This is a genomic window from Ensifer sp. SSB1 (assembly GCF_016652895.1).
Classification (GTDB): domain Bacteria; phylum Pseudomonadota; class Alphaproteobacteria; order Rhizobiales; family Rhizobiaceae; genus Ensifer.
In genome coordinates, this window is record NZ_JAEPRP010000009.1 from 18,152 (window position 1) to 73,338 (window position 55,187).

General features: G+C 63.1%; 54 protein-coding genes and 1 pseudogene (1 of these 55 cut by a window edge). 31 read left to right on the forward strand and 24 right to left on the reverse strand.

Going from position 1 to position 55,187, the window contains the following annotated elements:
- From I8N66_RS03750 to I8N66_RS03805, 12 genes and pseudogenes are all read left to right on the forward strand, one after another.
- A pseudogene (locus tag I8N66_RS03750) lies at positions 1-126 on the forward strand (carbohydrate ABC transporter substrate-binding protein); the annotation flags it as partial.
- Positions 127-318: 192 nt separating this feature from the next.
- The gene (locus I8N66_RS03755) at positions 319-1,227 is read left to right on the forward strand and encodes a sugar ABC transporter permease (protein ID WP_291149851.1); all 909 of its coding nucleotides are present in this window, start codon (positions 319-321) and stop codon (positions 1,225-1,227) included.
- A 115-nt stretch (positions 1,228-1,342) separates the two neighbouring features.
- Entirely contained in the window at positions 1,343-2,170 is an 828-nt protein-coding gene (locus tag I8N66_RS03760) for a carbohydrate ABC transporter permease (RefSeq protein ID WP_365886783.1), read from the forward strand.
- Between the two features lie 4 nt (positions 2,171-2,174).
- A complete protein-coding gene (locus tag I8N66_RS03765; RefSeq protein WP_291149853.1) occupies positions 2,175-3,269 on the forward strand; it encodes an ABC transporter ATP-binding protein in 1,095 nt (364 codons plus the stop codon).
- Between the two features lie 82 nt (positions 3,270-3,351).
- The gene (locus I8N66_RS03770) at positions 3,352-5,832 is read left to right on the forward strand and encodes a glycoside hydrolase family 2 protein (protein WP_291149855.1); all 2,481 of its coding nucleotides are present in this window, start codon (positions 3,352-3,354) and stop codon (positions 5,830-5,832) included.
- Positions 5,833-5,837: 5 nt separating this feature from the next.
- The gene (locus tag I8N66_RS03775) at positions 5,838-6,527 is read left to right on the forward strand and encodes a D-lyxose/D-mannose family sugar isomerase (RefSeq protein ID WP_291149857.1); all 690 of its coding nucleotides are present in this window, start codon (positions 5,838-5,840) and stop codon (positions 6,525-6,527) included.
- A 68-nt stretch (positions 6,528-6,595) separates the two neighbouring features.
- Entirely contained in the window at positions 6,596-7,357 is a 762-nt protein-coding gene (locus I8N66_RS03780; protein ID WP_291149860.1) for a sugar phosphate isomerase/epimerase, read from the forward strand.
- A 14-nt stretch (positions 7,358-7,371) separates the two neighbouring features.
- Positions 7,372-8,550, forward strand: a complete 1,179-nt coding sequence (locus tag I8N66_RS03785; RefSeq protein ID WP_291149862.1) for a Gfo/Idh/MocA family oxidoreductase — start codon at positions 7,372-7,374, stop codon at positions 8,548-8,550.
- Between the two features lie 140 nt (positions 8,551-8,690).
- Positions 8,691-9,770 carry a DUF4274 domain-containing protein gene (locus I8N66_RS03790; protein WP_291149864.1) on the forward strand — a complete coding sequence of 360 codons (1,080 nt, stop codon included), beginning with the start codon at positions 8,691-8,693 and terminating at the stop codon, positions 9,768-9,770.
- Positions 9,771-9,942: 172 nt separating this feature from the next.
- Positions 9,943-10,971: an L-glyceraldehyde 3-phosphate reductase gene (mgrA, locus tag I8N66_RS03795; protein WP_291149867.1), complete on the forward strand. Its 1,029-nt coding sequence runs from the start codon at positions 9,943-9,945 to the stop codon at positions 10,969-10,971.
- 273 nt (positions 10,972-11,244) lie between these two features.
- Positions 11,245-12,351: a TRAP transporter substrate-binding protein gene (locus tag I8N66_RS03800; RefSeq protein ID WP_113539369.1), complete on the forward strand. Its 1,107-nt coding sequence runs from the start codon at positions 11,245-11,247 to the stop codon at positions 12,349-12,351.
- A 137-nt stretch (positions 12,352-12,488) separates the two neighbouring features.
- On the forward strand, positions 12,489-12,902 hold the full coding sequence (locus I8N66_RS03805; RefSeq protein ID WP_291149871.1) for a cupin domain-containing protein: 414 nt from the start codon (positions 12,489-12,491) through the stop codon (positions 12,900-12,902).
- A gap of 305 nt (positions 12,903-13,207) precedes the next feature.
- Here I8N66_RS03805 and I8N66_RS03810 read toward each other — a convergent pair whose 3' ends face one another.
- Positions 13,208-15,052 carry a TRAP transporter large permease subunit gene (locus tag I8N66_RS03810; protein WP_291149873.1) on the reverse strand — a complete coding sequence of 615 codons (1,845 nt, stop codon included), beginning with the start codon at positions 15,050-15,052 and terminating at the stop codon, positions 13,208-13,210.
- A complete protein-coding gene (locus I8N66_RS03815; RefSeq protein WP_113539372.1) occupies positions 15,049-15,624 on the reverse strand; it encodes a TRAP transporter small permease subunit in 576 nt (191 codons plus the stop codon). Before I8N66_RS03815 ends, I8N66_RS03810 begins: the two co-directional genes overlap by 4 nt.
- Before the next feature lie 345 nt (positions 15,625-15,969).
- Here I8N66_RS03815 and I8N66_RS03820 point away from each other — a divergent pair, with 345 nt between their 5' ends.
- Together I8N66_RS03820 and I8N66_RS03825 are read left to right on the forward strand one after the other, a co-directional pair.
- The gene (locus I8N66_RS03820; RefSeq protein ID WP_291149877.1) at positions 15,970-17,598 is read left to right on the forward strand and encodes a glycoside hydrolase family 43 protein; all 1,629 of its coding nucleotides are present in this window, start codon (positions 15,970-15,972) and stop codon (positions 17,596-17,598) included.
- Between the two features lie 124 nt (positions 17,599-17,722).
- Complete coding sequence (locus tag I8N66_RS03825) at positions 17,723-18,112, forward strand: RcnB family protein (RefSeq protein WP_291149879.1); 390 nt, start codon at positions 17,723-17,725, stop codon at positions 18,110-18,112.
- A gap of 39 nt (positions 18,113-18,151) precedes the next feature.
- Here I8N66_RS03825 and I8N66_RS03830 read toward each other — a convergent pair whose 3' ends face one another.
- The 3 genes from I8N66_RS03830 to znuA all read right to left on the reverse strand — a co-directional run bounded on the left by I8N66_RS03830 (position 18,152) and on the right by znuA (position 20,904).
- Entirely contained in the window at positions 18,152-18,367 is a 216-nt protein-coding gene (locus tag I8N66_RS03830) for a hypothetical protein (RefSeq protein WP_291149882.1), read from the reverse strand.
- Entirely contained in the window at positions 18,367-19,572 is a 1,206-nt protein-coding gene (locus tag I8N66_RS03835) for a GTP-binding protein (RefSeq protein ID WP_291149885.1), read from the reverse strand. Before I8N66_RS03835 ends, I8N66_RS03830 begins: the two co-directional genes overlap by 1 nt.
- A 318-nt stretch (positions 19,573-19,890) precedes the next feature.
- Positions 19,891-20,904, reverse strand: a complete 1,014-nt coding sequence (znuA, locus tag I8N66_RS03840; protein WP_291149887.1) for a zinc ABC transporter substrate-binding protein ZnuA — start codon at positions 20,902-20,904, stop codon at positions 19,891-19,893.
- 184 nt (positions 20,905-21,088) lie between these two features.
- Between znuA and I8N66_RS03845 the strand changes: the two genes are divergently transcribed.
- The 3 genes from I8N66_RS03845 to I8N66_RS03855 are packed head-to-tail and all read left to right on the forward strand — an operon-like array spanning position 21,089 to position 23,212.
- The gene (locus I8N66_RS03845) at positions 21,089-21,994 is read left to right on the forward strand and encodes an ATP-binding cassette domain-containing protein (RefSeq protein WP_291149891.1); all 906 of its coding nucleotides are present in this window, start codon (positions 21,089-21,091) and stop codon (positions 21,992-21,994) included.
- A complete protein-coding gene (znuB, locus tag I8N66_RS03850; protein WP_113539379.1) occupies positions 21,987-22,817 on the forward strand; it encodes a zinc ABC transporter permease subunit ZnuB in 831 nt (276 codons plus the stop codon). Before I8N66_RS03845 ends, znuB begins: the two co-directional genes overlap by 8 nt.
- Positions 22,817-23,212, forward strand: a complete 396-nt coding sequence (locus I8N66_RS03855; RefSeq protein ID WP_223727585.1) for a Fur family transcriptional regulator — start codon at positions 22,817-22,819, stop codon at positions 23,210-23,212. Before znuB ends, I8N66_RS03855 begins: the two co-directional genes overlap by 1 nt.
- 45 nt (positions 23,213-23,257) lie before the next feature.
- Here the strand turns inward: I8N66_RS03855 and I8N66_RS03860 are convergent, their stop codons facing one another.
- The 9 genes from I8N66_RS03860 to I8N66_RS03900 all read right to left on the reverse strand — a co-directional run bounded on the left by I8N66_RS03860 (position 23,258) and on the right by I8N66_RS03900 (position 27,872).
- Positions 23,258-23,788, reverse strand: a complete 531-nt coding sequence (locus I8N66_RS03860; protein WP_291149897.1) for a gamma carbonic anhydrase family protein — start codon at positions 23,786-23,788, stop codon at positions 23,258-23,260.
- A gap of 118 nt (positions 23,789-23,906) precedes the next feature.
- Entirely contained in the window at positions 23,907-24,593 is a 687-nt protein-coding gene (locus tag I8N66_RS03865) for a fumarylacetoacetate hydrolase family protein (RefSeq protein ID WP_291149900.1), read from the reverse strand.
- A 253-nt stretch (positions 24,594-24,846) separates the two neighbouring features.
- A complete protein-coding gene (locus I8N66_RS03870) occupies positions 24,847-25,053 on the reverse strand; it encodes a hypothetical protein (RefSeq protein WP_291149902.1) in 207 nt (68 codons plus the stop codon).
- Positions 25,054-25,377: 324 nt separating this feature from the next.
- Positions 25,378-25,614, reverse strand: coding sequence for a DUF982 domain-containing protein (locus I8N66_RS03875; protein WP_113539383.1), 237 nt, complete (start codon positions 25,612-25,614; stop codon positions 25,378-25,380).
- A 196-nt stretch (positions 25,615-25,810) separates the two neighbouring features.
- A complete protein-coding gene (locus tag I8N66_RS03880) occupies positions 25,811-26,047 on the reverse strand; it encodes a hypothetical protein (protein ID WP_113539384.1) in 237 nt (78 codons plus the stop codon).
- A 140-nt stretch (positions 26,048-26,187) separates the two neighbouring features.
- A complete protein-coding gene (locus I8N66_RS03885; protein ID WP_113539385.1) occupies positions 26,188-26,580 on the reverse strand; it encodes a hypothetical protein in 393 nt (130 codons plus the stop codon).
- Positions 26,581-26,782: 202 nt separating this feature from the next.
- Positions 26,783-27,073: a hypothetical protein gene (locus tag I8N66_RS03890; RefSeq protein ID WP_113539386.1), complete on the reverse strand. Its 291-nt coding sequence runs from the start codon at positions 27,071-27,073 to the stop codon at positions 26,783-26,785.
- A 148-nt stretch (positions 27,074-27,221) separates the two neighbouring features.
- The gene (locus tag I8N66_RS03895) at positions 27,222-27,344 is read right to left on the reverse strand and encodes a hypothetical protein (RefSeq protein ID WP_268906811.1); all 123 of its coding nucleotides are present in this window, start codon (positions 27,342-27,344) and stop codon (positions 27,222-27,224) included.
- Positions 27,345-27,488: 144 nt separating this feature from the next.
- Positions 27,489-27,872, reverse strand: a complete 384-nt coding sequence (locus I8N66_RS03900; protein WP_365886769.1) for a hypothetical protein — start codon at positions 27,870-27,872, stop codon at positions 27,489-27,491.
- A gap of 292 nt (positions 27,873-28,164) precedes the next feature.
- On the opposite strand from I8N66_RS03900, the gene dusA reads away from it, so the two are divergent.
- Both dusA and I8N66_RS03910 read left to right on the forward strand, forming a co-directional pair.
- Complete coding sequence (dusA, locus tag I8N66_RS03905) at positions 28,165-29,256, forward strand: tRNA dihydrouridine(20/20a) synthase DusA (protein ID WP_291149909.1); 1,092 nt, start codon at positions 28,165-28,167, stop codon at positions 29,254-29,256.
- Between the two features lie 28 nt (positions 29,257-29,284).
- The gene (locus tag I8N66_RS03910; RefSeq protein ID WP_291149912.1) at positions 29,285-29,602 is read left to right on the forward strand and encodes a hypothetical protein; all 318 of its coding nucleotides are present in this window, start codon (positions 29,285-29,287) and stop codon (positions 29,600-29,602) included.
- 123 nt (positions 29,603-29,725) lie between these two features.
- On the opposite strand, the gene I8N66_RS03915 is transcribed toward I8N66_RS03910, so the two are convergent.
- Entirely contained in the window at positions 29,726-29,938 is a 213-nt protein-coding gene (locus tag I8N66_RS03915) for a cold-shock protein (RefSeq protein ID WP_034788487.1), read from the reverse strand.
- Positions 29,939-30,710: 772 nt separating this feature from the next.
- Between I8N66_RS03915 and I8N66_RS03920 the strand changes: the two genes are divergently transcribed.
- Positions 30,711-31,298, forward strand: a complete 588-nt coding sequence (locus I8N66_RS03920) for a J domain-containing protein (RefSeq protein WP_113539389.1) — start codon at positions 30,711-30,713, stop codon at positions 31,296-31,298.
- A 193-nt stretch (positions 31,299-31,491) separates the two neighbouring features.
- Positions 31,492-32,226 carry an LssY C-terminal domain-containing protein gene (locus tag I8N66_RS03925; protein WP_291149927.1) on the forward strand — a complete coding sequence of 245 codons (735 nt, stop codon included), beginning with the start codon at positions 31,492-31,494 and terminating at the stop codon, positions 32,224-32,226.
- An 82-nt stretch (positions 32,227-32,308) separates the two neighbouring features.
- Here the strand turns inward: I8N66_RS03925 and I8N66_RS03930 are convergent, their stop codons facing one another.
- Positions 32,309-33,193: an NAD(P)-binding domain-containing protein gene (locus tag I8N66_RS03930; RefSeq protein WP_291149930.1), complete on the reverse strand. Its 885-nt coding sequence runs from the start codon at positions 33,191-33,193 to the stop codon at positions 32,309-32,311.
- A 166-nt stretch (positions 33,194-33,359) separates the two neighbouring features.
- Between I8N66_RS03930 and I8N66_RS03935 the strand changes: the two genes are divergently transcribed.
- Positions 33,360-33,710 (forward strand): helix-turn-helix domain-containing protein, encoded by a 351-nt coding sequence (locus tag I8N66_RS03935; RefSeq protein WP_291149933.1) that lies wholly within the window; start codon positions 33,360-33,362, stop codon positions 33,708-33,710.
- Between the two features lie 620 nt (positions 33,711-34,330).
- Here the strand turns inward: I8N66_RS03935 and tyrS are convergent.
- Positions 34,331-35,593, reverse strand: coding sequence for a tyrosine--tRNA ligase (tyrS, locus tag I8N66_RS03940; protein ID WP_291149936.1), 1,263 nt, complete (start codon positions 35,591-35,593; stop codon positions 34,331-34,333).
- Between the two features lie 375 nt (positions 35,594-35,968).
- Complete coding sequence (gene uvrB, locus I8N66_RS03945; RefSeq protein WP_291149939.1) at positions 35,969-38,935, reverse strand: excinuclease ABC subunit UvrB; 2,967 nt, start codon at positions 38,933-38,935, stop codon at positions 35,969-35,971.
- 130 nt (positions 38,936-39,065) lie between these two features.
- On the opposite strand from uvrB, the gene I8N66_RS03950 reads away from it, so the two are divergent.
- A complete protein-coding gene (locus tag I8N66_RS03950) occupies positions 39,066-39,404 on the forward strand; it encodes a hypothetical protein (protein ID WP_291149942.1) in 339 nt (112 codons plus the stop codon).
- A 363-nt stretch (positions 39,405-39,767) separates the two neighbouring features.
- Positions 39,768-40,802: a FecR domain-containing protein gene (locus tag I8N66_RS03955; RefSeq protein ID WP_291149945.1), complete on the forward strand. Its 1,035-nt coding sequence runs from the start codon at positions 39,768-39,770 to the stop codon at positions 40,800-40,802.
- A gap of 200 nt (positions 40,803-41,002) precedes the next feature.
- Here the strand turns inward: I8N66_RS03955 and I8N66_RS03960 are convergent, their stop codons facing one another.
- Both I8N66_RS03960 and I8N66_RS03965 read right to left on the reverse strand, forming a co-directional pair.
- Complete coding sequence (locus I8N66_RS03960; RefSeq protein WP_291149947.1) at positions 41,003-43,174, reverse strand: adenylate/guanylate cyclase domain-containing protein; 2,172 nt, start codon at positions 43,172-43,174, stop codon at positions 41,003-41,005.
- Between the two features lie 6 nt (positions 43,175-43,180).
- Positions 43,181-44,935 (reverse strand): adenylate/guanylate cyclase domain-containing protein, encoded by a 1,755-nt coding sequence (locus tag I8N66_RS03965; RefSeq protein ID WP_113539399.1) that lies wholly within the window; start codon positions 44,933-44,935, stop codon positions 43,181-43,183.
- Positions 44,936-45,177: 242 nt separating this feature from the next.
- Between I8N66_RS03965 and I8N66_RS03970 the strand changes: the two genes are divergently transcribed.
- Both I8N66_RS03970 and I8N66_RS03975 read left to right on the forward strand, forming a co-directional pair.
- Positions 45,178-45,822 carry an Asp/Glu racemase gene (locus I8N66_RS03970; RefSeq protein WP_291149951.1) on the forward strand — a complete coding sequence of 215 codons (645 nt, stop codon included), beginning with the start codon at positions 45,178-45,180 and terminating at the stop codon, positions 45,820-45,822.
- 95 nt (positions 45,823-45,917) lie between these two features.
- Positions 45,918-46,433, forward strand: coding sequence for a GNAT family N-acetyltransferase (locus tag I8N66_RS03975; RefSeq protein ID WP_113539401.1), 516 nt, complete (start codon positions 45,918-45,920; stop codon positions 46,431-46,433).
- A 129-nt stretch (positions 46,434-46,562) separates the two neighbouring features.
- Here I8N66_RS03975 and I8N66_RS03980 read toward each other — a convergent pair whose 3' ends face one another.
- Positions 46,563-47,006: a TIGR02594 family protein gene (locus tag I8N66_RS03980; protein WP_113539402.1), complete on the reverse strand. Its 444-nt coding sequence runs from the start codon at positions 47,004-47,006 to the stop codon at positions 46,563-46,565.
- 484 nt (positions 47,007-47,490) lie between these two features.
- On the opposite strand from I8N66_RS03980, the gene I8N66_RS03985 reads away from it, so the two are divergent.
- Positions 47,491-47,844, forward strand: a complete 354-nt coding sequence (locus I8N66_RS03985) for a DMT family protein (RefSeq protein ID WP_291149955.1) — start codon at positions 47,491-47,493, stop codon at positions 47,842-47,844.
- A 109-nt stretch (positions 47,845-47,953) separates the two neighbouring features.
- Here I8N66_RS03985 and I8N66_RS03990 read toward each other — a convergent pair whose 3' ends face one another.
- The 3 genes from I8N66_RS03990 to I8N66_RS04000 all read right to left on the reverse strand — a co-directional run bounded on the left by I8N66_RS03990 (position 47,954) and on the right by I8N66_RS04000 (position 49,706).
- Complete coding sequence (locus I8N66_RS03990) at positions 47,954-48,589, reverse strand: TerC family protein (RefSeq protein WP_223727565.1); 636 nt, start codon at positions 48,587-48,589, stop codon at positions 47,954-47,956.
- 123 nt (positions 48,590-48,712) lie between these two features.
- Positions 48,713-49,303 (reverse strand): hypothetical protein, encoded by a 591-nt coding sequence (locus I8N66_RS03995; protein WP_223727564.1) that lies wholly within the window; start codon positions 49,301-49,303, stop codon positions 48,713-48,715.
- A 13-nt stretch (positions 49,304-49,316) separates the two neighbouring features.
- A complete protein-coding gene (locus tag I8N66_RS04000; protein ID WP_113539406.1) occupies positions 49,317-49,706 on the reverse strand; it encodes an acyl-CoA thioesterase in 390 nt (129 codons plus the stop codon).
- 273 nt (positions 49,707-49,979) lie between these two features.
- Here I8N66_RS04000 and I8N66_RS04005 point away from each other — a divergent pair, with 273 nt between their 5' ends.
- The 4 genes from I8N66_RS04005 to I8N66_RS04020 all read left to right on the forward strand — a co-directional run.
- The gene (locus tag I8N66_RS04005) at positions 49,980-51,791 is read left to right on the forward strand and encodes a methyl-accepting chemotaxis protein (RefSeq protein WP_291149963.1); all 1,812 of its coding nucleotides are present in this window, start codon (positions 49,980-49,982) and stop codon (positions 51,789-51,791) included.
- A 334-nt stretch (positions 51,792-52,125) separates the two neighbouring features.
- Positions 52,126-52,677, forward strand: a complete 552-nt coding sequence (locus I8N66_RS04010) for a Kazal-type serine protease inhibitor domain-containing protein (protein WP_113539408.1) — start codon at positions 52,126-52,128, stop codon at positions 52,675-52,677.
- Positions 52,678-52,998: 321 nt separating this feature from the next.
- Positions 52,999-54,255: an extensin family protein gene (locus I8N66_RS04015; RefSeq protein ID WP_291149967.1), complete on the forward strand. Its 1,257-nt coding sequence runs from the start codon at positions 52,999-53,001 to the stop codon at positions 54,253-54,255.
- A 617-nt stretch (positions 54,256-54,872) separates the two neighbouring features.
- Positions 54,873-55,187: the 5' portion of a metalloregulator ArsR/SmtB family transcription factor gene (locus I8N66_RS04020; protein ID WP_223727561.1), read on the forward strand. The gene runs 18 nt beyond the window's last position; only the first 315 of its 333 coding nucleotides appear in the window; its start codon is at positions 54,873-54,875; its stop codon lies beyond the right edge, outside the window.

A 55,187-nucleotide genomic window follows, 5' to 3' on the forward strand; every position in this document is an offset into this window, starting at 1 on the left:
CAGCTGCTTTCGGCCGACAGCCAGAAGCAGAAGGAGGACCTGTTCTCCGAATTCTTCGCCAACCCGTCGATCACGCCGGAAGACGCGCAGAAGCGCTTCGCCGACATCATCGCCGCGGCGGAGTAACCGCAACTGCCTTGACCGGCCTCGCTTCAAGGGGCCGGTCAAAGCCTCCCATCCGGCACGGCATGACCCTGCCGGCAGTCCGCGCGTGATCGCGTTCGCGGACCCCTTGGGAGTGGTTGTCGCCCTGATGAGGCAAGGCGCAATTGGCGCTGCCCATCGTCCGAAACCCATTGCAGTTCCGGAGGAACAAAAATGGCAGGCTACACTGAGGGTTCGGGCCGACCGAACCAGTGGCTGCGGAACCTGAACGCGAAGATTGCCTCCGTCCCCATGATCCTGACGGCCGTGGTGATCTTCCTCGGCGGTACGATCTGGACGGTCGTCTATTCCTTCACCAATTCCAAGCTCTTGCCGCGGCTATCCTTCGTCGGTCTCGACCAGTATGAACGCCTGTGGGCAGCACCACGCTGGCTGGTCTCGGTGCAGAATCTGGCGATCTATGGTCTCTTCTCGCTGATTTTCAGCCTCGTCATCGGCTTCGTGCTGGCGGCGCTGATGGACCAGAAGATCCGCTTCGAGAACACCTTCCGCACCATCATGCTCTATCCCTTCGCTCTGTCTTTCATCGTGACGGGGCTGGTCTGGCAATGGCTGCTCAATCCGGAATTCGGCATCCAGTCGGTCGTGCGATCGCTCGGCTGGGAAAGCTTCACTTTCGACCCGCTCTATAATTCCGAGATCGTCATCTACGGCATCCTGATCGCTGCCCTATGGCAGGGCACCGGGCTTGTCATGTGCCTGATGCTGGCCGGCTTGCGCGGCATCGACGAGGATATCTGGAAGGCGGCGCGCGTCGATGGCATCCCGATGTGGAAGACCTACATCTTCGTCGTCATCCCGATGATGCGCGGCGTCTTCATCACCACGCTGGTCATCATCGCGAGCGGCATCGTCAAGGTCTACGATCTGGTGGTGGCGCAGACGAGCGGCGGCCCGGGCATCGCGTCGGAAGTGCCGGCAAAATACGTCTACGACTACATGTTCCAGGCGCAGAACCTCGGCCAGGGCTTCGCCGCCTCGACCATGATGCTCATCACCGTCGCCATCATCATCGTGCCTTGGGCCTATCTGGAATTCGGGGGAGGGCGCAAGCGTGTCTGATATCGTTGCTTTCAATTCAGTGACTGACGAGACGGCACTGCAGGCGCGGACAAACCGGGTCGTCGCCGGTCCCCGCGGTGCCAAGCCCCGCCGGGCGCTTTCGGGCCGCAACATCATGATCTACGGCACGCTTGTTGTCGTGGCGCTCTACTACCTGCTGCCGCTCTATGTGATGGTCATGACCTCGCTGAAGGGCATGCCGGAAATCCGGCTCGGCAACATTTTTGCGCCGCCGGTCGAAATCACCTTCGAGCCCTGGGTCAAGGCCTGGGCGAGCGCCTGCACGGGGCTCAACTGCGACGGGCTTTCGCGCGGCTTCTGGAACTCGGTGCGCATCACCGTGCCCTCGACGATCGTCTCGATCGCGATCGCCTCGGTCAACGGCTATGCACTTGCCAACTGGCGCTTCAAGGGTGCGGAACTGTTCTTCACGATCCTGATCGTCGGCGCCTTCATTCCCTATCAGGTGATGATCTATCCGATCGTCATTGTGCTCCGGGAACTGGGCATCTACGGAACGCTGACCGGTCTCATCATCGTGCACACCATCTTCGGCATGCCGATCCTGACGCTGCTCTTCCGCAACTATTTCGCCGGCCTTCCGGAGGAATTGTTCAAGGCGGCGCGCGTCGATGGCGCCGGTTTCTGGACGATCTACTTCAAGATCATGCTGCCGATGTCGCTGCCGATCTTCGTCGTGGCGATGATCCTGCAGGTCACCGGCATCTGGAACGACTTCCTGTTCGGCGTCGTGTTCACCCGGCCGGAATATTACCCGATGACGGTCCAGCTCAACAACATCGTCAATTCGGTCCAGGGCGTGAAGGAATACAACGTCAACATGGCGGCGACGATCCTGACCGGGGCGGTTCCGCTCTTCGTCTACTTCGTCTCCGGACGGCTTTTTGTCCGCGGTATCGCCGCCGGCGCAGTGAAAGGGTAACAACATGCAAAACGTCAGCGTATCGGTCAAAGACCTGTCGTTGAGCTTCGGTGCCGTCACTGTGCTCGACACGCTCAACCTCGACATCAAGGACGGCGAGTTCCTGGTGCTGCTCGGCTCGTCCGGCTGCGGCAAGTCGACCCTGCTCAACTGCATCGCCGGCCTGCTCGATGTCAGCGACGGCCAGATCTTCATCAAGAACAAGAATGTGACCTGGGAGGAACCCAAGGACCGCGGCATCGGCATGGTGTTCCAGTCCTACGCGCTCTATCCGCAGATGTCGGTGGAAAAGAACCTCTCCTTCGGCCTGCAGGTCGCGAAAGTGCCGAAGGAGGAGATCGACAAGCGCGTCAGCCGCGCCGCCGAGATTCTGCAGATCCAGCCGCTGCTGAAGCGCAAGCCCTCGGAACTCTCCGGCGGCCAGCGCCAGCGCGTGGCGATCGGCCGGGCGCTGGTGCGTGACGTCGATGTGTTCCTGTTCGACGAACCGCTCTCCAACCTCGACGCCAAGCTGCGTTCGGAGCTGCGCGTCGAGATCAAGCGGCTGCACCAGTCGCTGAAGAACACGATGATCTACGTCACCCACGACCAGATCGAGGCGCTAACGCTGGCTGACCGCATCGCGGTCATGAAGAGCGGCGTGATCCAGCAGCTTGCCGATCCGATGACGATCTACAACGCGCCGGAAAACCTGTTCGTCGCCGGCTTCATCGGCTCGCCGTCGATGAACTTCTTCCGCGGCGAGCTGCAGCTTCGCGATCAGCGCGCCTATGTGCACGCCAACGGCGTCGATTTCGACGTGTCGGCCTATCCGTCGCGCGCGCCCTTCGTGCATGGGCAGAAGGTCGTGCTCGGCCTCAGGCCCGAACATGTGCGCGTCGACGAGGCGGCGAGCGGTGCTGTGGCCTCGCACCGCGCGGTGGTCGATATCGAGGAGCCGATGGGTGCGGACAACCTTTTGTGGCTGAAGCTCGCCGGGCAATCGATGTCGGTGCGCATCGCCGGCCAGCGTCGCTACGCGCCGGGCACGGCCGTCACGCTTTCCTTCGACATGGGCGTTGCTTCGATCTTCGATGCGACGAGCGAGAATCGCCTTTAAACAATGAGATGGCGCCGGGCGGAACTGCCGCCCGGCCCATCCCGACAATGACTGTGCCGGCGCCGCCGGTCGACCGTGGAATATGACAATGCTCTCTGAGGACTATACCCGCACCGCCATCCGCCTCGACCTTTCGGGGGATTGGCAGCTCAGCTCCGTCGACAACAGCCATGCGCTGGCGATCGCGCTGCCTGGCGATGTGCACTCGGCATTGCAGAAGGCCGGCGAGATCGACGACCCCTATGTCGGCCGCAACGAGAACGACGTGCAGTGGGTAGCGCACAAGGATTGGGTGATCGAGCGCACGGTGTCGGTCGCAGCTGACGATCTTGCCGGGTACTGGTATCTCGACCTCGAATGCATCGACACGGTCGCGTCCGTCTTCGTCAACGACAAGCCGGTGCTCGAAGCTGAGAATTGCTTTCGCCGCTATCGGCCGAACGTCTCGCGCGCGCTCACCGCCGGTGAAAACCGCATCCGCATCGTGCTGCATTCCTCGATCGCGGAGGGTGTGCGCCGTCAGGCGGAGCAGCCTTTCTACGTTCCCTACCATCCCGGCAATTCGCCGATCGCCAACGGCAACATGCTGCGCAAGCCCCAGTGCCATTTCGGCTGGGACTGGAACCTCGCGATCGCGCCGCTCGGCGTCTACGGCGACATCGCCCTTTGCCGGCTTGAGATTGCCCGCATCGAGCATGTGACGACGAAGCAGGTCTGGCTGGAGGATGGCAGCGTCGATCTGGTGGTGACGCTGACGCTCTTTGCCGATGGGCCGGGCATCGTGCCGGTGCATTTCTCGCTCGATGAGGACCGCGAACGGCTCGATTGCGCCGTCGGCAAGGGCGAGACGCGCATCACCCATGTCTTTACCGTGACCGAGCCGAAGCGCTGGTGGCCGGCCGGCAGCGGCGAGCAGCATCTCTCAAAGCTGACCGTCGAGGTGCCGCACGAGCAGGTGACACGCCAGATCGGCTTGCGCACTATCGAGCTTCTGACCGACAAGGACGAGGCCGGCAGCCGCTTCGCCTTCCGCGTCAACGGGCGCGAGATCTTCTGCAAGGGCGCCAACTGGATCCCGGCCGATGCGCTGGCGTCGCGGGTAACGCGCGATGGCGTCGAGGATCTTCTGACCTCGGCTGTCGATGCCAACATGAACATGATCCGCGTCTGGGGCGGCGGCTTCTACGAGCCGGACTGGTTCTACGATCTGTGCGACCGGCTGGGCCTCATGGTCTGGCAGGACTTCATGTTCGCCTGCAACCTCTACCCGTCGACGCCGGACTTTCTCGAAAATGTCGCGGCCGAAGTGGACTATCAGGCCAAGCGCCTGTCGACCCATCCGTCGATCGCAATCTGGTGCGGCGACAACGAACTCGTCGGCGCGCTCACCTGGTTCGACGAACCGCGCAAGGATCGCGACCGTTATCTCGTCTCCTATGACCGGCTGAACCGCACCATCGAGGTGGCGCTGAAGGCGGCGCTGCCCGAAGCGATCTGGTGGCCGTCGAGCCCGGCGTCGGGATATCTCGACTTCGGCGACGCCTGGCATGCCGATGGTTCCGGCGACATGCACTATTGGTCGGTCTGGCACGAAAACAAGTCCTTCGACAATTACCGCACCGTGCGGCCGCGCTTCTGCTCGGAGTTCGGCTTCCAGTCCTATACGTCGATGCCGGTCATCCGGCAGTTTGCGGCCGAGAAGGACCTCAATATCGCGTCGCCCGTGATCGAGAGCCACCAGAAGAATGTCGGCGGCAACGAGCGCATCGCCGGCACGATGTTCCGCTACTTCCGCTTCCCCAAGGATTTCCCGAGTTTCGTCTATCTGAGCCAGGTGCAGCAGGGCCTGGCGATCCGTACGGCCGTCGACTATTGGCGCTCGCTGAAGCCCCATTGCATGGGCACGCTCTACTGGCAGCTCAACGACACCTGGCCGGTCGCCTCCTGGTCGAGCCTCGACTATGGCGGCAGCTGGAAGGCGATGCACTACATGGTGCGCCGCTTCTTCCAGCCGGTTTCGGTTGCAGCGATCCCGTCCACGGACGGCAAGGAGATTGCCTTCTCGATGGTCAACGATACGGCCGAGCCGGTGACGGTGGAGCTGCAGACGTTCCTCGTTTCGCTCGACGGCAGGCGCACGCCGCTGACGGCGGCCGCCGGCACCTGCAGCCCCGACCGGGCCGTCACGCTGGTGAGCATTGCCGCTTTTGACATCCCCGAAGGCAACCTGCTGTTCTGGACGTTCGAGGCATCGAGCGGCATGCGCGGCGAGGGGCATCACGTCAACGGCACCTACAAGGCGCTCGACCTCAAGCCATCCGGCCTGACGCTCGATGTCGCGCCCGCAGGCGCGGGCGTCTTCGACGTCACGGTCAAGGCGAGCGGCCTGGCGCTGCATGTGATGATCGAGGCGGATGTCGCCGGCCGCTATTCCGACAACGCCTTTGATCTCACCGCCGGTGAGGCCAAGGTCATCCGTTTCACCCCGAAGGTGCCGCTTGGCGCAGGTGCGCTGCCGCGCTTTGCCGCCTTCGATCTCGAATCCTGCCAGGGAAAGGGTTGACCGTCATGAAACGCAGCCACGTCAACGATATCATCGCCGAAAGCGATGCCTTCATGAAGAGCTTCGGCTTCACACTGCCGCCCTTTGCCTATTGGTCGCCGGAGCAGCTGAAGGTGCGTATCAGGTCCAACAGCCCGACGATCTTCGACGCCCGGCTCGGCTGGGACATCACCGACTATGGCAAGGGCCGCTTCGACAAGTTGGGGCTGGTGCTCTTCACGCTGCGCAACGGCAATGCCTCGAACCTTAAGACCGGGCAGGGCATGGTCTATGCCGAAAAGCTGATGATTACCGCCAAGGATCAGGTCAATCCGCTGCATCGCCACGCGATAAAGACCGAGGACATCATCAATCGCGGCGGCGGCGCGCTGGTGCTGCAGATGTACAATTCCAAGGCCGATGGCTCGGTCGACGAGGAGAGCGACGTCGTCGTCGCGACCGACGCGCGGCTGCGGACGCTCAAAGCCGGCGACCTGTTGAAGCTCAGGGCCGGTGAAAGCGTCACGCTGCTGCCCGGCAACTGGCATGCCTTCTGGGCGGAAGGCGCCGACGTGCTGATGGGCGAGGTCTCGACCGTCAACGACGATCTCACCGACAACTATTTCCGCGAGCCGGTCGGTCGCTTCTCGGCGATCGAGGAGGATGCGGCACCCACCCATCTGCTGGTGTCGGACTACGACAGCTGGCTCAGGTGATCCCACTCCCGACAATCCCAAGACCCCCAAAGCCCCCAAGGACCCAAGACGAAATCGAGGAGGATTTCATGAAGGACGTCAGTTTCCAGCTTTATAGCGCCCGCAATTTCCCGCCTTTCGCCAATGTGCTGAAGGCGCTCGGCGACGCCGGCTACAGCCAGGTCGAAGGCTATGGCGCGCTCTATGCGGCGCTCAGTGACGCCGAGATCGCGAGCTTCAAGGAAGGTCTCGACGAGAATGGCCTTGCCATGCCGACTGCCCACTTTGGTCTCGACATGCTCGAAAGCGATCCGGCGCGCGTGCTCGAAATCGCCAAGGCGCTCGGCATCAAGGCGATCTATTGCCCCTACCTGCTGCCCGACCAGCGCCCGACCGATGCCGCCGGCTGGCGTGCCTTCGGCGAGCGGCTGCAGAGGGCCGGCAAGCCCTATCGCGATGCCGGGCTGATCTTCGGCTGGCACAACCACGATTTCGAGTTCTTTGCCCTTCCGGACGGCAGCATCCCGCAGGACCTGATCTTTGAGGGCGGACCGGATCTCTCGTGGGAAGCCGATATCGCCTGGATCATCCGTGGCGGTGCCGATCCGATCGCCTGGATCAGGAAGTATGGCGACCGCATCACCGCCGTGCATGTGAAGGATATCGCGCCGACGGGCGAGAAGAAGGACGAGGATGGCTGGGCCGATGTCGGCGAGGGCACCGTCGACTGGAAGGGTCTGTTCCAGGCGCTCTCGGGAACCAAGGCGCGCTACTTCATCGCCGAACATGACAATCCGAGTGATTTCCAGCGCTTCGCCAAGCGCTCGCTCGCCTCCATCCAATCCTATTGAGAACAGGTTCATCCATGACCAAGGAACTTGGCGTCGGCATCATCGGATGCGGCAACATCTCCACCACCTACTTCAAGCTCGCCCCGCTCTTCAAGGGCATCAAGGTCGTCGCCTGCGCCGACATCAACCCGGCGGCGGCCGAGGCGCGGGCGGCTGAGTACGGCGTCGAAGCCCAGAGCATCGAGGCCCTTCTTGCCAATCCCGATGTCGATATCGTCGTCAACCTGACGATCCCGGACGCGCATTACCCGGTCTCCAAGGCGATCCTCGAAGCCGGGAAACACGTCTATTCGGAAAAGCCGCTGGTGCTTTCGCTCGAGCAGGGCGAAGAGCTCAGGGCAATCGCCAAGGCGAAGGGTCTTTCGGTCGGCTGCGCACCCGATACCTTCCTCGGCGGGGCGCATCAGCTTGCCCGCAGCGCCGTCGATGCCGGCAAGATTGGCCGGGTAACCTCCGGCACCTGCCATGTCATGAGCCCCGGCATGGAGATGTGGCACCCGAACCCGGACTTCTTCTTCCTGCCGGGCGGCGGCCCGATCCTCGATCTCGGCCCCTACTACATCGCCAACCTGATCAACCTGATCGGCCCGGTGAAGCGCGTGGCGGCTCTCGCCACCAAGGCCAACCCGACCCGCACGATCACCAGCGAGCCGCGCAAGGGCGAGGTCATCCCGGTCAAGACGCCGACCAACATTCACGCGCTGCTCGAGTTTGAGAATGGCGCGACGATCACGCTGTCAGCCAGCTGGGATGTCTGGTCACACCGCCATGCCAACATGGAGCTCTATGGCACCGAGGGCTCGCTCTACGTGCCGGACCCGAACTTCTTTGGCGGCACGGTGGAGATCAGCGGACAGGACAAGAACATCCAGCCGCTCGAACCCTGGGATCACCCCTTCGGCATCGCCAACCAGGAGCACCCGCAAGGACCGATGGCGAACTACCGCACCGCCGGTCTAGCCGACATGGCGCTGGCGATCCTTGAGGGCCGCGATGCCCGCTGCTCGCTCGACCGGGCGCTGCACGGCGTCGACGTCATGGTCTCGATCCTGAAATCCGGCGAGGAGGGACGGTTCATCGAGCTTTCCACCACCTGCACTCAGCCGGCAGCCCTCGGCATCGAGGAGGCGCGGGCGCTGTTGCGTGCGGTGGAAGAGGACGCATCGAGCGAAAGGCGTGCCGCAGCCTCGTAATTCTACGACCTTGCACCGGGGCGTTTCCAAGAGTGACGCGCCCCGGTGAGATGGACGGTGACGACACGTTTCCAACAGCGCTTAACACCTCGGCAATGCAGAGTGCGTATACACCCAAGGTACAATCTGGGGGTGTTGGAATGCGTGTCGAGACACTGTTTTGGATCGCCGTTGTCGTCCTGAGTTGCCTGTTTCTTCTCTACCAGCATTTGGACCGGCGAAGGCTGAACAGGACACTCGGCAAATTGCCGGAAATCTACGACGCGGCGCGTGCAGAGTTTCTATCCGGTTCGCGCGCATCGGCTCACTCCAAGCGGCCGCGGCCCGCCATGCTTGGCACGCTGGAAACGATCTCCGAGACCACCGGGGGCGGTGGTCCGCCGCCGGTATTTGCCGACCTTAGCAAACGCGAGGCGCGCTTTGTCGAATTGTTGCACGCGACAACGACGATGAACGATCGGGAATTCAAGAGCACGTTCCCCCGGCTCTCCGAGCAAGAGCAGAAGGCGTTTCAGCAATTGCGCGACATTTACGGCGGGCCGCCGCCACGCAGATCGTACGCCCGACAAATGATCGATCGCGTGGCCCGGTACAGGCGGGTGAGGCGCCAAGCCAAGCTCGACGCGGAGGCTAAACGGGCCTCGGATGCCCGTTGGGCGGCAGAATATTATTTCTGGGAGATTCCAGACATTTTGCAGTGGTTGAGGACTGAAGCGCCGCGAGATCCGGATCTGTGGCATCTGCTGCCTGGGCTCAATTGGGACTACGAAGAGCTCTACGACGTCCTGTTATGGGTTGTGACGCAGCCCGAATGCGATGCTGCAACGGCGATACTTATCCTTCATCTCATGGCGCCGGATGTCGCAATGGATATAGCTTCGGGCGGTACGCAATGGCGCGAGCCTGGTGACAAGCGAGCCGAAAGTACGGAGGTGAAGCTTCTCGCCATGATCGGCGTGCGATCGGAGGGTTCCAGTTTCGTACGTCACGAATTGGCGCCGGATTGGCTTTGTACCACCGAGAGCAATGCCGGCCTGCTTGACATGATGCTTTCAAAAAAAGAGCGCATCGAAGCGGCTGGTCGGAATGTGCCTTTCCCGTTGCCGGTGAAACTCCTGTCGACGCCAGTTCCTGTGACGGGGCGAATGCCAGCTACACCTTATGAAGTGCACGACGACCGCTTGCTCTTGGCGAAATCGGAAAATCTCCAGGCGGTTTAGGCAGCCTGGGCCGCAACGCGAAAGTGTGCAAATCACCTCGATATCGATTCCGGGTCTTCCGCATATGCGCTAGAGCTTTTCCTGTCGGGTATCCGCAAGCACTGCGGAGCCCCTTGAGTTCACTGGATGGCTGTTCCCACGCCATCCAGATACCGATCGCGGAGGATTTGCGATGACCTGGCTACCGGCGGAAAACCGCTACGACACCATGAAATATAACCGCGTCGGCCGTTCCGGCCTGAAGCTGCCGGCGATCTCGCTGGGGCTCTGGCACAATTTCGGCAACGACACGCCGCACGACCGCAAGGTCGACATGTGCCGCACCGCGTTCGATCTCGGCATCACCCATTTCGATCTCGCCAACAATTACGGTCCGCCTCCGGGCTCGGCTGAGACCGCCTTCGGTGAGATCATGCGCACCGATTTCGCGCACCTACGCGACGAGCTGATCATCTCGTCCAAGGCCGGATACGACATGTGGGCTGGTCCCTATGGCGAATGGGGCAGCCGCAAATACATGATCGCGTCCTGCGACCAGAGCCTGAAGCGCATGGGCCTCGACTATGTCGACATCTTCTATTCGCACCGCTTCGATCCGGACACGCCGCTCGAAGAGACCTGCGGCGCGCTCGACCATATCGTTCGTTCCGGCCGGGCGCTCTATGTCGGCATCTCTTCCTACAACTCGCAGCGCACCCGCGAAGCGGCGGCGATCCTGAAGGATCTGGGTACGCCCTGCCTCATCCACCAGCCGAGCTATTCCATGCTCAACCGCTGGATCGAAGATGATGGCCTGATCCACACGCTCGAGGATCTCGGCATCGGCTCGATCGTCTTCTCGCCGCTCGCTCAAGGCATGCTGACGACCAAGTATCTGCAGGGCATTCCGAGCGACAGCCGCGCGGCGCAGAACCACTTCCTGAAGAAGGACTTCATTCGTCCTGAGATCATCGACAACATCCGCAAGCTAAACGGCATTGCTGAAAAGCGCGGCCAGACGCTGGCGCAGATGGCGCTTGCCTGGGTGCTGCGCAACGGTCGCATCACCTCGGCGCTGATCGGCGCCAGCCGCTCCGAACAGATCGTCGATTGCGTCAAGGCGCTGGAGAACGACACGTTCACGGCGGAAGAACTGGCGGAGATCGATCTCTATGCGCGCGAAGCCGACATCAACCTCTGGGCCTCCTCGGCCGAACGCTGAGGTCTGCTGAAAACATTGATTTGCCTGCATTTTGGGCAGATCGGGCTATCTTCCGGCGCATTAGACAAAAGTCGAATACGCGCCGAAAGGCGCCTTCTGGACATGGTTTTGTGTTTCTGTAAGGTGCGACAATGCCCGGCGGTTGCGATGCGGATCCGTGTCGCTTTCGGCGGGTAACGAGGAGGAGCCACCGTCGTCCGGGAAGGGGCAGGGTGGATTAGTGGGAGGTGGCGCACCGCGCCCGCCCTTCAGGCGAGAACTAGGGGAGGAACCATGGATCGCCGTTCATTTATCAAAAACGCAAGCCTCGGCGGCCTGGCGGCCGCAGGTGCTGCCGCGCTTGCGACGCCGGCCATCGCGCAGGCAAACCCCAAGGTCAACTGGCGCCTGGCGTCATCGTTCCCGAAGTCTCTCGACACGATCTATGGCGGCGGCGAAGTGCTGGCCAAATACGTGTCCGAGGCGACCGACGGCGCGTTCCAGATCCAGGTCTTCGCAGCCGGCGAAATCGTTCCTGGCCTGCAGGCTGCTGACGCTGCTGCGGCCGGTACGGTCGAGGCCTGCCACACGGTCGCCTATTATTACTGGGGCAAGGACCCGACCTGGGCGCTTGGTGCGGCCGTTCCCTTCGCGCTCAACGCGCGTGGCATGAACGCCTGGCACTACCATGGCGGCGGCATCGACCTCTTCAACGAGTTCCTGGCGACCCAGGGTCTCATCGGCTTCCCCGGCGGCAACACCGGCGTGCAGATGGGTGGCTGGTTCCGCAAGGAGATCAAGACGGTCGCCGACATGCAGGGCCTGAAGATGCGCATCGGGGGCTTTGCCGGCAAGGTCGTCGAAAAGCTCGGGGTCGTGCCGCAGCAGATCGCCGGCGGCGACATCTATCCGGCACTGGAAAAAGGCACGATCGACGCGGCCGAGTGGGTCGGTCCCTATGACGACGAGAAGCTCGGCTTCTACAAGGTCGCGCCGTACTACTACTATCCCGGCTGGTGGGAAGGTGGCCCGACGGTTCACGCCATGTTCAACAAGGCGGCCTTCGAAGGCCTGCCGAAGAACTACCAGTCGCTGCTACGCACCGCCTGCCAGGCGACCGACGCGAACATGCTGCAGAAGTACGACTACCTGAACCCGGCGGCGATCAAGCGCCTCGTTGCATCAGGCGCGAAGCTCAGCCCGTTCAGCGCCGAAATCCTCTCGGCCTGCTTCGACAAGGCAAACGAAGTCTATGCCGAAATGGAAGACTCGAACCCGACCTTCAAGAAGATCTGGGACTCGATCAAGGCGTTCCGCGGCGAGTACTACCTCAACGCCCAGATCGCCGAATACAACTACGATACCTTCATGATGATCCAGCAGCGCGGCGGCAAGCTCTAAGCTTTTCGCCCATCGCCGACAGATCAGGAGCCGCTCGCAACATTCGTTGCGGGCGGTTTTTTCGTTTGGAGACATCGACCGGCGAACAAAGCGATTTCGTGGTAGGGTTGCGGCCTCAACGGAGCGGAGGAGCAGCCATGCAAAGCGAAGCTCAATCGGTCGTGCTCGGTCCCGATGGCGGTCGGCGGTACGACATGGGCGCGATACAGGCGGTCTTCAAAGCCGATGGTGCCGAGACGGCGGGCCGCTTTTCGATCTCGGAATGGTGGCTGGAGGCCCGACACGAGGGGCCGGGCGCCCACAAGCATGATGACAATGACGAGATCTTCTATGTGATCGATGGCACCGCCAGCGTGCTCGTCGGCGACACCTGGCACCAGATGCCGAAGGGTTCGCTGTGCGTCATCCCGCGCGGCACGATGCATGATTTTCGCAACGAGAGCGCCGAGCGCATGGGGCTGCTCAATGTCTTCGTCGGAGGTCCGTTCGAGGAGATGATGCCCATGATCGTCGACTGGTATCGCGACAATCCGGCCAAGCGGATCGAGTGAACAATGCGTTTGGTGTGGCTGCTCTGAGATTGCTGACGGACCATCACCGATGGCTTGTGGCGATATGCGTGCCCTGTTCTCCCTCATCCTCGCCCTTGTGGCGGGGATCCAGCGATCCGACGTCCGTCGGATCGAAAGGCTTTTTTCAGCCCAAGGACTAGGGCTGGCTGGATTCCTGTGACAGGCACAGGAATGAGGGAGAGTGTGGTTTCCGCTCGACCTCCTGCAGGTATCGTGCATCGTTGTTGGCAAACGAAAAGGGCGACCCTTACGGGGCCGCCCTTCTGTTTGGGGTGCCAGCCGTCTTACTTGAACGACGGCGGTTGGCTGAGGTCGTTTGAAGGCGCTGGCTGCGGCTGGGCACCCGTGCCAAACGACGGCGGCTGGCTGAGGTCGTTCGAAGGTGCCGGCTGCGGTTGAGAGCCGCCGCCCTGGTCGGCAGGCTTCTGGTCGAGCGGGCTATCACCCGGAAGCTGCAGGCCGCCCGGAAGGCCGAGACCGCCGCCATTGTCCGGCAATGACAAGCCGCCCCCTGGCGCGAAGCTGGGAACCTCGATCTTGATGGTGTTCGGGTCGACGACCGGTCCCGTTCCCTTGTAGTGCATGACCATCTGCGGGAACATGATCGTCAGTGCCACCATCAGGATTTGGATGCCGACGAAAGGCACCGCACCCCAGTAGATCTGCCCGGTCGTCACCGGTTGGATCGTCTTGCCGGTGAGCCTGTCGAGATAGGGCACCTTTGCCGCGACCGAGCGCAGATAGAAGAGCGCGAAGCCGAAGGGCGGGTGCATGAAGCTCGTCTGCATGTTGATGCCGAGCAGCACGCCGAACCAGATGAGGTCGATGCCGAGCTTGTCGGCAGCCGGCGCCAGGAGCGGCACGATGATGAAGGCGAGCTCGAAGAAATCCAGGAAGAAGGCCAGGAAGAAGACGAGCAGGTTGACGGCGATCAGGAAGCCGGTCTCGCCGCCCGGCATCGCCGTCAGCAGATGTTCGACCCAGAGGTGGCCATTGACCCCATAGAAGGTGAGCGAGAAGACGCGCGCACCGATGAGGATGAACAGCACGAAGGCCGAAAGCCGCGTCGTCGCCGTCAGCGCGCCACGCACGACGTCCATGTGGAGCCGGCCCTTGGCCGCCGCCATGATCAGCGCACCGACGGCCCCCATGGCGCCGCCTTCGGTCGGCGTCGCGATGCCGAGGAAGATGGTGCCGAGAACGAGGAAGATCAGCGCCAGCGGCGGGATCAGCACGATGATGACCTGCTGGGCGAGCCTGGACATCGCATTGATCTTCAGGCCGCGATCGAGCAGGGCGACGACGTAGATGAAGGCGACGCCCACGGTTGCGCCGAGGATATCGGCGTTCTCGCCATGAGTCGGATAGAGGTAGACATGCGCCGCATAGGCAAAGGCGCCGGCGACGATGAGCGCGATGATCAGCGAGGTGACGCCGGAGCCGAGCGTGCGGGCTTCCGGCGGCAGCGCCGGCATCGAGTCTCGCTTCAGGATCGTCATGATCAGAATGTAGACCATGTACAGACCGGTGAGCACGAGGCCCGGGATGAGGGCGCCGGCATACATGTCGCCGACCGAGCGGCCGAGCTGGTCGGCAAGAACGATCAGGACGAGCGACGGCGGGATGATCTGGGCAAGCGTGCCCGAGGCGGCGATGACGCCCGAGGCGACCTTCCGGTCATAGCCGTAGCGCAGCATGATCGGCAGCGAGATCAGGCCCATGGCGATGACCGAGGCGGCGACGACACCGGTGGTGGCTGCAAGCAGCGCGCCGACGAAGATGACCGCATAGGCAAGACCGCCGCGGATCGGTCCGAAGAGCTGGCCGATCGTGTCGAGCAGGTCTTCGGCCATGCCCGATTTCTCGAGGACGATCCCCATGAAGGTAAAGAAGGGGATGGCAAGCAATGTGTCGTTCGACATCACCCCCCAGAACCGGTCCGGCAGCGCATTGAGCAGCGGCCAGGAAAGATTGATCGAGTCCGACAGCGGTGCGAGTTCGACGCCGATGATGAAGAACAGGAGGCCGTTGGCGGCGAGGGAGAAGGCGACCGGGTATCCCAGCAACAGGAACACGATCAGCGACGCGAACATGATCGGCGCCAGGTTTTCAGCGATGAATTCGATCATGGACGGGTCTCCGGCGAAACGACATCGTCAAGCGGCGCATGGGTCGGCACGTAGGGTGTCGGGTCCTCCATGTTGCCGGTCATGATCGCGATCTTCTTGATGATCTCGGATACGCCCTGAAACGCGAGCAGCAGAAAGCCGAAGAGGAGGATGGCCTTGGCGGGCCAGATGATCAGGCCGCCGGCCGAGGAAGAGACCTCGCCCGATACGTAGGACATCTTCACGTAGGGGAAGAGGTAATAGAGCACCAGCAGCACGAAGGGCATCAGGAAGAAGAGATGCCCCAGCAGGTCGATCCAGTGCTGCACGCGGCGCGAGAACTGGCCGTACACCACGTCGATGCGGATATGTTCGTTCTGGCTGAGCGTGTAGGCGGCGGCGAACATGAAGGCGGCGCCGAACAGGTACCATTGCGCCTCGAGCCAGGCGTTCGACGACATGTTGAAGATCTTTCGGATGACGGCGTTTCCGGCGCTGACGAGCACGGCCGCCAGGATGAGCCATGAAACCGCCTTTCCGATAAACTCCGTGATCGTGTCTATAAGTCGGCTGAAGCCGAGCAAAGCTCTCATCGATTTCCTCCCCGCAGTGGCTCTTATCGTTATTGTGCCAAGCACAGCCAGAGTGCCGATTTCAAGCGCGCGTTCAAGTCCGCGATGCGATTTTCCCGGGTAGTTCGGCCGCCTCCGACTAAAGTAGAATAGGCTGTCACGGCGCTCTGCTCATTGTTTGTGCAAACCCGATTTGCAACGGCGGCCCGACGACGGGCGGACGGTTCCAGCCGACCCGCAAGCCGTGCGAATCGGTGTGGAAACGCGGCCACAGGGATCGGTGCGTGCGTCTTACTGCAACGTTGCAGTCTTGAAATCGTATGATTTTTAAGATCGGATGCGCGCACCAACGGAGGACGCCGAAACATGACCGCCATGATCCGCAACCCGATCCTTAGGGGCTTCAACCCGGACCCATCGATCTGCCGCGTCGGAGACGACTATTACATCGCGACCTCCACCTTCGAATGGTACCCGGGCGTGCAGATCCACCACTCGCGGGATCTGGTGAACTGGAAGGTCATTCGCCGGCCGCTGGAGCGCGCAAGCCAGCTCGACATGCGCGGCAACCCGGACAGCTGCGGCATCTGGGCGCCGTGTCTCTCTTACGATGACGGGCTGTTCTTTCTGGTCTACACCGACGTCAAGCGTTTCGACGGCAACTTCAAGGACGCGCACAATTTTATCGTCACGGCGGAGGCGATCGAGGCGACCTGGTCGGACCCGGTCTACGTCAATTCCTCAGGCTTCGACCCGTCGCTGTTTCATGACGACGACGGCCGCAAATGGTTCCTCAACATGCAGTGGAACCACCGGACTGAAAGCTTCGGCGGCTCGCCGAAACATCCGGCCTTCGACGGAATCCTGCTGCAGGAGTGGGACGAGCGCACCCGCAAGCTCGTCGGCCCGGTGAAGAACATCTTTGCCGGTTCGCCGCTCGGCCTCGTCGAGGGTCCGCATCTCTTCAAGAAGAACGGCTGGTATTACCTGACGACGGCAGAAGGCGGCACCGGCTACGACCACGCCGTCACCATGGCGCGCTCACGCTCCATCGACGGCCCCTATGAAATGCACCCGGATACCTATCTGATCACGTCAAAGGATCACCCGGATGCGCCGTTGCAGCGTGCCGGTCACGGGCAATATGTCGAAACGCCTGATGGCCAGGCCTATCACACGCACCTGACCGGCCGGCCGCTTACGCCTCTGCGCCGCTGCACGCTCGGCCGCGAGACGGCGCTGCAGAAATGCGTCTGGCGCGACGACGGCTGGCTCTATCTGGAGAATGGCGGCCCGGTGCCCGAGGTGCTCGTGCCCGCGCCGGGGCCGGTGGAAGATCTGCAGGCGCCTGATGTCGTGGAGACGGATTTCGACGACGACGCACTTCCTCTGGAGTTCCAGTGGCTGCGCACGCCGCGGCCGGAGCGGATCTTCTCGCCGGAGAGGAGAGCCGGTCATCTCCGGCTCTTCGGCCGCGAGAGCATCGGCAGCTGGTTCGAGCAGGCGCTGGTGGCGCGGCGGCAGGAGCATCATTCCTTCCGCGCCGAAACAGCCGTCGACTTCACGGCCGAAACCTACCAGCAGGTCGCGGGCCTGACGCATTACTACAACCGCCACAAGTTCCATGCACTCGGCGTCACCTGGCATGAAACGCTGGGGCGGGCGCTGACGATCCTGTCATGCCCGGGTGATTTCCCGCATGGCCGGCTGGAATTTCCACTTGGCAGCGGCGTCGCCATTCCGGATGGCCCGATCGAGCTTGCCATGGAGATCCGCGACAACGATCTGCAGTTCTTCTGGCGGGAGAGGCGGGCAGGCGATTGGCGCGCGGTCGGCCCGGTTCTCGATGCGGGCGTGGTCTCGGACGAGGGTGGCCGCGGCGAGCATGGATCCTTCACCGGCGCCTTCGCCGGCATGTTCGCCTTCGATACATCCGGTGCCGGCAAGCCCGCCGATTTCGATTGCTTCCGTTACGTCAGTCTTGGTGCGGGCTAATGCAAAAACATTAGAAAATACGAATAAACATCAGATATCATTACGTATTTGTAATGTAGAGTTTCATATTCGGTTCAGGAAGCGTGGCCTAATTTCCGGGTGCATACAACGAAAGGACACCCGAATGAAACGTCTCCTGATCGCGCTCGTCGCCAGCTCCGTTCTGATCACGCCGGTCGCGGCCCTTGCCCAGCCGGCAGGATCTTTCGAGGTGGCGCAGAATTATGATCGCTCCCGCCGCCCCGTCGATCGCCATATGGATCGTCACGTCGACCGCCATGTCGACAAGCACGTCACGATCGAGAAGCGCGTGATCGTCAAGAAGAAGGAGCGCTGGGCGCGCGGTCATCGCCTGTCGCCGGCCGAACGCCGCCACATGGCGCAGGTGCGCGACTACCGTTACTACAAGCTGCGCCCGCCGCCGCGCGGCCAGCAGTGGGTGCGGTCTGGCAACGACTTCCTGCTGATCAGCCTTGCAACCGGCGTCATCGTCGGCCTGACCACGGTTCGCTGATCCTCACGGATCGCCGATACAACAAGGGGGTGGCGTTCACTACGCTGCCCCTTTGCCGTTTCCAAGGGCGGTGATGGCGCCCGGTCGTTCTCCAAACAGCAGTCCTTCGATCTCGCCCGCGACATCCAGCATATCCACTTCGCTCCCGGGTGCATCCCCGAGAAAGGGATCGAACATCGGCACCGGACGCCCGGCGGCGTTGAGCGCCATGCAGATGAAGCGTGGTCGGCGCGGGGCGCGCGCAGTGTCTGCCATCAGGCGGCCCGTGGCGACCAGTTGGCGAAGGGATCGGCGAGATCGCGCCAGCGCTCCGGACGGAAGCTATCGTCGGCAATCAAGCAGGCGTCGAGTTCGGCGCGAAGATTTGCCTCGTCCATCGGGTCGGCGCCGATGAACACGATCTCCTGGCGGCGATCGCCCCAGACCGGATCCAGGTAGGGACCGACTGCCTTCAGGAAACCCGGATCACGCGGCCACTGCTCCTTCGGTACGGCCGACCACCAAAGGCCCATCTTTCCTGTACGGACCAGCGGCCCCGCCTGGCTGATCTCGCCGACATAATGGGGGCGGGTCGCGAGCCAGAAGAAGCCCTTGGCGCGGAGCACGCCCGGCCAGGAGCGGTTGAGGAATGCCTGGAAGCGCATGGGGTCGAGCGGACGGCGGGCACGATAGACGAAGGAGCGGATGCCATACTCCTCGGTCTCCGGGATATGGTCATTGAAACCATGCAGTTCCTTGTACCAGAGCGGATGCTCTTCCGCCTTGGCGAGATCGAAGCGGCCGGTTCCAAGCACCTCGCGCAGGTTGACCTTGCCGAAATCGGTCTCGATCAGCTGCGCATCGGGATTGAGCCCGACGATGATCTTGCGGGCGGCATCCACCTGCTCGGGCGTCGCCGTGCCGATCTTGTTGAGGACGACGACATCGGCAAATTCGATCTGCTCGACCAGGAGGTCGACCAGCGTGCGCGTATCGCCTTCGCCGGCGGTCTCACCGCGATCGGCGAGGAAATCGAGCGAGGAATAGTTAGCGATCAGGTTCACGGCGTCGACGACGGTCACCATCGTGTCGAGGCGCGCGACATCGGCAAGGCTCTCGCCGTCCTCGTCGCGAAAATCGAAGGTGGTGGCGACGGGCAGGGGCTCGGAAATGCCGCTCGATTCGATCAGCAGATAGTCGAAGCGGCTCTGTTCCGCGAGGTTGCGGACCTCCTTCAGGAGATCGTCGCGCAGCGTGCAACAGATGCAGCCATTGGTCATTTCTACCAGTTCCTCTTCCGTGCGCGACAGACCGGCGCCGCCGTCGCGCACCAGAGCTGCATCGATGTTGACCTCGCTCATGTCATTGACGATGACGGCGACGCGCAGGCCGTCGCGGTTGGAGAGCACGTGATTGAGCAGGGTGGTCTTGCCGGCGCCGAGAAAGCCGGAGAGCACGGTGACGGGAAGCTTTTCCATCAATTGTTTCCTGAATGTTATATCGTTACATACAATGCGAAGAGAAAAGGCGAGCGCGGACGCCCGCCGGATACGCGAGTTCGAAGTTTGGCGTTCGACCCTTCGGCAGGACCCGATTTGCCGCTCAGCCAGTCGTTCTCATAACCTCCTCCGTAACCGGTGGCTGACCTTCCGCTCGTCATCCTCGGCTTGACTGGAGGAACGGTTCTGCCTCCGTCCACGGTGATGCTTGGGTCAAGCCCGAGCATGACAGAAGAAGGGGACGCTGGAAGGAGGAGGAGGCGGGCGCGAACGCCCACCTCGCCGTCTTGGGAGGACGGGTCAGCTTGCCGAGGCGAGGCAGGTTTTCAGCGAAGTGCCGATCCCTTCCATCATCTGGAAGTAGAGATCCGGGCCAGCGTCGAGGGTGCCGGCTTCCGGGTCGAGGGTGCCGGATTTCGCCGGCGTTCCCTCGATCACCACATTGATCAGCTTAGGCTCGAACTGCGGTTCGGCAAAAACGCAGGTTGCGCCAAGTTCCTTGATCTTGGCGTGGATCTGCGACAGCCGCTCCGCACCCGGCAGCACCTCCGGGCTGACGGTGATCGAGCCGGCGACGCGGACCTTGTAGCGATGCTCGAAATACTGGTAGGCGTCGTGGAAGACAACGAAGGGCTTGTCCTTCACCGGCGCCACGGTCTCCGTCAGCTTGGCGTCGAGCCCATCCAGCCGCTTGTTCAGCGCTTCCAGATTGGCCTTGTAGGCGCCGGCATTGTCCGGATCGGCCGCGGCGAGCGTCTTTTCGATCTCGGCGGCCATCGCCTTGGCATTCATCGGGTCGAGCCACATGTGCATGTCGGTGTCGCCATGACCGTGGTCGTGATCGTGCCCCTCGTGCGCTTCGGCCGCTTCCGGCGCTGCGGCGTGATCGTGTTCCGCTTCGCCTTCCGCATGCTTGTGGCCTTCCTCGCCCTCTTCGCCGTGGTCATGGGCTTCGAAGGCACCGCCTTCGCGGAACTTCAGCTTCTCGATGCCCGGGGCCTCGCTGAGTTCCACCACCTTTGCGTCACCGGAAAGCGCATCGAGCGGCTTGTCGAGGAAGGCTTCGAGCCCGGGGCCGACCCAGAAGACCACGTTTGCCGCCTGCAGGGCCGACGCGTTGGAGGGCTTCATGTTGTAGGTGTGCGGGGATGCCGCACCCTCGACGATCAGCGATGGCTCGCCGACGCCCTGCATGATCGAGGCGACGAGGGAGTGGATAGGCTTGATCGAAACCACCACATTGGGGCCAGCAGCGAATGCCGGCGCGGTGAAGAACATGGTGGAGGCAAAGAGCAGGGCGGATGTCGATTTCATCGGGTTCTCCGGGCTTGAATGACGCACCTGGCCGCATCGACCGGGCGCGCTGTCGGGCATGCAATCTCTTGCTTCAGCAGGTCGTTGATGGCCTTGAAGTCGTCATGTAATGTTATTACATCAATTGCGTTATGCTATAACGTGTGCGATAGCCAGTGGCAACCATCCAATCCGGAATTTTTTCATGCTGAATTTCCGCTCCCCAGAAACGCTGCCGCTGGTCAATCTCAGCAATACGGGCGTGCGCCGCAACGGCCGCTGGCTGGTGCGTGGCGTCGAGTTCTCGATCAGCCCGGGCGAGATCGTCACGCTGATCGGGCCGAATGGCTCGGGCAAATCGACGACGGCGAAGACGGCGATCGGCGTGCTGAAGCCGGACGAAGGCTATGTCGAACGCAAGCGGGGCCTGAAGGTCGGCTACGTGCCGCAGAAGCTCAGCGTCGACTGGACGCTGCCTTTGACGGTCGAGCGGCTGATGACGCTGACCGGTCCGCTGAAGGGCCGGGAGATCGAGGAAGCGCTGTCGGCGACCGGCGTGCTGCATCTGGCGAAATCCGAGGTGCAGCATCTCTCCGGTGGCGAGTTCCAGCGCGCGCTGCTCGCCCGCGCCATTGCCCGCAAGCCGGACCTGCTGGTGCTCGACGAGCCGGTTCAGGGGGTCGACTTCAGCGGTGAGATCGCACTCTACGAACTGATCAAGCAGATCCGTAACCGCACCGGCTGCGGCATCCTGTTGATCTCGCACGACCTGCACATCGTCATGGCCGAGACCGATACGGTCGTTTGTCTCAACGGCCATGTCTGCTGCCGCGGCACGCCGCAGGTGGTCAGCCAGAGCCCCGAATATCAGAAGCTCTTCGGACGTCGGGCCGCCAATGCGCTTGCCGTTTACAGCCACCACCACGACCACACCCATCTGCCCGATGGCCGGGTGCTGCATGCGGACGGTTCGATTACCGAGCATTGCTATCCCGGCGACGGCCACCACCACGACCACGAGGAAAACGTGCACGATCACGGCGAGGATTGCGGTTGCGGCCATCATTCGCGGCTGCATGGCTATGACGCGAAGGAGAAGCGCGATGCTTGACGATTTCTTCGTGCGCGCGCTGATCGCCGGCATCGGCATCGCCGTGATGGCCGGGCCGCTCGGCTGCTTCGTCATCTGGCGCCGCATGGCCTATTTCGGTGACACCATGGCGCATTCGGCGCTGCTCGGTGTGGCGCTGTCACTGCTGCTCGAGCTCAATCTGATGCTCAGCGTCTTCATCGTCGCTTCCGTCGTCTCGGTGCTGCTTCTTTTCCTGCAGCGGCGCGGCGCGCTGTCGACGGATGCGTTGCTCGGCATCCTCTCCCATTCGGCGCTGTCCGTCGGCCTCGTCATCGTCGCCTTCATGACCTGGGTGCGCATCGATCTGGTCGGCTTCCTCTTCGGCGACATTCTCGCGGTCTCCGAATCCGATATCGACATCATCTGGGGTGGCGGCATCCTGGTGATCTTTGCGATCGTCTATCTCTGGCGGCCGCTCTTGGCTTCCACCGTCAACCCCGAACTGGCCGAAGCCGAGGGCCTGAAGCCCGAGCGCACAAGGCTCTTCTTCATGCTTTTGATGGCGCTTGTGATCGCGATCGCCATGAAGATCGTCGGCATTCTGCTTATCACCTCGCTCCTGATCATCCCGGCCGCAACCGCACGGCGATTCTCGACTTCGCCGGAGGTGATGGCGGTGCTTGCCTCGGTCATCGGCGCGCTCGCCGTCACCGGCGGACTTTTCGGCTCGCTGCACTGGGATACGCCGTCGGGACCGTCTATCGTCGTTGCCGCGGTTGGGCTTTTCGTTCTGAGTCTGCTACCGATCGGCCGCCGCCCGATCGAGGCAGCGCATCATTCCACGCCCGGAGGACACCACTGATGGTTACGCCGCAACTGACCAAGAACCAGACGCTGGTGATGGATGCGCTCAGCCATTCCGAAGGGCCGATGAGCGCCTACACCATTCTCGACAAGCTGCGCGACCACGGCTTCCGCGCGCCGCTTCAGGTCTATCGCGCACTGGACAAGCTGCTCGAATACGGCCTCGTCCATCGGCTGGAGAGCATCAATGCTTTCGTTGCCTGCACCTGCCCGCACGATCACGAGCACGACCATGGCGTCACTGCCTTCACCATCTGCGAAGGCTGCGGCCAGGTGACGGAGTTTCACGACGAGGCCATCGAGCAGCGGCTTTCGACCCTGACCCGGGCACAGAACTTCAAGACCGAGAAGACCACGATCGAGATCCGCGGCCATTGCCAGAGCTGCGCCTAAGTTCGGCGCTGCCATTCGGGACGCAACAGCCTGATTGGCTGAAGTTCAATCCAGCCGGGTGAGATCGGTGGCGTAGCGCCGCCAGTTCTTGACGTAATGCGCTGCCGAGCGCTTCAAGCCTTCGACTGCCGCCTCGTCGAGCGTGCGGATCGCCTTGGCCGGCGCGCCGACGATCAGCGAGTTGTCGGGAAATTCCTTGCCTTCGGTCACCAGCGCATTGGCGCCGACCAGGCAGTTGCGGCCGATCCTGGCGCCGTTGAGCACGGTCGCGCCCATGCCGATCAGCGAGTTCTCGCCGATGGTGCAGCCATGGATGATGGCGCCATGGCCGATGGTACAGCCTTCGCCGATCGTCACCGGAAAGCCCGGGTCAACATGGATGACGACATTTTCCTGGATGTTGGTGCGGGCGCCGAGCCGGATCGGCTCATTGTCGCCGCGCAGCGTTACTCCGAACCAGATTCCGACCTCGTCGCCGATCTCGACCTGGCCGATGACGTTTGCGTCAGGCGCCACCCAGTAGCTGCCATTCGGCGGTGTCTGCGGGCGAAGCGATCCAAGGGCATAAAGCGGCATCGGCAGGTATCCTTCATGTCGTCTGAAATGATGCAATGCCAGGACGGGCGGTTGATGCCTTTCCTGGCGCGGTCTCTTCTAGAACATCCTTCGCACGTTCATGCGGACGCTGGAGGCTCTAGAGAACGCTCACGGCAAGGGCTGCGACGCCGTCGACGCCGCAGGTGACCTCGTCGCCGCGCACCACGGCACCAACGCCCGAGGGCGTGCCGGTCATGATGACGTCGCCAGGAGCAAGGGTGAAGAGTTTCGAGAGTTCGGCGATGATCTCCGGCACTTTCCAGATCATCTGGTCGAGATCGCCCTGCTGGCGCATTTCGCCATTCACCTTCAGCCAGATGTTGCCGTTGACGGGATGGCCGATCGCCTCGGCCGGCGCGATCGCCGAGACCGGAGCGGAATGTTCGAAGGCCTTGGCGGCGGCCCAGGGCTTGCCGGCCTTCTTGGCCTCCGCCTGCAGATCGCGGCGGGTGAAATCGATCCCGACGGCATAGCCGTAGACACAATCCAGCGCATCCTCGACGGCGATGTTGCTGCCGCCGCGCTTCAACGCCACGACGAGTTCGACCTCGTGATGAACATCCGAGGTCAGCGGCGGGTAGGGGAAGGCGCTACCTGCGGCAAGCAGGTTGTCCGGGTTCTTCTGGAAGAAGAACGGCGGCTCGCGGTCCGGATCGTGGCCCATTTCGATGGCATGGGCGGCATAGTTACGGCCGACGCAATAGACCCGGCGAACCGGAAATCCGACGAGGCCACCGGAGATCGGCAACAGCACGGGAAGCGGAGGAGGGATGATGGTTTCCATGATCGTCCGGTCTTGCGCGTCTATCTGTCTTCGATCGACAGGAAGATCGCTGCGCGTTTGATGGGCGCTCGCCGTCGGCCGATTTCGGCTTCGAGCGAGGCAGGAGAGAATCCGGACGTTACTGCATAAATCCGCGAATCGGAATCGATCCGTAGAAAAATAAGACAGGGATCAAGGATGAGGTTGCGGCTGAAGCGCGCCCGGATGGGCGCGCGAATTCACGACACCCGAGAAGGTGCCGTGATCGGATAACTCAGGCGCACTGCGCGTAGGCCTGAAGCTGATCTCGGGTCAGGAATCGACCGTCCGAGCGCGAATTGAGCTCCGGATGGCTATATTCGAGACTGGGAACCTGGGGAAGCTCAAGCGCCTGGCGCACGGTCATGATGCCGAGGTCGCGGCGGCCACCTTCTTGCTTCACGGTGACTTCAACGATGCGATAGAGATTGCTCTCGCTCATATTTTCTCTCCCGTATATCGTTTTTTTGAATTCCCTTGCGGGGATTAACGCGCTCCGAAATTGGTTTTTATGAGGCACCTCAGAATATAGGCCAGAGAAATGAAGGCTTCACGACAGAAATTGGGCCGTTTCTGGAAAAATCATGCGCGATTGGGCGATAATGCGCCGAAATGATGCAGTTTTCGGGCAAATGCCCAAGATCTGAGCCAACCGTCAGTCAGCAAGCGGCGGGCTATGCGACTTCAACTAAAACGGTAGCTTGCGCCCGCGGATGGCGAGCGTTTGCCGCTCAGAGCGGCGAGACATGTCCGGCGCGGGCGCGCCTCAGTGGGTGCCTAGTTCGGCTTCCTCGGCGGCCGAGATGAACAGCGTTCGTGCCTCTTCGGCCGTGCGGCGACCATCGATGGCGGCGCGGCAGGCGCTGCGGGCGGCAACATAGAACGGCCCGCGACGGGGCCAATGATCGGCAAGGCAAGCAAGTGCGTCCCTGGGACCTTTTACGGTGCGGCAAACGCCGCCAACAAAGTCGAGTTCAATCGGCTGTTTCCAGACTAATTGCATGCGTCTCCTCCTCGAGATCATCTCAATGAATGCCGGCACCGCGGCTGTCGGCCCCTGGCTCCTCTCAAGTGGCCTCGACAGTCGATCTTGCTAATGTAGCGCAGGAGGACGGATTTGTAAGCAGCTTTTCCGTGTTTCTGCGGTCCGCTGCACGCGCCGGCGGTAGTCCGTGGGGCGGATGAGAGATGTAGCGAGCCTAGCAGGAGACGTCGCGCTGCAGCCGTTCGGCATAGGCGCGGCCAGCAATGAGCAGTCGCCCCTCGCTCGTGTTGCCGGCGAGATAGTCGTCGATCAGCATTCTGGCATGGCGCCGCGCCGGCTCGCCGTCGCGCGCCCAGCCCTGTTCGATGCAAAGCACGTCGAAGACGCGCTGCAGCCTTGCCATGTCGGCCTTCGACAGCGCCAGGCATTGTGTCGCTCGCAATGGGGCCACCCGTCCCTCCCGTTCGGCCGCGCTTTTAGGCGCACTATGGCAGAACGCGGCCGAATTGAACCCCTTGGGAATGAGGGGTCAGAAGGGCGCCCCGACCACTTTGTTCAGGGCAGCGAGATAGGATCCCAAGTTCCGGGCAATCAGGCCGCAGGGACGACGCGGTCGACCTTGGTGCGGCGGCCGCCTTCTTCGATGCGGTAGTAGTCGGATCCGATCAGGGCGTACTGGTCGCAGCGGTGGCCGCCATCCTCGAAGGCGATGCAGACTTCGTCGCCGGTGATCGTGTAGCTGCCGCCATCGCGCACCTCGTAGTCGCGATAGCCGTAGCGGCCGTCGGCGAAATAGGTGGAGGCGACACCGTTGAGATTGTAGCGCAGTGTCTTGCCAACGAGGAAGTCCCGGAGCGCGTCACCCGAAAGGGTCGGCACGGAGGGAGCGACAGGCCTCGGCCTTGCGATTTCCGGCGTCTCCAGTTCCATCGACTGGCATCCGGCCAATAGAAGCGTGAACAGTGCCGCGATCGCGCGTTTCATGCCGTCCGTCCTTTTTCCTGGCTACTGTATCGATACAGGGCGCTGCCTTACCTTATAGGTCCTTAGTTCGAAATGGATTAAAGGCGAAACTAGGGAGCAGGTGCTTGGACAGTGACCACTGGCATATCGATAGACGCGCGGCGCTGTAATCGCCTTGGGTCGTTCCTGTCAAGTCCGGGGAGCCGCAAGGGTGGAAATCGCGTCACGCGTCGTGCTGCGCCGGCGGGTCCGCGTAGTAGAGAAAGAGGTTGGCGGACGCCTCTGCACCGGCCATGGCTGCTTCTCCGAAAGATCCGGCATCCTCGACGTTCTGCCACGCGGCCCTGAGATCGGCGAGGCACGTGGCGATGGAATCGACGATCGCCTGCTTGTCTTGCGCCTGCATGACGAGAGCTGCCACCGTCGCATTCAGGATCGACAGCTGTCCGAGTTGCGCTGCATCGCCATGGAGGCGAAGCTCCTCAGCGCTCATATCGTCCGGGGATTTCGACATCGCATGATTCCTTCGCTTTTCGGTTGCAGCGAGAGGCGATCATTTCGCGGCGAAGAAGGCAAGCTCCCGCCCGGCGAGCGCCGAGACCCGGCGCTGTCGGTTCGAACCCGGGCGGCCTGCTGTTTTTTGCGCGCTAGCAGAGTGCGCGTCAGAACAGGCTGCCGGCAACGGCCGCGGCGACGGTGGCGGCCAGCGCTGCCAACAGGAACGCTGCGCCTATCGCGGTCGCTATTGTGCGTCGGCGCCGTGCGCCGCTCCAATCGTAGCTCATGTCTTCGCTCCGACGACGATCAAGTCAAAGCGGGACGATCGGCGATTCTGCTTAACAAAATGGAAACCATGCTGATGGCGGAGTATCGGGGGGCGGAGGCGGTCCTCGCGACGTTGTGCGGCCTCCGCCCGACTGGCGATCCCGTCAGCCCCGCATCGTGCGGAGTTCCGGGAAGTCGTACCAGCGCAGTCTCTTGTCGCCGCAGCGGGAATCGTACGAGCTCGAGTCAACGATTTTCCCATCGCGCAGGGCATAGCCACCGACCTGCAATACTTCCTGAATCCTCGTTTCCCTGAAGCGAACGCAGAACGCGTAGATCTTGGCTTCGGGATTGAGCAAGACCACGCTCGATATCTCCGCCGTCTTGAACTGGGCGCCCTTGGCGTCGATTGACCGCATCACGGCAACATACTCCCTGCGCACCGCCGCCGACGGCGGCTTTTGCGTTGCCAGGACGGATTCCGGCGCCGGCGGCTGGCAGCCCGAGAGCGCAAGCGCGGCCAGTCCGAGGTAGAGGTATTTCAGCATCGATGTTCCCCATAGATTTTTGCCGCGCAGGTTGTAGCCGGCAAGTGTGATGGCCGCAATATCAATTGGATAGCCGGACGTCCTGTCCGGCGATCGGCGGACTCCTGGTTGCGTCGAGAGAGGGCCGGTCCGTTTCGTTCGCACCGTCTCGCATTCTTGGGCGTTGCGCTGTATAAGGCGCGGTCCCCTGTGGGAGCCTTGGCGCCAATCGGGCGCCGGTGCTACTGATCCGCCGTGCGTGCTACATTGCGGCACCGGCGTGCAAAGCCAGAATAACGAGAGTTGATCGAGCATGGCAGAAGGCCGCGCGCAGCCCGGAAATCCGGGCAACCGTCACTATTTCAACGCACCGGTCTTCGCCGTGGCGCCCATGATCGACTGGACCGATCGCCACTATCGCTTCTTCGCGCGGCAGCTGTCGAAGCATGCGTTGCTCTATACGGAAATGATCGTCGCCGAAGCGATCCTGCGGGGCGACCGGCAGCGGCTGCTCGGCTTTGACGTCTCGGAGAACCCGGTTGCGCTGCAACTTGGCGGCAACGATCCCCGGAAAATGGCGGAGGCGGCGGCCATTGCCGAGGACTTCGGCTATGACGAGATCAACATGAATGTCGGCTGTCCGTCGGACCGGGTGCAATCGGGCACCTTCGGCGCCTGCCTCATGCAGGAGCCGGAGACGGTCGCGGCCTGCGTTTCGGCGATGAAGGCGGCGGTCAAGATCCCGGTGACGGTCAAGTGCCGCATCGGCGTCGACGATCAGGACCCGGAGGTGGCGCTGCGCAGGCTGGTTGCGCAGGTGGTCAATGCCGGCACGGACGCCGTCTGGGTGCATGCGCGCAAGGCGTGGCTGCAGGGCTTGAGCCCCAAGGAAAACCGCGAGATCCCACCGCTCGACTATGACCTGGTGCATCGGCTGAAGCAGGAAAATCCTGATCTTTTCATCGGCATCAATGGTGGCCTTCAGACCTTGAGCCAGGCGCTTGAGCAACTGCAACACCTTGACGGCGTCATGCTCGGCCGTGCCGCCTATCACGACAGTGCGATGCTGACGGCGGCCGATGGCCATTTCCCGCACCCGGTTACAGGAACGGCGGCGCAGCCTGCGGGCGAATTCTCCGAGCGTGGTCATCGGCTCGATCTCGATTTCTGGAGCGGTGTCCGTGACGCGATGGCCGCGTATGCCGCGACGCATATCGCCAATGGCGGCCGGCTGATCCATGTGACGCGGCACATGGTCGGCCTGTTCCAGGGCTGGCCGGGCGCCCGGCGCTACCGACAGATCCTGTCTTCCGATGCGACCCGCCAGGGGGCAGGGCCGGAAGTGATCCACGCAGCCTTCGGTGCGGTGTTCGAGGCGACGGCGGCGAAGCAGGCGGCGGAGTAGCTCGCTGAGAACCGCTGAGAACTATCGAATGCAGCGGTTCGAAATCTACGTCGACGATCAGCTCATTGGGTATACGGCGTTCGAGAACGGCGATGCCGCAATGGGCGTTGCGTTTGGACGGTTCTTGCCTACCAGCGCATATCGCCGCGACATCATCACCAAAGAAAGCGTCATCGTCGTCATGCTCGGGGATACGGCGATCCGATCGACCGGCGGCGCGTATATCGAAGACTATTTCGAGGAGCTGGGCGCAATCGAGGTCGCGATCCTTGGCGTAGATTGCCCGCCGTATGGCGAGTTGTTTCCGGAGCTCAAGGCCGCTTACGAGGCGGGGCTTCGGAGCTGACGGACCAGATTGTCCGAGGCATGTCCTTAGGGCATGTCCCTGGGGCATCGATCCCCTGAAACGAAAACGGCGCCCCTTGCGGAGCGCCGTTTCCTTGAAGACTGTCCGATCGGACGATCCGGCTTAGGCAGCCTGGATGTTGACGGCCTTCGGGCCCTTGCCCATGCGGTCCGGCTCGGTGTCGAAGGTGACCTGCTGGCCATCCTTGAGGGTTGCAAGGCCAGCGGCCTGAACGGCGGAGATGTGTACGAACACGTCCTTCGCGCCGCCATCCGGCGTGATGAAGCCGAAGCCCTTGTCCTGGTTGAAGAATTTAACGATGCCCTTAGTGGCCATGGAAGAAGTCCTTTTCCTTCAGTCAATTTGCGTTGCCCGCGCCCCCTGGGGGATGTGGGCATCTCGTCTTCCGCTTGCAAGCGGAAAGGCGTCGAGTGGTCACGATTCGGGGAAAAGACGTCTACGGTGCCGCTGCCGGCAGTCCCAACACGAGGTCGGGCGCAGTTGAAAGTCCAGTCTCCGGGATAGAAATCGCCCGAACGGCGCAAGAAGTGACAGTATTTGCAGAAAAAGGCAAGTACCTTGTGCGTTGCGTCAAAGGGCGAACCTGCCGTCTTCGCAAGGCATTTGCCGGTTCTCGCAGCTCCCTTCACTCCTCCGTCAGAAAAATCGGGGACGGCCCGTTTCTCGACACAATTTCGTCCCGACCTCGACCGAACGTGCGCGCCGCCGATGGGGCTGTTTGCTGCGCCCGAGCGGATGGCGTCGTTGCGTCTGGCATCGAGCCGGAGGCTTGCACATCTTCGGGATAACGCGCAGGCTTTACCGAAGGTTGGTTCCGTCTTGGCCGGCGATGGCGTAGCCAAGGGGCAGGGGCGGCGGCCGCGCCATGCGAAGCGTCGCCTTGGCCGGACGAAGTTTCGCCTTGGCCGGACGAAGTGTCGCTCTGGCAGGAAGATTGTGTGGTCGTGCCGGACCAAATGGCGTCCGGATCGGATAATGTGTCGTCTTGACCGGACGAGAGTATTGCGAGGGCCGGACGACTGCGTCGCCCGGAGAATGCGCCGGACGGCTTTGCCGGGCGGTGGAGTGACTTACGGAGAGGGACAGCGTGATCGACCCTTACGAACTGCTTGGACTGGAACGCGACGCGGACAATCAGGCAATCCGCAGCGCCTATCGCAAGGCGGCGAAATCGGCGCATCCGGATTCCGGCGGCGATCCCGAACAGTTTGCGCGCCTGCAGATAGCCTACGAACTGCTCAAGGATCCGGTGCGCCGCAAGGTCTATGACGATACCGGCTACGATCCGCAGCTCGCCGATCCACGTGACCTCAAGGGCCTGATGATGCTGGAAACGCTGGTCAACGAGTTCATTCTCGACGAACGCGAGCCCGGCAGCTTCGATCCCGTCGCCGCCATGCGGCGCAAGCTTTCGGACGATATCGTCAAGAGCCGTTTCCATATCCTCGAGCTTGAGCGCCACCGCGCCCGCGTGCGCAAGCACCTCGACCGCCTCGGCCGCCGGCCGGAGACCGACGTGCTCGGTTCGATGCTGCGCGCCCGCTCGCGGTCGATTGCCGAGGCGATCAAGAACACCGACGAGCAGATCAAGACCATCGAGCAGGCCTATGAGATGCTGGAAGGCTATTCCTACGAACTGGAAGCGCTGGAGGTGAAGGCGCATGCGGCGGAGTAGGGTCGTCTCTCAACTATAGGTGCGGTGCACGCCTGGCGCCGGCGGTACCGTTGCCGTCCGCGCTCCACGGAGCCGCGCATTTTCTTCTGCCACGGCCCCCGCTGTGCAGACGCGGCCTTGGGTGTCATAATCTTCCGTCCTGTTCCGGTTGGCCGTAGACTGCGGCCGTGATCGACGGTGAGGGGGGAGTGAGATGCGGCGTCGCTCGGGCATGCGCCTCGGTCTTTTCGTGACGGCGGTCGTGCTGATCGCCTATCTCGCGGTCTGCTATTTCCTGGTGCCCGAACTCTGGATCTTTCACGACGACCGTCGGAAAACTCCGCTCAATGCCATGGTCACATCGACGGAACAGGGCATTCCGGGCGACCCTATCAATGTCGGGCTGGTCGGCTCCAGGGAGCAGATCATTCGCGCCTTCGCGGCCGCCGGCTGGGATGCCGCCGACAAGGTGACGCTGCGGTCTTCGATCGATATCGGCCTCAGCGTCGTGCTTGATCGCCCGGATCTGGATGCACCCGTCAGCCCGCTGTTCTACGAGGGGCGCAAGCAGGACCTGGCCTTCGAAAAACCGGTCGGCCGCAGCGCCAACCAGCGCAACCATGTGCGCTTCTGGCAGACCACGACGACGGCCGAGGGCGACAGACCGCTCTGGCTCGGTTCGGCCAGTTTCGACCGCGGCGTGGGCCTGAGCCACGACACCGGACAGATCACGCACCACATCGGCCCCGACCTCGACGCCGAACGCGATCTGGTGATCGGCGATCTCGGAAAGGCCGGGCAGGTGCCGTCGACCTATGAGATCCCCGGTGTCGGTGCGACGAAAACCGGCCGCAACGGCGGCGGCGACCCCTATTTTACCGACGGCATGACCCTGGTCGGCGTGCTCGATCCGGCGATCGAAGACAGCGGTGCGAAGGCAGGCAAATGACGCCAGGCGTTTTCGGCTGCGCGCGTCGGCGCAAACAGGTGGCGTCAAGGCGGGACGGCACCACATTGACGCCACCATATCCTTAGGCAGACCGGCCCATGAACAGTGACAGCGACGCGAAATCGTCATGGAGATGACCGGCGGCAATCGCCCGCCGGAAGATCGCCTCGTAGCCGTCGGTAATCGTCCGGTCGATGCCGCGGGCTTCCATCAGGTCGACGAGATGACGGAAGGCGCCAAAGTGCGGCGAGACGGAGGAGAGCGTTTCGGCGTCGGCGACATAGCGACCGGCGGCACTACGCCTGATCAGATCGGCGACCAGCCCCTCGACCACCGGCGCCGTGGCTGACCACTGCTTGCTCAGCGTTTCGAGATCGATCGCCTCGGCGCGGCAGACGGCGATTGACTGCAGCGCGCCGAACAGCGCGCCCCACATCAGGGCGAGCAGGGCGCTGTCGAGCGCATTGGCAAGGCCCGGATCCGCGCCGATGTATTGGACATTGCCGCCGAGCGCCCGCAGCGCGTCGCGCGCCGCCTCGTAGACGTCATCCGGCCCGGAGACCAGCAACGTGCCCGCCTCGGTGCCGATGAAATCCGGTGTCGCCAGGATCGCGCCGTCGAGATGGCGGATGCCGTGCCGCGCGGCCCAGCCCTGCACCTCGCGCGCGCCATCCGGTGTGCCCGAGGTCAACTCGACGATCAGCTTGCCGTGAAGCGCGGTGGCAACAGAGCCGTTGCGCAAAAGGTCCTCCGTCGCCGCATAGTCGCTGACATTGACGATGACGATATCGCTCGCCGCAACAGCATCGCCAACGCTTGCGGCGATCTCGGCCCCGGCGGCGGCGAGCGGCGCCGCTTTTTCGGCCGTGCGGTTCCACACCGTCGTGCGGTAGCCGGCGGCCAGTAGCGCGCGCGCCAGCGCCGATCCCATGCGCCCCATTCCCAGAACGCTGATTGCAGGTTGCATTTCCAATCTCCATATCCATGGCGCGGGGGCGTTTGTTCTCGCCCGTCTCGCGCTTGACCCGTGACGCGGCCGGCGGCTGCCGGTGCGGGTCAGACGTATGGTGGGATCACCGCGGCACAATACGCACCCGGCGGTTAGTGGTTACGCTGAAGTAAGGGAGAAGGACGTGACGAGACCGATGGAAAATTGTGGCTTTGCCACCGCGCTGAGGGCGATCGAAGGCAAGTGGAAGGTCGATATCCTCTGCGAACTCGGCACCGCCGCTCGCCGCTTCGGCCGCCTGCGCCAGGCGATCCCCGCCATCAGCGAAAAGATGCTGGCGCAGCAACTGCGCGAACTGGAGGCCGACGGCCTCGTCAGCCGCACGACCTATCCGGAAACGCCGCCCAAGGTGGTCTATTCGCTGACCGAGCGCGGAGCCGCGCTGAACGTGGCTGCGGAGGCCTTGTGTCAGTGGGGCTTGAGGTACGGCGACGACGCAGGGCAGGTCGAGGCGAGGGCGGTTGCATCCGCCTAGCGGCCGATCTCGGGTGGCTTCGTGCCGGCTCGCTTTTGAGCGCGGCGTTGGAGCCACAATGTCGGCCGCCGAAGCCCCTCGATCTGTTGCCGGGGCTGTTGGCGCCTCGATCTTGGCGGCTCCAGCCCATTCTCTTCACATCCCTGCTTCCAGCGGCGCGTTCGCGCGGCGGATAGAGGCGCCACCACGCTCGTCACTTACACCTGGCAGCAGGTCTCCCTCGCGCCGCCGACGCGGCGCGGCTGGATTCCTGTGACCAGCACAGGAATGAGGGCGGTGGTGTCGTTGTGTCGTTTGCGGAGACCCTTGTGACGCGGGGACCCAGCGGACTTTGTCCGAGGTTCTCGGAGCTGTCATCTCGCCGCTGCTCCGTCTCAAGTCCCAACCCTGTGCCTCTGGGAGCTGGTTCTTGGCGGATACACCCCCTCATCCCTGTGCTCGCCACAGGGATCCAGCAGCCGTGCGTCCACACGGCTGAAAACGGCGCCAGCAACGCTACGCACTTGCACTAGGCCGCGACGCGCGTTCGCGTCGCAGACGCGGTGCGGCTGGAATCTTGCGACGGGCACAAGAACGGAAGCGGCGGCTGCCTGGACCTGGTAGCCGCCGCGAGAGCCGGCCTACTTCACCACCACATGGCGCTTCTTGCCGAGCGAGAGCCGGAGCGGCTCCCCGTCGACGGTCACCAGCCCGTCCGCATCCTCGACGACCTCGCCATCGATGCGAATGCCGCGGCCGGCGATGGCCCGCCGCGCCTCGCCCTTGGATGACGCCAGTCCGGCCCGGACAAGCAGGTCGACCAGCGCCACGCCCACGCTGCGCTCGGCGTCGTTGAGCTCGACGGTCGGCAGCCCCGTGGCCGCTTCGCCCGCCCCAAAAGCCTGTCGCGCGGTTTCCTCCGCCTGCCGGGCAGCGTCCGCCCCGTGCACCAGCGCCGTCGCCTCGTTGGCAAGCCGCTCCTTCACCGCGTTGAGCGCCGCCCCCTCGGCGCGGCCAAGCCTTTCGATCTCGTCGAGCGGCAGCTCGGTGAAGAGTTTCAGGAAGCGCACGACGTCGGCATCCTCGGCGTTCCGCCAGAACTGCCAGTAGTCGTAGGGCGACAGGCGGTCCGCGTTGACCCAGACGGCGCCGGCCGCCGTCTTGCCCATCTTGACGCCCGAGGCGGTGGTCAGAAGCGGCGTGGTCATGCCGAAGACTTCCGCGCCCTCGATCCGGCGCAGGAGGTCGACGCCGCCGACGATGTTGCCCCACTGGTCGCCGCCGCCGAGCTGCAGCCGGCAGCCGGTGCGGCGAAACAGTTCGAGGAAATCGACCGCCTGCAGGATCATGTAGTTGAACTCGAGGAAGCTCAGGTTCTCCTGCTGCTCCAGCCGCGTTTTTACGCTGTCGAAAGAGAGCATGCGGTTGACGGAGAAATGTTTGCCGACGTCCCGGAGCATGTCGATCCAGGCCATCCGGTCCAGCCAGTCGGCATTGTTGACCATGACAGCATCGGTCGGCCCGTCGCCAAAGACCAGCAGCCGCTCGAACACCGTGCGGATGCCCGCGACATTGGCCGCAATCTCGTCTTTCGACAGCATCGGCCGCTCCGCCGGGCGAAAGCTCGGATCGCCGATGCGCGTGGTGCCGCCGCCGATCAGCACGATCGGCTTGTGGCCGGCCTGCTGCATCCGCCTGAGCGCCATGATCGGCATGAGATGCCCGACATGCAGACTGTCCGCCGTCGCATCGAAGCCGGCATAAACAGGCACGATCCCGGCCGCAAAGGCGCCGTCGACGCCCTCAAGGTCGGTCACCTGGTTGACATAACCGCGCTCGACCAGCGTCCGGGTGATCGCCGAGCGCGGCTCAAAGGCATCGGTAGGATTGTCTGTTTGGGTCATCGGTACTCTCCATGGCTTTGCCGCCAGGGAGCACTGAACAAAACAAAGCCGCCTGACGGCGGCATTTCGTCTGGCGACTCTAGAGTTTCGAGCTTCCGCGGAAATGACCGACGACGAACAGGAAACTAAGCTGCATTGCCTTGGAGGCGCCGAGGCCTGCGCCGAAACAATCATGTAGAATAGGATGGAATTTTCGGCGGCGGAACCGAATTGCGCCCTGGCAGTTCACCGGCGACTAGACTTGAGGTGACAAAACCTGCGCCGATTAACGATATGCTGGCGATCGCCGCAGCGCTTCTCAAGCGATCTGTTCTAGGCACCAACCCGGCTTCTCCGCTTTCGTCATGCAATCCGGCTCCGCCGACGTTTTACCTTTTACCGCCCCGGCCGCCCCGTCTTCCCCTTCGTCCGGCCCTTCTGCCGCTTCTGGTCCGCCGGGTCCTCGTAGGACCCGACACCCGGTTTCGCCCGCGTGACGATCGGTTTTTCCGGGACGTGGCCGATGACCGGCTTTTCGGTGCGGCCGACGGTCATTTCGTCCAGCGTGTTCCGGCGGAACAGCGAGCGGTCCGCGCTGGCGGGTGTGGCGACGTCGCGGCCCATTTCGTCGAGGTCGGGTTTCTGGAAGTAGCTTTCGGAAGAAGGCTTACCCCCCTCTGTCCTGCCGGACATCTCCCCCACAGGGGGGGAGATTGCGCTGGGCTCGGCCTTGGCGGAGCGCTTGCCGCCTTGGGTGCCGCGTCCGCCTTCCTGTGACCGTGCCTCTTCCCGCGCCATCGGGTCGTCCATCGCGGCGAGTTCGGCGGCCTTGAGGCGTTTGATTTCGTCGCGCAGGCGCGCGGCCTTTTCGAAGTCGAGGTCGGCGGCGGCGTCGCGCATCTGTTTTTCGAGCGCGTTGAGGTGCGCCTGCAGGTTGTTGCCGACGAGGTGGCCGCCGTCTGCAAAACCCTTGCCGGCGACGCCGGAGATGTCGGCGCGGACGTGGTCCTTCTCGTAGACCGAGTCGAGGATGTCGGAGATCTTCGCCTTTACCGATTCCGGGGTGATGCCGTTGGCCTCGTTATAGGCCATCTGCTTTTCGCGGCGGCGGCTGGTCTCGTCCATGGCGCGCTGCATCGAGCCGGTGATCTGGTCGGCATAGAGGATAACCTTGCCGTCGACGTTACGGGCGGCGCGGCCGATGGTCTGCACCAGCGAGGTCTCGGAGCGCAGGAACCCTTCCTTGTCGGCGTCGAGAATGGCGACGAAGCCGCATTCGGGAATGTCGAGACCTTCACGCAGCAGGTTGATGCCGACGAGCACGTCGAAAGCACCCAGACGAAGATCGCGGATGATCTCGATGCGCTCCAGCGTGTCGATGTCGGAGTGCATGTAGCGCACGCGAATGCCCTGTTCGTGCAGGTATTCGGTGAGGTCCTCGGCCATGCGCTTGGTGAGCACGGTGACGAGCGTGCGGTAGCCGGCGGCGGCCGTCTCGCGGATTTCTCCCAAGACGTCGTCGACCTGGGTCTTGGCCGAGCGCACTTCCACCGGCGGGTCGATCAGGCCGGTCGGGCGGATGACCTGCTCGGCAAAGACGCCGCCGGACTGTTCCAGTTCCCAGGAACCCGGGGTTGCCGAGACGGCGATCGTGTCCGGGCGCATCGCGTCCCACTCCTCGAAGCGCAAGGGGCGGTTGTCCATGCAGGAGGGCAGGCGGAAGCCGTATTCGGCCAGCGTCGCCTTGCGGCGGAAGTCGCCGCGATACATGCCGCCGATCTGGCTGACGGAGACGTGGCTCTCGTCGATGAACAGCAGCGCGTTGTCGGGGATATATTCGAACAGCGTCGGCGGCGGCTCGCCGGGATTGCGGCCGGTGAGGTAGCGTGAATAGTTCTCGATGCCGGCGCAGGAGCCGGTCGCCTCCAGCATCTCGATGTCGTAGCGGGTGCGCTGCTCCAGCCGCTGGGCTTCGAGCAGGCGGCCGCCCTTTTCCAGCTCGGCGAGGCGATGCACCAGCTCTTCCTTGATCGCCTTGATGGCGCCGTTCAGCGTCGGGCGCGGCGTGACATAGTGCGAGTTGGCGTAGATCTTGACCGACTTCAGGTCGCCGGTCTTCTGGCCGGTGAGCGGATCGAACTCGGTGATGGCGTCGATCTCGTCGCCGAACATGGAGATGCGCCAGGCGGCATCCTCCAAGTGGGCCGGGAAGATTTCGATTGTATCGCCGCGCACCCGGAACGAGCCGCGCTGGAAATCCATGTCGCGGCGCTTGTACTGCTGCGCCACCAGGTCGGCCAGCAGCTGCCGCTGGTCGAGCCGGTCGCCGACGCTCATCTGGAAGGTCATGGCGGTATAGGTCTCGACCGAGCCGATACCGTAGATGCAGGAGACCGAGGCGACGATGATGCAGTCGTCGCGCTCGAGCAGCGAGCGGGTGGCCGAGTGGCGCATGCGGTCGATCTGCTCGTTGATCGAGCTTTCCTTCTCGATGAAGGTATCCGAGCGCGGCACGTAGGCTTCCGGCTGGTAATAGTCGTAGTAGGAGACGAAGTACTCGACGGCGTTATCCGGGAAGAAATTCTTGAACTCGGAATAGAGCTGGGCGGCGAGCGTCTTGTTCGGCGCCAGGATGACGGCCGGGCGCTGCGTCGCCTCGATCACCTTGGCCATGGTGAAGGTCTTGCCCGAGCCGGTGACGCCGAGCAGCACCTGGCTGCGCTCGCCCGAATTCAGGCCCTCGACCAGATCGGCAATCGCCGTCGGCTGGTCGCCGGCGGGCTGGTATTCCGAGGCCATGCGGATCTCGACGCCGCCTTCGGATTTCGGAGGGCGGGCCGGGCGATGCGGCGTCCAGAGCTTGCCGTCCTTGAACAGCGGGTTGCCGCTCTCGATCAGCGCCGAAAGCGCCTCGACGGTAGCGGTGACGCCCGAGGTGGAGGTCAGCTTGGCGGCGTCTTCCAGCGATACGTCGAGGCCGGCCACCGGGTTGAGGCCGGCGGCGGCCCGGGTCTTCGGATCGGTCGAACCGCCCATGGAGGTGCCACGCGCCGACTTGCTGCCGACGATCTCGACCTTGCCCTTTTTCGCCCCCTTCTTCGGCGCCGCCTCGTCATCCGCGCCCGCGGCCTTGCGCGCCGCCTTGGAGGCAGCGATCTCCACCGTCTTGCGGTGCTTGCCGGCCTTGGAGGCGATCTGGCGCTGAGTTTCGAAGGCGGAAGCCTCCGCATCGGCCTCGAGCTGCTTCACCCAGTCGGAGACATTGCCGGACAGAGGCGTACCGGACAAAGGCGCCTGAGGCGCTTCTTCGAAACCGGACGGCGTGGAGGGCTTCGGCGGGGCATTCTTCGGAGCTTTGGTCATGGCGGGGAATATGGAGAGAGTCCGGCGGAAAGTGAAGGGGCGAGGGAGTACAAAAAGGCAACATTTACAGGGTTGGATGGTTGTGGTTTTTCGAAGGATGCGTAAGAGTTGCATGACCTAGCGGGGCCAAATGACGATCAGACGACCGACGATACTTGAACTGGTGGCGCAGCTTGTGATCGTGGCATTCGTGGTTCTTCCGGTCACCGATGTTCTCGATGCGTATTGGGGTTACGCCTGCAGCGAGCCCGGTTCCCGGAGCGACTGTTATCCCTGGGGCAGCGAGGGGCCGGTGGCGGACCGCTGGGGATACGAGAGCAAGGCCGCCTACATCGGGACAGGACTGGCATCAATCGTCGTGTTGACCGTGTCAGGTCTTGCGCCGCTCATGGTGAGCCGCGCCACTGTCGGCTTGTCGCTGATGGCGGCCGGCTTCGTTGCCGGCGGCTATATGGCATCCTTTGTGTGAAGGTTTGCCGAGGTTCGCAGGCTTTGATGCCGAGCGGTGCAGCGTGACGCGTGGTTGAACGGCAGGAATTGCTGGGCAGTCCGGGCGCGGTTCTTGGCATGGCGGGTCAGGATTGGGTAGCTGAACTGGTGGATCGGATGGAGTGCGCGGCGGCGGCGCGGTGATCCCGAGATGACAGCGACCGGTCCGAACCGAGACTGTCTCAGCGGCCAAGGCTACGGCTGAAGGAGCGTTCAACCGTAACGGGCTGGTCTTGCAGGTCAGGATAACTCTTACGGTTGCGGCGTGCCATAACGTTACCCCGATTGGGCGACAAGACATAAATCCCTGCGACGTGATAACAATAACGCTTTGGAGGGGGCCATGTTCTGCTTACGTGGTGCCGCACTCATCGCGTTATGTGCCGTGACGTTCAGTCCGACCATCGCCGCCGAACCTGTCGGCCAGGCGGTGGAGATTCGCACGGCGGTCAGCGGCGCGCGCGGGGCGATCGCGGTCAAGGACCCGGTCTATCGGGACGAGCGGATTTCGACATCCAAATCCGGCCTAGGCCAGTTCGTCTTCCAGGATGGCACCAAGCTCGCGGTCGGGTGGGGCTCGTCGGTGGTCATCGACAAGTTCGTCTACGACGATGCGAAGTCGGTGAAGAAGCTGACGATCATGGCCGCCAAGGGAACGTTCCGCTGGATCAGCGGCAAGTCCGGCCACTCTGCCTATCAGATCGTCACCCCGGCCGGCACCATCGGCGTTCGCGGTACCGCCTTCGATTTCTACGTTGGCCGCGATGGTACGACGGCCGTCGTGCTGCTTAGCGGCGCCGCAAGCTTCTGTGGCGCCGGCGGTTGCCGGCAATTGACGCAGCGCTGCGACTGCGTCGTCGCCAAGCCGGGCGGCGGCATCAGCGATCCGAGAAGAGTCAGTCGCAATACATTGAAATCACTCGGCAATGCGAAAGCCCTTCCTTTCCTCTCCGGTGGGCAACGACTGTCCGGAGCGCTGGGCTGGGCGGGGGGTGGCTGCAGCCTTGCGGCGGCGATCAACGAAGACGTTGAACCGAAGCCGAAAACTGTGCAACCCCCCGCCGTCGAGCAGGAGAAGCCGCGCCAGCAGAAACCGCCGCTGATACCGGGAACGCAACGCCAGGAACAAAGGCAGCGGCAGGAACAGAACGGCCAGGGCCAGCGGCAGAGCCAGGAACAGCGCCAGCGACAGGAACAGGGTCAGGGCGGCCAGAAACAATCCCAGTCGCAATCGCAGCGGCAGGAGCAGGCGCAAGGCCAGGGCGGCCAGCAGCAATCCCAGTCGCAATCGCAACGGCAGGAACAGTCGCAAGAGGGCGGTGGAACGCAGCGCCAGGAACAGAGCCAAAGCCAGAGCCAGAGTCAAAGCCAGAACTAGCCGCAGCGCCGCCGGCTGGGTCGGCGTTCCGCGTGGGCCACGATCTGCAGAGACACATGACATGTCGGCAACGGGCCGCTTGCCCCCCCAAGCGCGTCGGCGACATATCGACTTTGATTCAAAGCTTTACCGATACATCCGAGAGTCCGAGTCGAGGTGAGGCACCGCCGGATGCGCCATCCGCGCGGCGGTGCCCTGGCTCATTCCGCCGGGCGTTTGGCGCCCTCGATCGGCGTTTCGGCGAAATGTTCCGACCGGCGCGAGATCCGGGCGTAGAAACCGACGAGGCCAGGCACGAGCGCGGCGGACTTCAGCTTCGCCGTATTGATGATGCTGCGGCTCGAGCTCGCGCGCGTGCGCAGCACCGAGACGAGCCTGTCGTGCAGCAGCCGCAATTCGGCAAAGGCGGGCGAGATGGCGAGGTTTTCGTCGCCGGCAACGGCGAAGAGCCGGGTTCGCGTCGTCTTTCCCTTGAGGCCCAGGCTTCCCGCATCCAGCAGCGCACATTCCGGCAGCGCCTCGGCGGTCGCTTCCGACACGAGCACGTCGAAATTGACATCCTTGCAGGCCGCTTCGATGCGGGCCGCGATGTTGACGGTGTCGCCGACCGCCGAATAGTTGAAGCGGGTTTCGGCGCCCATGTTGCCGACGCAGGCGAGCCCGGTATGGATGCCGATGCCGATGCGGACCTCATGGCTGGCGCCGAAGCCGAAGGCGTCCTCGGCATTCAGCCGGGCGAGGGTTTCGCGCATGCCGAGAGCGGCGCGAAGCGCCTTTTGCGGATGGTTGATCACGTCGACCGGAGCGTTCCAGAAGGCCATGATGGAGTCGCCGATGAACTTGTCGAGCGTGCCTTCGTTGGCGAGCACGTGTCGGCTCAGCGCGTCGAGCAGCGTGTTGAGAAAGGCGACGACCTCGGTCGGCGTCATGCGCTCGCTCATCTCGGTGAAGCTGCGCACGTCGACGAACATCACCGTCAACTCGCGATCGTCGCCGCCGAGGCTCAGGGCGTTGCGCGTATGCTCGATGCGATAGAGCAGCGACGGTGAGAGATAGCGACCAAAGGCCTGCCGGACCTCGCGCCGTTCGCGGTCCGTCACCAGGAAGCGATAGGCGGTGGCGCCGAAATGGGTGATCGACGCGGCAAGGATCGGCGCCAGCGGATCGAAGAGCAGCCCGACATAATAGAAGGCGAGCCAGGAGGCGACGAGCGCAAGCACCGTGACCGCGAGGCCGCAGACCAATGCCACGACCGGGCTGACGAACGTGGTCAGCAGCACGAGCAAGGTGCCGGCGAGCGCAATCGAGAGGATTTCGAGCCCGTCGGCCCAGTCGGGACGCGAGAGATAGCGGCCGGAAAGAATCTGCTCGACGATCTGGGCATGGATGGAGACGCCGGGCACGTTCTGCCCGAGCGCCGTTGTGCGCACATCCTGCAGGCCCGCTGCCGAGGTGCCGATGAAGACGATACTGCCTTCGATCGCCGCGCGCACGTCCGGCGAGGCGGCCTCGTCCGTCAGGACACGCCGAGCGGAAATGTAGCGTTCCGTCGTGTCCGGCGTGACGTAGAGCCAGAGTTCGCCGGTCGAGGTGAGCGGCACCACGAAGTCGCCGATCTTGACGGCGGTGAGGGTGTTGGCGACGTTCGGTGCCGCCGCGAGCACATAGGTGGAGGCGCCCTGGGCCACCCGCAGCGCTTCCAGAGCGAGGCTCGGATAAAATTGCCGCCCGTCGCTCAGAAACAGCGGTGCGGCCCGCACTACAGCCGAGGACGAGCCGGGATTGAGGCTGATATGGCCAAGGCCGGCAGCGTTGGCTTCGAGCTGCGGCCTCAGCGGCGTTGCGGCACGCAGCCGTGGCGGCGCCTCGGAGGCGGTTTCGCCGGTAAAGGCGAAGCCCGCCTTGACCGGCGGCAGGTAGCTGCCCTCGTTGGTGAGGCCGAAGCCGAGCACGACCGGCTTGTCGAGGATCGCCTGGGCGAAGATCTCGTCATTGTCCGGCAGGGTGGCGATGAAGGACGGATCGACGCCGCCGACATCGCGTACGACGGTGCGTGGCGACAGGCGGTCAGGTTCGGCGAAGAGTACGTCGAAGGCGATCGCCGCTGCCCCCATCTCGGTCAGCCGGTCGGTCAGTTTCGCCAGACGGTCGCGCGGCCAGGGCCATTGGCCGAATTCGCGCAGTGACGCCTCGTCGATATCGACCACCTTGACCGGCATCGGTTCGAAGCTGCGCGGCGCGATCCGCTGGTACTCGTCGAAGGTGACGTCGCGGGCCTGGCGCAGAAGCTGCGGATCGTTGGCCCGCAGGACCGTGAAGAATGCCACCACTGTGAGGCCGATGATAACGCCAAACAGCTGGGCTCGTGTCATGGCGGCCTACGGGACGATGGGCAGGCCCGCCTTGACGAGCCCGTCTTTGAAATGCGCGTGGTCGGCGGGGTCGACATAGCCGGTGAAGAAGCGCCAGTAGCGCGGCAGATCGAGGGGGGCGTTGGCGACGGCCTCGGGGACAATCCTGCGGGCTTCCTCCTTGCGATCGAGCTGGCCAAGGCAAGCGAGCAGGATGACCAGGTTGAAATAGGTGCGGCGCAGGAGCAGCGCCCGCTCGGCGTGATGCAGCGCTCGCTCGTAGTCCCCGAGGTGGTAGTGGGCAAGCGCGATGCGGTTGAGGAAGAGATAGGTCAGCGGATCGTGCGGGCTCAGCCGCAGCGCCGTATGCAGCGGATCGAGCGCTTCGGCGAAGCGGCCGATGTAGATGCGCGCCCAGCCGAGCGCCATATGGGCGAGGGCGAAATTCGGATTGAGGTCGATTGCCTGTTGCGCTTCCTGGACCGCGGCATGCGGCCGCTGGACGGCGAAATTCGCGAGACACATGACGTAGTGGCAATAGGGATCGTGATCCTCGATCACGACGGCGCGCTCCGCTTCCGCTCGCAACTCCGCGCTGTCGCGGTCGATATCGTCGCTGAAGCCGAAATAGCAGCGGGCAAAGAGCGAGCGGGCCAGCATCATGTGCGCACGGCCGAAATCGGGATCGAGGGCGATCGCGCGTCGCTGCCATTCGATCGCTTCGTTGAAATGGGCGGCTGAATCCTGCGCATTGTGCAGCAAGGTGCCGCGCATATGGCATTCGTAGGCGTCGAGATTGTCGCTGCCGCGCAACAGCGCGCGGCGGTTTTCGCCGATCAGGATCTCCGGCTCGATCGCCGCGACCACATGCTGGGTGATTTCGTCCTGGATCGCGAAGATGTCCGCGAATTCGCGCTCATAGCGCTGTGCCCAGAGATGGATGCCGGTTTCAGCCTCGATCAGCTGTCCGGTGACGCGGACGCGCGAGCCTGCGCGGCGCACGCTGCCCTCGACGATGTAGCGCACGCCGAGGTCACGGCCGATCTGTTTGACGTCAACGGCGCGGCCCTTGTAGGCGAAGGAGGAGTTGCGGGCGATGACGAAGAACCAGCGGTAAAGCGACAGTGCGGTGATGATGTCCTCAGTCAGTCCGTCGGCAAAGAAGTCCTGTTCCGGGTCGCCGGACATGTTGACGAAGGGCAGCACGGCAATCGACGGCTTGTCGGGCAGGGCAAGCGGCATGCCCGGCAGGTCCGGCCTCAGCGGGTCCTCATGCCAGTCGACGCGGTGCACGGGTATCGGGCGCGGCATGTTCTTCAGCGCGCGATCGCCAAGCCGGTGCACGGGAAACTCCAGCTTGCCGACGATCTGGTCGTGCAGCGCACCGGAAATGCAGATATCGGTCGGCTGCGCGACCTGTTGCAACCGCGCCGCCACGTTGACGCCGTCGCCGAGCAGGTTGCCGCCGTCGACCACGACGTCGCCGAGATTGAGGCCGATGCGGAACTGCATGCGCCGCTCCGGCGCGAGGTCGGCGTTCCGCCGCTGCAGGGTGCGCTGGATGGCGACCGCTGCGCGGACTGCCTGTACCGCGCTCTGGAATTCTGCGACCAGGCTGTCGCCAGCGCCGCCGAAGATGCGGCCGCCATGCTCGCTCACAAGGCTTGAGATCGTGGCGCAGTAGGTGGCCAGCGTTGCGAGCGCGCCTTCCTCATCGATCGCGACAAGGCGACTGTAGCCAGCGACATCGGCAGCAAGGATCACGGCGAGCTTCCGTTCCAAGAGGGCCAGCCCCTCCCGCGGCATCTGGTCAGAATGAAGATGAGCGTAACTTAAATTAGAAAATGCGAGAAGTATAAATTACCCGATTTGTGTCCATTGCTGGGCCGGAAGCGTAAAAACAACCCAAGTGGCCTCTACGGAAGATTGTGTTCGGTAATACTTTTCTGAATGCGGCGATTGTGCAAGTTTCGCGGAATCGACACCGCGGCGTCGCGGGCGATCCTCATTCACGGGGCCTTCACATGATCATCTCCTGCCTGCATACGGCCGATAGCAATATCGCCGTTTTCGAGAACGCTGCGCGCCAGATCGGCCTTTCGGATGTGACGTTGCGCCATGCGGTCAGGGCCGATCTGCTGGGGGCTGCGGAGCTGGCGGGCGGTCTGAGCGAGGAAATCACGGAAGAAACCGCGGCAATCCTATCGGGATTGGCGGGCGAGGCGGATGCGGTGCTGCTGACCTGCTCGACGCTCGGGCCAAGCGTGGCAAAGGCCGGGATGGGGGCCGCCGTCCCGATCCTGCGTGTTGATGCGGCGCTGGCCGAGAAAGCGACCGCGGCCGGCGGCAAGGTCGTGGCGCTCTGCGCGGTGGAAACGACGATCGCCCCAACCACTGCGCTTTTCGCCGTGGCGGCACATCGTTCCGGTGCCGATCTCGAGGTTCGTCTCGTCGAAGGTGCCTGGGCCCTGTTCAAGGAGGGAAACCGTGACGGCTACCTTGCGGCCATTGCGCAGGCGGTCGAAGCAGCCTATGCGGACGGTGCCACGATCGTTGCGCTCGCTCAGGCATCCATGGCCGGTGCCGCCGATCACGTCCGCAACGGCCCGCGGCCGCTGTCGAGCCCGGCAGCCGGGCTCGAGGCGGCTATGTCTGCCGTTGCCGACTAGGGATACATTAGCCGGGTAATGACGTTTCGATTTGAACGCCAGCAGCGAACTTCAGGCCTCTGATGAAGCGGTCTGCGCTATAGGATGCAGTTGTCATGACCCTGATTCGACCAACCCGTGAAGACGATGCAATTCTGCTGCCCGAGATTGAACGCTCGTCCGGCGCGCTTTTTCGCACCGTCCCCGACCTTGCCTGGATTGCCGACGACGACGTCCAGTCTGCCGAGGCTCATGTCGAGTTTCTGCGCACCGGCCTGTCCCTGGTGTCTGTCGACGGGCGCGATCGTCCGAGCGGGTTCCTTTGCGCCGCGGCGGCTGAGGGCGAGTTGCACATCTGGCAGCTTGCCGTGCTTGAGGAATGCCAAGGCCGGGGGCTCGGCCGCGCGTTGATGGCGGCTGCGATCGCACATGCGCGCGCCAATTCGTGCACCGCGGTCTCGCTGACGACCTTCCGCGGTCTCAAATGGAACGAACACTTCTACCGCACACTCGGCTTTGCAACGCTTGCCGCGGACGAACTCGATCCGCGTCTGGCGCAGATCCTTGCCAACGAAGCGGCGCACGGCCTTCCGGCAGAGCGGCGTTGCGCAATGCGCCTGACGCTTACCTAGGGGACGCGCACCGGCGATCCGCCCAATGCGGCGATGCAGATGTCAGTTCCGGCTCGAGTCCCAGGCTCGGGTGCAACCCCGGCCTAAGGTGCGAAACGGGTCTGCGCCCGGATTTGCGTAGCTACTGGCCTAACGTCTGACGCCGACGACCTGGCCCCGCGCGAACTGCGAGATCCTGACGCCGCCGGACTGATTGCCGCCGATCAACTGGGCCGTCGACTTCGACAGCGCGGACAGGATGCCGACATGGTAGCTCCGCCCGGTCCGCACCACGACGATATCACCCGGACGCGCATAGGCGAGTTTCACCGGCGCGCCGAAACGCAGCCAGGAGCGGGCGAATCCGAAGCTCTGTGGTGGACTGCGGCCGGATTTACGGGCGATCAGGCCCATGAAATGGCCGCACCAGGGGGTTCGTGCCGGGTTGATGCCAAGCGCTGCGCGCAGGGTCTTGTTGTTCTTGACCTCGTGCAGGCCTTTGTATTGCTGCGCCTGGGCAAGCATGCCCGCGCTGGCGAGATTTGGCGAAAAGAGCGCGACATAGGCAGCCGCAAGAAACGCCAGGACCTTCATGGTCAGGTCTCCTTGACAAGTTGCTGGGTGCTAACAGTCGGGGCGGCCTGGCGATCGCCGGCATGGCACCCGGTTGCTCAACTGTTTCCAAAGTTCCCTTGGGAAAATTCAGCGGACATGCGCGTGCCCAGCGCCTAAGACGCAGCATCGGCCTGTCGGCGAACCGCGCTCAAAGCGCGGAGCCAACTTCACGGCAACCGCCGTTTCGAAGTGTGGTATTCCCCTGCCTGTCCCGTCGGACAGTCGAGCGAGATTGCTCATGCGCCAGTACAAAATTGTGGCAAAACCCGTAAAATATTGGGGCAGCACTTGCTAAATGACGGAAAAAGTGCGCGCACGATGGCGATTCGTCACTATGACCGGCAGAAAATCTCGTATCGACCCGCGCAAAGGCGTCAGTTGTTCCAATGGGAGTGCACGGGACTTGCACCCGAATACGGCTGCGGCGCATCGTCGGAGCACGATTCGCGCACTGAGGTTCTCAATGTCCTTAACACTCTCTCCGGCCTATCTCTGGCCGATTCTTCTGCTCCTGATTTCCAATGTCTTCATGACTTTCGCCTGGTACGGGCATCTGAAATACACCTCGTCACCGCTCTACATGGCGATCGTGGCAAGCTGGGGTATCGCCTTCTTCGAATATTGCCTGGCGGTTCCGGCAAACCGCATCGGCCATCAGGTCTATTCCGCGGCGCAGCTGAAGACGATGCAGGAGGTGATCACGCTGCTGGTCTTCGCCGCCTTTTCGGTCTTCTGGCTGAAGGAGTCGATCGGCTGGAACCATCTCGTCGGCTTTGCCCTGATTGCCGTCGGCGCTTCCTTCATCTTCAAGGGCTGAAGAGGGGCGCCTCGTGGCGCCGCTTGCGGTTTCCCAACGCTGAAAAACGAGAAAAGGCAGGGCACCGGCCCTGCCTTTCCATGTGTCAAAGTAACGTTTCGGTTCGGTACTAGACCATCGCCGCCACGGCCGGGGCCACGTGCGGCCAGACTTCGACCGAGCCGCGATAGATCATGTCGAGCGCGACGTAGAGGATGATCGCGAGACCGATGTAGGCGATCCAGTGGTAGCGGTTGAGCAGCCGGGCAATGAAGCCCGCGGCGACGCCCATCATCGCGATCGAGAGCACGAGGCCGACGACGAGGATCGTCGGGTGTTCGCGGGCGGCGCCGGCGACGGCAAGGACGTTGTCGAGCGACATCGAAACGTCGGCGACGACGATCTGAATGGCCGCCTGCATGAAGGTCTTTTTCGGCATGTCGGCGGCAGCACCGCTTTCGCCTGCGGCGTTCGCTGCCTGCTGTTCACGAATTTCGCGCCACATCTTCCAGCAGACCCAGAGAAGCAGGATGCCGCCGGCCAGCAGCAGGCCGATGATTTCGAGGAGTTGTACGGTGACGCTGGCGAGCGCCACGCGCAGGACGGTCGCCGCGATGATGCCGACCAGAATGACCTTCTTGCGCTGCTCGGTCGGAAGCCCGGCCGCAGCGAGACCGATCACGACGGCGTTGTCGCCGGCGAGAACGAGGTCGATGACGATGACTTGCAGAAGCGCTGCCAGACCGGCAGCGGTAAAGATTTCCATGATGCGACAGTCCCCCGACGTGTCAGGATGCGAGATTCAAATATGACTAACGGATAAAGCACCGCCTCGCCTTCGGATCAAGGGGCGAGGGTGAATTCCTCCGCAGCCGATCCCGTCGCTGCCTTAATCCAGGAGGTCGAAGGCCCGATACATCCACAGCAGCTGATAGGCGACCGCCAGGACGACGAACGCTGCATGAAAGCGCCGGTCAGAGGTGAGGGCGGCGGCGATGCAGAAGACGATATAGGCAGCGTTGCGGGCAGGGTATTCGAGGCCATAGGAGGCGAAATACTGCTTGCCCTTCAGCGCGGTGTCGACGAGGTCAACGGCAAAGGCCAGCGCGAGGAAACCGAAGAACCAGGCCCGGCGCGACATGAAATAGTGTTCGTAGTCGCTATAGTCGTCGAGCGTCGTCGGGAACAGCATTACGCAGAGAAAGAAGAAGACGCAGCAATAGAGAATGACGAACAGGTAGACGCTGACGTCGATCACGGCCAGTGAATGCAGGTGGAACTCCCACCACCAGAAATGCACGAGGAAGACGAACATGAACAGGACCCAGCCGAGGTGGATCCAGTAGACGCGCGTCTTGCCGGGATGTTGTACGAAGAGCGCCACGCCACTCAGGAGCCGCGCCAGGCTGAGGCTGACGACCATGCCCATGACAGTGCGGATATGCGAGAAGATCGCCGGGTCGGGCTGGATCTGCTCCATGGGGATGCGGCTCCTATTCCTCCGCCGGAACCGGCTTGGGTTTGCCGTTTTCGTCTAGCGCGACCATGACGAAGATCGCGTCCGTCACCTTTTCCATGAGATGCGAGAGATAGCGCTGCGCCCAGGCCTCGACCTTGAGCGTCATTGAGGTGCGGCCGACCTTGACGACATCGGTATAGATGCAGAGCGTGTCGCCGATCTTGACAGGGAGCGCGAAGGCCATCTCCTTGACTGCGGCGGTGACGACGCGGCCACGAGCGCGCTCGGCCGCGCGGATGCCGCAGGAAAGGTCCATCTGCGCCATCACCCAGCCACCGAAGATATCGCCGGCCGCATTGGCGTCGCCGGGCATGGCGAGCGTGCGCAAGGTGAGTTCGCCGGTCGGTTTGATCTGTTCGGTCATGCGGCCTGTCTCCCTGTTGGATGAAAGATGTAACCCGACCGCGCTTGTCGAGGGAAGGCCCGCCGCCGCACATACGGGTCGCAATCCACCGTGCCGTCACCTTAGACTTTCGGAGTGGTTCTTGAGAAAAGTCAAATTTAGGGATCGGTTGTTAGGGGCTTTGCAAAGACCTCTTCCTACCCTGCAAGCTCTTGGAGTGCGGCCGGCCATGCTGGCGGCGACCAGGTTCTGAAAGGGCGGCGCGGGGAGCGCCGAAGGGGCAGGGGATTGGCAATGAAGAAATTCAGAATCTCGGCGCGTCTCTACGCGCTGGTGGCATTTGCGCTTTTGACCATGGCGGCGGCGCTGACATTCGGTCTGTTCCAGGCGCAGGAAAAGCTCGTCGGCGAACGCAAGGCGATGCTCTCGGCGATGGACGAGAACGCGATCGCGGTGTTCGACGCCTATCACAAGCTGGAAGTGGCCGGGACACTCTCGCGGGAAGAGGCGCAGAAGCGCGCGCTCGAGGCGATCAAGGCGATGCGCTACCAGGGCAACGGCTATTTCTGGGTCAACGACATGCATCCGACCATGGTGATGCATCCGATCAAGCCCGAGCTCGACGGCAAGGACCTCACCGAAAACAAGGACCCGAACGGCAAGCATCTCTTCGTCGAATTCGTGAAGACGGTCGAAAAGAGCGGTCAGGGTTTCGTCGACTACTATTGGCCAAAGCCGGGCGCTGACGCACCGGTGCTGAAATATTCGCATGTCGCCAGCTTCAAGCCCTGGGGCTGGGTGGTCGGCACGGGTGTCTATGCGGACGACCTGGCGGCGATGTTCCGCGAGCGCGCCTGGCAGGTCGCGGGTATTCTCGCAGCGGCCGCCCTCGCCATCCTGATGGCGGCACTTGCGATCGTGCGCAGCGTCGTCAAGCCGGTGGAGAAGCTGAAGGCCTCGATGCGGGCGATCGCCGATGAGGATCTATCTTCGGAGGTTCCGGAGACGGACCGCGGCGACGAGATCGGCCAGATGGCCAAGGTGCTGGTGGTGCTGCGCGATTCCGTTCGCGAACGACTGGAACTGCGTTCACGCGAAGCCGAGCAGCAGGAGCGGCTCAGCTCCGAGCGGCGTGGCAACGAGCAGCGCCAGCGGGCAACGGCGGAAGCGCAAGCGGATGCAATGGAGACGGTCGGTGCCGCTCTGGAGCTCTTGGCAAGCGGCGACCTGACAGCCGAGATCGGCCACATCGCGCCGGAATACGGCAAGTTGAGGCAGGATTTCAACACGGCCGTTGCCGCACTTCGCGATGTCATCGGCGCCATCTCGCACTCGACCGAAATCGTCACCGCCAGTGCCGGCGACATCTCCGAGGCGGCAAACAACCTGTCGCGCCGGACAGAGCAGCAGGCCGCAGCGCTCGAAGAGACGGCGGCAGCACTCGACGAGATCACCTCGACGGTTCGCCACGCTTCCGAGAGGGCGAACGAGGCGCGCGAGATGGTCAACGAGACCAAGGCGAGTGCCGCCAAATCCGGCGGCATCGTGCGCAACGCCATAGACGCCATGGGGCGGATCGAAGGTTCCTCCGGCCGCATCGGCCAGATCATCGGGGTGATCGACGAGATCGCCTTCCAGACCAACCTGCTGGCGCTGAATGCCGGCGTCGAGGCGGCGCGCGCCGGCGAGGCCGGTCGCGGCTTTGCCGTCGTTGCACAGGAGGTCCGCGAACTCGCGCAGCGCTCTGCGGGTGCGGCAAAGGAGATCAAGGAACTGATCGGCGCTTCGGTCCGCGAAGTCGGTGCCGGGGTGGAACTGGTGCGCTCGACCGGCGAGGCGTTGTCGGAAATCGAAGTGCAGGTCAACCGGGTCAACGAGCAGGTGGCTTCGATCGCGACCGCCGCCCGCGAGCAGGCGACCGGATTGCAGGAGGTCAATGTCGCCGTCAACAGCATGGACCAGATGACCCAGCAGAATGCGGCGATGGTGGAAGAAACCACGGCCGCAAGCCAAACGCTGGCCGCGGAGAGCCGTGAGTTGAAGGCCTTGCTGACGAAGTTCCGGCTGTCGGCAACATCGCACTCGTCCTACGGCCGCGCCGCCTGAGCTATACGGACGGGGAACGAGCAGGACCCGCGTGGCATGCCGCGCGGGTTTTTCCTTGCGCCGCTCCCCCAAACAGGGCGGCGCCGGCGCACCGCTTCAGGATCTTCGTTAACGGTGCAAAGCAGGCGCGCAGGCTTGACCTTGCGGGTGTCGCGGATAGATACGCGAGAAGCGGGAAGTGTTCGACGGGGCGTCGCTCCGGTTGCCGACCGCTGCACGACAGCGTCGCGCGTCCTAAAGGACGCGCAAAGGGCCGCTGTAGCACTTTGAATTTTGCATGTTTTTGTCCGTTAATCGGCACGATTAAAGGAAACATGCACAAGAGGGGACATCCATGGCACTTCTCAAACTTCTTCTGACGCGCCCGATCGTCGTGCTGATGCTCGGGCTCGGCTTTCTCTCCGCCTGTACTGTTGTCGTCGACGAGCCGCGTCCTGGGCCGCGGCCGACTCGCCCAGCGGCCTGCACGATGGAGTATGCGCCAGTTTGCGGTGAGCGCGGCAATCGCCTGCGCACCTTCCCGAACTCCTGCCAGGCGCGCGCCGACGGTTTCAATGTCGTCCATCGCGGCGAGTGCCGTCCCGACAACCGCCCGCCGGCGCGGCCGCCGCAGGCCTGCACCATGGAATACATGCCCGTCTGCGGCGAGCGTGGTGGCCGCACGCAGACCTTCTCCAATGCCTGCCAGGCACGGTCCGAGGGCTTCCAGGTGATCGGTCGCGGTGAATGCCGTCGCGGTGACGATCGTCCGCCGCAGGGCCAGTTCTGCACGCGCGAATTCGCGCCGGTCTGCGGCCAGCGTGGCGGTCGGACGGAAACCTTCTCGAACGCCTGCGAGGCTGGCGGCGCGGGATTCCGGATCGTGCATCGCGGCGAGTGCCGCTGACATCCATCCGCCCTGACCACGGAAAATGTGGAGCCCGCGTCTGCCGAAGACGCGGGCTCCTTGCTGTCAGCAGTCGGGCATCGCTAAACGTCTCCCACCTTTGATCTCGGGCATCGGTCGCAAGGCTTCGTTTACCGTATTTGAATAAAATGCCTTCGAAATCTGACCTTTCGGCTGCTGTGCCCGGTTTGCGACACAGGCGATAGGCAGCAATTCGATGTGCTGCAGCGATCTTTGCGTGCCGGTGGGTGCGCCGCTGCGGGGGCGGCGGGGTGATGAATGACGGTCTCTTTGACCGTTTGGAGGAAGGCGCAGTTCGGTATGACGTATGTTACCGGTCTCCATCGCCCGCTGACGGCACTCGTTCTTTCACTGTCGCTTGTCGCCTGTTCGACCGATGACGCGCTTTCGCCGCCCGGACGGATCGATGGCGGCTCCCGGGTCGGCTCGATCGGGCCGGTGCCCGTCGATGCGGTGCCGCAGGAAGAAGTGGCCGCCTATCCCGCCGCAACGTCGAGTTCGATGAGCAATGGCACCCGCGGCTATGCTGCGCCGGCGCAGGCCGCGCCGGAACAAACGCGGCGGTCTCTGCCGATGATCGACAGCGACGAGGCGGTCTCCTCCGGCGCGCAGCCGGCGAATGCGGGTTCCACTGCCATTCCCGATGAGGGCGTCAACATGGATGCCATGCTCGGCGTCGAGCAGCCGGTCGTCGGCCTGGCGGAAGAGCAGAGCAACGAGATCGCCGAGGGCAATGCCAGCCAGCCGGTGGTCGGCGGCATAGGCGAAGACAATGTGCGCCAGCTCGGTCGCGCATCCGCAGGCGCGGCCGCGTCCGAGGCGAACCTTGGCTATGATCCCGATCTGCCACCGCTTTCTGCCGAGAAGGCTGCGGCCGAAGACGCCCAGCGGGCACGCGCGATGGCGGAGCAGCGTGCCGTGCAAAGGGCGCAGGAGCCACAACAGGTCGCGTTCCTGCCGCGGGTCCGCAACCCGATGTCGGCGCCCGAGTATACCGGCCAGATGCCGGCTTCGGAGATTTCTTGCCGCCAGCGCCTGAAGAAGCTCGGCGTCGTCTTTCGCGACATCCCGCGTATCAGCAACGGGCCGTCCTGTGGCATCGACTATCCGATCGAGCTCAGCGGCCTCTCCGGCGGTATTGGCGTGAAGCCGGCGGTCAAGCTCAATTGCGAGGTGACCGAGGCCTTCGCCAAGTGGGTGAAATACGAACTCGCGCCATCCTCCCGCTACCGCTACTGGTCGGGTGTCCAGACCATCAAGCCGCTTGGCGGCTATTCCTGCCGCACGATGAACTCCCGCCGCGGCAACCCCATGTCCGAACACGCACACGGCAATGCCATCGATGTCGGCAAGTTCGTGCTGAAGAACGGCAAGGAAATCGATGTTCGCAAGAAGGGCTTCTTCGCGTTCCGCGAGCGCGGTCTCCTGAAGGCCGTGCGCTCCGATAGCTGCAAGTATTTCAACACCGTGCTTGGGCCGGGCAGCGACCCGTTCCACAAGGACCATTTCCACTTCGATCTGAGAACGCGCAAGACCGGCTATCGCCACTGTGATTGACGGCTGAAGCGCGGCACCTTGTTCCTGCGGTCCTGCATGCCGAAAGCGGGCAAAAAAAGAGGCCGGCGGGGAGGCCGGCCCAACAACCGGAGCAAAAGGGGGAGGCTCCGGTTTGCAAATCACGAACGCAAATCAAAGGGCGATATCGCGCCGCGCGAGCAAATTGCTCGAAGTCCGTCACCGTTTCGTGACAGGGCAGACGACTGGCGACGATCCATTTTGTGGATCTTTCGCCGGGTAACGGTTGAAGCCTGCATCCACGTCGGAACTCATCAGGCGTTCCGGCCGAGGACCCCGTAGTGTCATCGCAGGCTCGCATTTCGGGACACTATACCAGAAGTTTCATGGTTGACTGAAGTTGTCCGGCCGGTTGCCCCAAATATGGCGTTTTCGCATTTGTTGCGGTTGCGTTGTAACGAACTGAATTTTCTATATGATTTGACAGTCAACGGACAGGTAAGGGGGGATAGCGCTGATAGCGCGGTCATGTTTTGTCTGGTTTGTTAATAAGTAATACGATATTATATTTTTTGGTATAACAATCATGGATAGTGGTCGGCAAGCCACGGCAAGCATTGGGGCACTACACACTCCTAGGGCAACGACAGGAGGAGACTATGGGAACTGTTATGCAATTTCCGGGGGTGCGCACGGATATGGCCGCGCACGCCGGCGAAGTTTCGAAAATCCTGAGAACTCTCGCCAACCGAAATCGACTGCTGATCGTGAGCGCCTTGCTGGAGGGCGAACACTCGGTGGCGGCACTGGAAGAAAGCTTGAGCATTCGTCAGCCGACCCTCTCGCAGCAATTGACCGTGCTGCGCGATGCCGGCATTGTCTCGACGCGTCGGCAGGCCAAGCAGGTTTTCTATCGGCTTAGCCACGACAAGGTGGCGCGTCTCGTTGGCGCGCTCTATCAGATCTTCTGTCGG

What these genes read in the sequence shown, in the direction of transcription:
- I8N66_RS03755 (WP_291149851.1), top strand. Translation starts at nt 319, where the DNA reads ATGGCAGGCTACACTGAGGGTTCGGGCCGACCGAACCAGTGGCTGCGG.
- I8N66_RS03760 (WP_365886783.1), top strand. Translation starts at nt 1,343, where the DNA reads ATGATCTACGGCACGCTTGTTGTCGTGGCGCTCTACTACCTGCTGCCG.
- I8N66_RS03765 (WP_291149853.1), top strand. Translation starts at nt 2,175, where the DNA reads ATGCAAAACGTCAGCGTATCGGTCAAAGACCTGTCGTTGAGCTTCGGT.
- I8N66_RS03770 (WP_291149855.1), top strand. Translation starts at nt 3,352, where the DNA reads ATGACAATGCTCTCTGAGGACTATACCCGCACCGCCATCCGCCTCGAC.
- I8N66_RS03775 (WP_291149857.1), top strand. Translation starts at nt 5,838, where the DNA reads ATGAAACGCAGCCACGTCAACGATATCATCGCCGAAAGCGATGCCTTC.
- I8N66_RS03780 (WP_291149860.1), top strand. Translation starts at nt 6,596, where the DNA reads ATGAAGGACGTCAGTTTCCAGCTTTATAGCGCCCGCAATTTCCCGCCT.
- I8N66_RS03785 (WP_291149862.1), top strand. Translation starts at nt 7,372, where the DNA reads ATGACCAAGGAACTTGGCGTCGGCATCATCGGATGCGGCAACATCTCC.
- I8N66_RS03790 (WP_291149864.1), top strand. Translation starts at nt 8,691, where the DNA reads ATGCGTGTCGAGACACTGTTTTGGATCGCCGTTGTCGTCCTGAGTTGC.
- mgrA (WP_291149867.1), top strand. Translation starts at nt 9,943, where the DNA reads ATGACCTGGCTACCGGCGGAAAACCGCTACGACACCATGAAATATAAC.
- I8N66_RS03800 (WP_113539369.1), top strand. Translation starts at nt 11,245, where the DNA reads ATGGATCGCCGTTCATTTATCAAAAACGCAAGCCTCGGCGGCCTGGCG.
- I8N66_RS03805 (WP_291149871.1), top strand. Translation starts at nt 12,489, where the DNA reads ATGCAAAGCGAAGCTCAATCGGTCGTGCTCGGTCCCGATGGCGGTCGG.
- I8N66_RS03810 (WP_291149873.1), bottom strand. Translation starts at nt 15,052, where the DNA reads ATGATCGAATTCATCGCTGAAAACCTGGCGCCGATCATGTTCGCGTCG.
- I8N66_RS03815 (WP_113539372.1), bottom strand. Translation starts at nt 15,624, where the DNA reads ATGAGAGCTTTGCTCGGCTTCAGCCGACTTATAGACACGATCACGGAG.
- I8N66_RS03820 (WP_291149877.1), top strand. Translation starts at nt 15,970, where the DNA reads ATGACCGCCATGATCCGCAACCCGATCCTTAGGGGCTTCAACCCGGAC.
- I8N66_RS03825 (WP_291149879.1), top strand. Translation starts at nt 17,723, where the DNA reads ATGAAACGTCTCCTGATCGCGCTCGTCGCCAGCTCCGTTCTGATCACG.
- I8N66_RS03830 (WP_291149882.1), bottom strand. Translation starts at nt 18,367, where the DNA reads ATGGCAGACACTGCGCGCGCCCCGCGCCGACCACGCTTCATCTGCATG.
- znuA (WP_291149887.1), bottom strand. Translation starts at nt 20,904, where the DNA reads ATGAAATCGACATCCGCCCTGCTCTTTGCCTCCACCATGTTCTTCACC.
- I8N66_RS03845 (WP_291149891.1), top strand. Translation starts at nt 21,089, where the DNA reads ATGCTGAATTTCCGCTCCCCAGAAACGCTGCCGCTGGTCAATCTCAGC.
- znuB (WP_113539379.1), top strand. Translation starts at nt 21,987, where the DNA reads ATGCTTGACGATTTCTTCGTGCGCGCGCTGATCGCCGGCATCGGCATC.
- I8N66_RS03855 (WP_223727585.1), top strand. Translation starts at nt 22,817, where the DNA reads ATGGTTACGCCGCAACTGACCAAGAACCAGACGCTGGTGATGGATGCG.
- I8N66_RS03860 (WP_291149897.1), bottom strand. Translation starts at nt 23,788, where the DNA reads ATGCCGCTTTATGCCCTTGGATCGCTTCGCCCGCAGACACCGCCGAAT.
- I8N66_RS03865 (WP_291149900.1), bottom strand. Translation starts at nt 24,593, where the DNA reads ATGGAAACCATCATCCCTCCTCCGCTTCCCGTGCTGTTGCCGATCTCC.
- I8N66_RS03870 (WP_291149902.1), bottom strand. Translation starts at nt 25,053, where the DNA reads ATGAGCGAGAGCAATCTCTATCGCATCGTTGAAGTCACCGTGAAGCAA.
- I8N66_RS03875 (WP_113539383.1), bottom strand. Translation starts at nt 25,614, where the DNA reads ATGCAATTAGTCTGGAAACAGCCGATTGAACTCGACTTTGTTGGCGGC.
- I8N66_RS03885 (WP_113539385.1), bottom strand. Translation starts at nt 26,580, where the DNA reads ATGAAACGCGCGATCGCGGCACTGTTCACGCTTCTATTGGCCGGATGC.
- I8N66_RS03890 (WP_113539386.1), bottom strand. Translation starts at nt 27,073, where the DNA reads ATGTCGAAATCCCCGGACGATATGAGCGCTGAGGAGCTTCGCCTCCAT.
- I8N66_RS03895 (WP_268906811.1), bottom strand. Translation starts at nt 27,344, where the DNA reads ATGAGCTACGATTGGAGCGGCGCACGGCGCCGACGCACAATAGCGACC.
- I8N66_RS03900 (WP_365886769.1), bottom strand. Translation starts at nt 27,872, where the DNA reads ATGCTGAAATACCTCTACCTCGGACTGGCCGCGCTTGCGCTCTCGGGC.
- dusA (WP_291149909.1), top strand. Translation starts at nt 28,165, where the DNA reads ATGGCAGAAGGCCGCGCGCAGCCCGGAAATCCGGGCAACCGTCACTAT.
- I8N66_RS03910 (WP_291149912.1), top strand. Translation starts at nt 29,285, where the DNA reads ATGCAGCGGTTCGAAATCTACGTCGACGATCAGCTCATTGGGTATACG.
- I8N66_RS03915 (WP_034788487.1), bottom strand. Translation starts at nt 29,938, where the DNA reads ATGGCCACTAAGGGCATCGTTAAATTCTTCAACCAGGACAAGGGCTTC.
- I8N66_RS03925 (WP_291149927.1), top strand. Translation starts at nt 31,492, where the DNA reads ATGCGGCGTCGCTCGGGCATGCGCCTCGGTCTTTTCGTGACGGCGGTC.
- I8N66_RS03930 (WP_291149930.1), bottom strand. Translation starts at nt 33,193, where the DNA reads ATGCAACCTGCAATCAGCGTTCTGGGAATGGGGCGCATGGGATCGGCG.
- tyrS (WP_291149936.1), bottom strand. Translation starts at nt 35,593, where the DNA reads ATGACCCAAACAGACAATCCTACCGATGCCTTTGAGCCGCGCTCGGCG.
- uvrB (WP_291149939.1), bottom strand. Translation starts at nt 38,935, where the DNA reads ATGACCAAAGCTCCGAAGAATGCCCCGCCGAAGCCCTCCACGCCGTCC.
- I8N66_RS03950 (WP_291149942.1), top strand. Translation starts at nt 39,066, where the DNA reads ATGACGATCAGACGACCGACGATACTTGAACTGGTGGCGCAGCTTGTG.
- I8N66_RS03955 (WP_291149945.1), top strand. Translation starts at nt 39,768, where the DNA reads ATGTTCTGCTTACGTGGTGCCGCACTCATCGCGTTATGTGCCGTGACG.
- I8N66_RS03960 (WP_291149947.1), bottom strand. Translation starts at nt 43,174, where the DNA reads ATGACACGAGCCCAGCTGTTTGGCGTTATCATCGGCCTCACAGTGGTG.
- I8N66_RS03970 (WP_291149951.1), top strand. Translation starts at nt 45,178, where the DNA reads ATGATCATCTCCTGCCTGCATACGGCCGATAGCAATATCGCCGTTTTC.
- I8N66_RS03975 (WP_113539401.1), top strand. Translation starts at nt 45,918, where the DNA reads ATGACCCTGATTCGACCAACCCGTGAAGACGATGCAATTCTGCTGCCC.
- I8N66_RS03980 (WP_113539402.1), bottom strand. Translation starts at nt 47,006, where the DNA reads ATGAAGGTCCTGGCGTTTCTTGCGGCTGCCTATGTCGCGCTCTTTTCG.
- I8N66_RS03985 (WP_291149955.1), top strand. Translation starts at nt 47,491, where the DNA reads ATGTCCTTAACACTCTCTCCGGCCTATCTCTGGCCGATTCTTCTGCTC.
- I8N66_RS03990 (WP_223727565.1), bottom strand. Translation starts at nt 48,589, where the DNA reads ATGGAAATCTTTACCGCTGCCGGTCTGGCAGCGCTTCTGCAAGTCATC.
- I8N66_RS03995 (WP_223727564.1), bottom strand. Translation starts at nt 49,303, where the DNA reads ATGGAGCAGATCCAGCCCGACCCGGCGATCTTCTCGCATATCCGCACT.
- I8N66_RS04000 (WP_113539406.1), bottom strand. Translation starts at nt 49,706, where the DNA reads ATGACCGAACAGATCAAACCGACCGGCGAACTCACCTTGCGCACGCTC.
- I8N66_RS04005 (WP_291149963.1), top strand. Translation starts at nt 49,980, where the DNA reads ATGAAGAAATTCAGAATCTCGGCGCGTCTCTACGCGCTGGTGGCATTT.
- I8N66_RS04010 (WP_113539408.1), top strand. Translation starts at nt 52,126, where the DNA reads ATGGCACTTCTCAAACTTCTTCTGACGCGCCCGATCGTCGTGCTGATG.
- I8N66_RS04015 (WP_291149967.1), top strand. Translation starts at nt 52,999, where the DNA reads ATGACGTATGTTACCGGTCTCCATCGCCCGCTGACGGCACTCGTTCTT.